This is a genomic window from Nocardioides ultimimeridianus, assembly GCF_054777895.1.
The window spans coordinates 56,185-112,395 of the sequence record NZ_BAAHAB010000004.1 but is presented as its reverse complement, the minus strand read 5'-3'; the positions used below and the strand labels follow the sequence as shown (position 1 = coordinate 112,395).

52 protein-coding genes and 1 tRNA gene (2 of these 53 cut by a window edge) are annotated in these 56,211 nt (G+C 71.9%); 10 read left to right on the top strand and 43 right to left on the bottom strand.

Annotated features, from left to right (window positions below):
- From ACYU8V_RS02925 to ACYU8V_RS02855, 15 genes are all read right to left on the bottom strand, one after another.
- A protein-coding gene (locus ACYU8V_RS02925; RefSeq protein WP_460845013.1) for a glycosyltransferase family 39 protein crosses the window boundary here: on the bottom strand, nt 1–561 show its beginning. The gene continues 1,077 nt to the left of window position 1, outside the view; only the first 561 of its 1,638 coding nucleotides appear in the window; it begins with the start codon at nt 559–561; its stop codon lies off the left edge, out of view.
- Nucleotides 561–1,847, bottom strand: a complete 1,287-nt coding sequence (locus ACYU8V_RS02920) for a glycosyltransferase family 2 protein (protein WP_460845012.1) — start codon at nt 1,845–1,847, stop codon at nt 561–563. Before ACYU8V_RS02920 ends, ACYU8V_RS02925 begins: the two co-directional genes overlap by 1 nt.
- Before the next feature lie 190 nt (nt 1,848–2,037).
- Entirely contained in the window at nt 2,038–2,616 is a 579-nt protein-coding gene (locus ACYU8V_RS02915; protein ID WP_460845011.1) for a carboxymuconolactone decarboxylase family protein, read from the bottom strand.
- Complete coding sequence (locus tag ACYU8V_RS02910) at nt 2,613–3,485, bottom strand: SDR family oxidoreductase (protein ID WP_460845010.1); 873 nt, start codon at nt 3,483–3,485, stop codon at nt 2,613–2,615. Before ACYU8V_RS02910 ends, ACYU8V_RS02915 begins: the two co-directional genes overlap by 4 nt.
- 10 nt (nt 3,486–3,495) lie before the next feature.
- On the bottom strand, nt 3,496–4,731 hold the full coding sequence (locus ACYU8V_RS02905; RefSeq protein WP_460845009.1) for a phospholipase D-like domain-containing protein: 1,236 nt from the start codon (nt 4,729–4,731) through the stop codon (nt 3,496–3,498).
- 46 nt (nt 4,732–4,777) lie between these two features.
- Nucleotides 4,778–5,326 (bottom strand): hypothetical protein, encoded by a 549-nt coding sequence (locus ACYU8V_RS02900; RefSeq protein ID WP_460845007.1) that lies wholly within the window; start codon nt 5,324–5,326, stop codon nt 4,778–4,780.
- A gap of 11 nt (nt 5,327–5,337) precedes the next feature.
- Nucleotides 5,338–6,426, bottom strand: a complete 1,089-nt coding sequence (locus ACYU8V_RS02895; protein ID WP_460845005.1) for an MCE family protein — start codon at nt 6,424–6,426, stop codon at nt 5,338–5,340.
- A 1-nt stretch (nt 6,427) separates the two neighbouring features.
- Entirely contained in the window at nt 6,428–7,615 is a 1,188-nt protein-coding gene (locus tag ACYU8V_RS02890; RefSeq protein WP_460845004.1) for an MCE family protein, read from the bottom strand.
- Nucleotides 7,616–7,617: 2 nt separating this feature from the next.
- Nucleotides 7,618–8,646, bottom strand: coding sequence for an MCE family protein (locus ACYU8V_RS02885; RefSeq protein WP_460845003.1), 1,029 nt, complete (start codon nt 8,644–8,646; stop codon nt 7,618–7,620).
- A gap of 4 nt (nt 8,647–8,650) precedes the next feature.
- On the bottom strand, nt 8,651–9,607 hold the full coding sequence (locus ACYU8V_RS02880; protein ID WP_460845002.1) for an MCE family protein: 957 nt from the start codon (nt 9,605–9,607) through the stop codon (nt 8,651–8,653).
- The gene (locus ACYU8V_RS02875; protein WP_460845001.1) at nt 9,604–10,608 is read right to left on the bottom strand and encodes an MCE family protein; all 1,005 of its coding nucleotides are present in this window, start codon (nt 10,606–10,608) and stop codon (nt 9,604–9,606) included. Before ACYU8V_RS02875 ends, ACYU8V_RS02880 begins: the two co-directional genes overlap by 4 nt.
- The gene (locus ACYU8V_RS02870) at nt 10,605–11,663 is read right to left on the bottom strand and encodes an MCE family protein (protein ID WP_460844999.1); all 1,059 of its coding nucleotides are present in this window, start codon (nt 11,661–11,663) and stop codon (nt 10,605–10,607) included. Before ACYU8V_RS02870 ends, ACYU8V_RS02875 begins: the two co-directional genes overlap by 4 nt.
- A 7-nt stretch (nt 11,664–11,670) precedes the next feature.
- Nucleotides 11,671–12,540 carry an MlaE family ABC transporter permease gene (locus ACYU8V_RS02865; RefSeq protein WP_460844997.1) on the bottom strand — a complete coding sequence of 290 codons (870 nt, stop codon included), beginning with the start codon at nt 12,538–12,540 and terminating at the stop codon, nt 11,671–11,673.
- Nucleotides 12,540–13,406 (bottom strand): MlaE family ABC transporter permease, encoded by an 867-nt coding sequence (locus tag ACYU8V_RS02860; RefSeq protein ID WP_460844996.1) that lies wholly within the window; start codon nt 13,404–13,406, stop codon nt 12,540–12,542. The genes ACYU8V_RS02865 and ACYU8V_RS02860 overlap by 1 nt, the downstream gene beginning before the upstream one ends.
- 81 nt (nt 13,407–13,487) lie before the next feature.
- On the bottom strand, nt 13,488–14,426 hold the full coding sequence (locus tag ACYU8V_RS02855; protein ID WP_460844995.1) for a DNA-3-methyladenine glycosylase family protein: 939 nt from the start codon (nt 14,424–14,426) through the stop codon (nt 13,488–13,490).
- A 128-nt stretch (nt 14,427–14,554) separates the two neighbouring features.
- Here ACYU8V_RS02855 and ACYU8V_RS02850 point away from each other — a divergent pair, with 128 nt between their 5' ends.
- The 3 genes from ACYU8V_RS02850 to ACYU8V_RS02840 all read left to right on the top strand — a co-directional run bounded on the left by ACYU8V_RS02850 (nt 14,555) and on the right by ACYU8V_RS02840 (nt 17,432).
- On the top strand, nt 14,555–15,160 hold the full coding sequence (locus tag ACYU8V_RS02850) for a TetR/AcrR family transcriptional regulator (protein WP_460844994.1): 606 nt from the start codon (nt 14,555–14,557) through the stop codon (nt 15,158–15,160).
- 4 nt (nt 15,161–15,164) lie between these two features.
- Nucleotides 15,165–16,679 carry an ATP-dependent DNA ligase gene (locus tag ACYU8V_RS02845; RefSeq protein WP_460844993.1) on the top strand — a complete coding sequence of 505 codons (1,515 nt, stop codon included), beginning with the start codon at nt 15,165–15,167 and terminating at the stop codon, nt 16,677–16,679.
- Nucleotides 16,680–16,745: 66 nt separating this feature from the next.
- The gene (locus ACYU8V_RS02840; RefSeq protein ID WP_460844992.1) at nt 16,746–17,432 is read left to right on the top strand and encodes a TetR/AcrR family transcriptional regulator; all 687 of its coding nucleotides are present in this window, start codon (nt 16,746–16,748) and stop codon (nt 17,430–17,432) included.
- A gap of 119 nt (nt 17,433–17,551) precedes the next feature.
- Here the strand turns inward: ACYU8V_RS02840 and ACYU8V_RS02835 are convergent, their stop codons facing one another.
- A complete protein-coding gene (locus tag ACYU8V_RS02835; RefSeq protein ID WP_460844991.1) occupies nt 17,552–18,832 on the bottom strand; it encodes an acetyl-CoA C-acetyltransferase in 1,281 nt (426 codons plus the stop codon).
- Nucleotides 18,833–18,989: 157 nt separating this feature from the next.
- On the opposite strand from ACYU8V_RS02835, the gene ACYU8V_RS02830 reads away from it, so the two are divergent.
- Together ACYU8V_RS02830 and ACYU8V_RS02825 are read left to right on the top strand one after the other, a co-directional pair.
- Nucleotides 18,990–20,324, top strand: coding sequence for a 3-oxoacyl-ACP reductase (locus ACYU8V_RS02830; protein WP_460844990.1), 1,335 nt, complete (start codon nt 18,990–18,992; stop codon nt 20,322–20,324).
- 1 nt (nt 20,325) lies between these two features.
- Nucleotides 20,326–21,168, top strand: a complete 843-nt coding sequence (locus tag ACYU8V_RS02825; protein WP_460844988.1) for a MaoC family dehydratase — start codon at nt 20,326–20,328, stop codon at nt 21,166–21,168.
- Nucleotides 21,169–21,297: 129 nt separating this feature from the next.
- Here the strand turns inward: ACYU8V_RS02825 and ACYU8V_RS02820 are convergent, their stop codons facing one another.
- The 7 genes from ACYU8V_RS02820 to ACYU8V_RS02790 all read right to left on the bottom strand — a co-directional run bounded on the left by ACYU8V_RS02820 (nt 21,298) and on the right by ACYU8V_RS02790 (nt 28,602).
- Nucleotides 21,298–22,158 carry an acyl-CoA thioesterase gene (locus ACYU8V_RS02820; protein WP_460844985.1) on the bottom strand — a complete coding sequence of 287 codons (861 nt, stop codon included), beginning with the start codon at nt 22,156–22,158 and terminating at the stop codon, nt 21,298–21,300.
- Nucleotides 22,155–23,105, bottom strand: coding sequence for a PAC2 family protein (locus tag ACYU8V_RS02815; RefSeq protein WP_460844983.1), 951 nt, complete (start codon nt 23,103–23,105; stop codon nt 22,155–22,157). Before ACYU8V_RS02815 ends, ACYU8V_RS02820 begins: the two co-directional genes overlap by 4 nt.
- 28 nt (nt 23,106–23,133) lie before the next feature.
- Nucleotides 23,134–24,081, bottom strand: a complete 948-nt coding sequence (locus tag ACYU8V_RS02810) for a hypothetical protein (protein ID WP_460844981.1) — start codon at nt 24,079–24,081, stop codon at nt 23,134–23,136.
- A gap of 275 nt (nt 24,082–24,356) precedes the next feature.
- A complete protein-coding gene (gene dxs, locus ACYU8V_RS02805) occupies nt 24,357–26,279 on the bottom strand; it encodes a 1-deoxy-D-xylulose-5-phosphate synthase (RefSeq protein ID WP_460844980.1) in 1,923 nt (640 codons plus the stop codon).
- Between the two features lie 53 nt (nt 26,280–26,332).
- A complete protein-coding gene (locus tag ACYU8V_RS02800) occupies nt 26,333–26,764 on the bottom strand; it encodes an NUDIX domain-containing protein (protein ID WP_460844979.1) in 432 nt (143 codons plus the stop codon).
- 22 nt (nt 26,765–26,786) lie between these two features.
- A complete protein-coding gene (locus tag ACYU8V_RS02795) occupies nt 26,787–27,848 on the bottom strand; it encodes a polysaccharide deacetylase family protein (protein WP_460844977.1) in 1,062 nt (353 codons plus the stop codon).
- Nucleotides 27,849–27,921: 73 nt separating this feature from the next.
- Complete coding sequence (locus tag ACYU8V_RS02790; RefSeq protein WP_460844976.1) at nt 27,922–28,602, bottom strand: hypothetical protein; 681 nt, start codon at nt 28,600–28,602, stop codon at nt 27,922–27,924.
- 112 nt (nt 28,603–28,714) lie between these two features.
- Between ACYU8V_RS02790 and ACYU8V_RS02785 the strand changes: the two genes are divergently transcribed.
- Nucleotides 28,715–29,884 carry a CopD family protein gene (locus ACYU8V_RS02785; RefSeq protein ID WP_460844974.1) on the top strand — a complete coding sequence of 390 codons (1,170 nt, stop codon included), beginning with the start codon at nt 28,715–28,717 and terminating at the stop codon, nt 29,882–29,884.
- Between the two features lie 16 nt (nt 29,885–29,900).
- On the opposite strand, the gene ACYU8V_RS02780 is transcribed toward ACYU8V_RS02785, so the two are convergent.
- The 3 genes from ACYU8V_RS02780 to ACYU8V_RS02770 form a co-directional block, all read right to left on the bottom strand.
- On the bottom strand, nt 29,901–30,395 hold the full coding sequence (locus ACYU8V_RS02780; RefSeq protein ID WP_460844973.1) for a SigE family RNA polymerase sigma factor: 495 nt from the start codon (nt 30,393–30,395) through the stop codon (nt 29,901–29,903).
- Entirely contained in the window at nt 30,382–31,668 is a 1,287-nt protein-coding gene (locus ACYU8V_RS02775) for a hypothetical protein (RefSeq protein ID WP_460844971.1), read from the bottom strand. The genes ACYU8V_RS02780 and ACYU8V_RS02775 overlap by 14 nt, the downstream gene beginning before the upstream one ends.
- Nucleotides 31,669–31,747: 79 nt before the next feature.
- Complete coding sequence (locus ACYU8V_RS02770) at nt 31,748–33,016, bottom strand: helix-turn-helix domain-containing protein (protein WP_460844969.1); 1,269 nt, start codon at nt 33,014–33,016, stop codon at nt 31,748–31,750.
- A gap of 102 nt (nt 33,017–33,118) precedes the next feature.
- Between ACYU8V_RS02770 and ACYU8V_RS02765 the strand changes: the two genes are divergently transcribed.
- Nucleotides 33,119–33,523, top strand: a complete 405-nt coding sequence (locus ACYU8V_RS02765; protein WP_460844968.1) for an ester cyclase — start codon at nt 33,119–33,121, stop codon at nt 33,521–33,523.
- A gap of 53 nt (nt 33,524–33,576) precedes the next feature.
- Here ACYU8V_RS02765 and acnA read toward each other — a convergent pair whose 3' ends face one another.
- Nucleotides 33,577–36,252: an aconitate hydratase AcnA gene (acnA, locus tag ACYU8V_RS02760; RefSeq protein WP_460844967.1), complete on the bottom strand. Its 2,676-nt coding sequence runs from the start codon at nt 36,250–36,252 to the stop codon at nt 33,577–33,579.
- Between the two features lie 129 nt (nt 36,253–36,381).
- Nucleotides 36,382–36,807 carry a hypothetical protein gene (locus tag ACYU8V_RS02755; RefSeq protein ID WP_460844965.1) on the bottom strand — a complete coding sequence of 142 codons (426 nt, stop codon included), beginning with the start codon at nt 36,805–36,807 and terminating at the stop codon, nt 36,382–36,384.
- A gap of 104 nt (nt 36,808–36,911) precedes the next feature.
- On the opposite strand from ACYU8V_RS02755, the gene ACYU8V_RS02750 reads away from it, so the two are divergent.
- A complete protein-coding gene (locus ACYU8V_RS02750; RefSeq protein ID WP_460844964.1) occupies nt 36,912–37,406 on the top strand; it encodes an RNA polymerase sigma factor in 495 nt (164 codons plus the stop codon).
- Nucleotides 37,399–38,793, top strand: coding sequence for a hypothetical protein (locus ACYU8V_RS02745; protein ID WP_460844963.1), 1,395 nt, complete (start codon nt 37,399–37,401; stop codon nt 38,791–38,793). Before ACYU8V_RS02750 ends, ACYU8V_RS02745 begins: the two co-directional genes overlap by 8 nt.
- Here ACYU8V_RS02745 and ACYU8V_RS02740 read toward each other — a convergent pair.
- From ACYU8V_RS02740 to ACYU8V_RS02670, 15 genes are all read right to left on the bottom strand, one after another.
- Nucleotides 38,774–39,325, bottom strand: a complete 552-nt coding sequence (locus tag ACYU8V_RS02740) for a hypothetical protein (RefSeq protein ID WP_460844961.1) — start codon at nt 39,323–39,325, stop codon at nt 38,774–38,776. The two genes, ACYU8V_RS02745 and ACYU8V_RS02740, sit on opposite strands and share 20 nt — an antisense overlap.
- A gap of 108 nt (nt 39,326–39,433) precedes the next feature.
- Nucleotides 39,434–41,302 (bottom strand): ABC transporter ATP-binding protein, encoded by a 1,869-nt coding sequence (locus ACYU8V_RS02735; RefSeq protein ID WP_460845665.1) that lies wholly within the window; start codon nt 41,300–41,302, stop codon nt 39,434–39,436.
- A gap of 82 nt (nt 41,303–41,384) precedes the next feature.
- Nucleotides 41,385–41,840 carry a hypothetical protein gene (locus ACYU8V_RS02730; RefSeq protein ID WP_460844959.1) on the bottom strand — a complete coding sequence of 152 codons (456 nt, stop codon included), beginning with the start codon at nt 41,838–41,840 and terminating at the stop codon, nt 41,385–41,387.
- A gap of 51 nt (nt 41,841–41,891) precedes the next feature.
- Complete coding sequence (locus tag ACYU8V_RS02725) at nt 41,892–42,875, bottom strand: cation diffusion facilitator family transporter (RefSeq protein WP_460844957.1); 984 nt, start codon at nt 42,873–42,875, stop codon at nt 41,892–41,894.
- Entirely contained in the window at nt 42,872–43,801 is a 930-nt protein-coding gene (locus ACYU8V_RS02720; protein WP_460844955.1) for a Dyp-type peroxidase, read from the bottom strand. Before ACYU8V_RS02720 ends, ACYU8V_RS02725 begins: the two co-directional genes overlap by 4 nt.
- Nucleotides 43,802–43,816: 15 nt before the next feature.
- Complete coding sequence (locus tag ACYU8V_RS02715) at nt 43,817–45,007, bottom strand: hypothetical protein (protein ID WP_460844953.1); 1,191 nt, start codon at nt 45,005–45,007, stop codon at nt 43,817–43,819.
- Nucleotides 44,985–45,827: a phosphate/phosphite/phosphonate ABC transporter substrate-binding protein gene (locus ACYU8V_RS02710; protein WP_460844952.1), complete on the bottom strand. Its 843-nt coding sequence runs from the start codon at nt 45,825–45,827 to the stop codon at nt 44,985–44,987. The genes ACYU8V_RS02715 and ACYU8V_RS02710 overlap by 23 nt, the downstream gene beginning before the upstream one ends.
- Nucleotides 45,827–46,969: an acyl-CoA dehydrogenase family protein gene (locus tag ACYU8V_RS02705; protein WP_460844950.1), complete on the bottom strand. Its 1,143-nt coding sequence runs from the start codon at nt 46,967–46,969 to the stop codon at nt 45,827–45,829. The genes ACYU8V_RS02710 and ACYU8V_RS02705 overlap by 1 nt, the downstream gene beginning before the upstream one ends.
- Nucleotides 46,970–47,086: 117 nt before the next feature.
- On the bottom strand, nt 47,087–48,430 hold the full coding sequence (locus tag ACYU8V_RS02700) for an NAD-binding protein (RefSeq protein WP_460844949.1): 1,344 nt from the start codon (nt 48,428–48,430) through the stop codon (nt 47,087–47,089).
- Nucleotides 48,409–49,581, bottom strand: coding sequence for a cytochrome d ubiquinol oxidase subunit II (locus ACYU8V_RS02695; RefSeq protein ID WP_460844947.1), 1,173 nt, complete (start codon nt 49,579–49,581; stop codon nt 48,409–48,411). The genes ACYU8V_RS02700 and ACYU8V_RS02695 overlap by 22 nt, the downstream gene beginning before the upstream one ends.
- Nucleotides 49,578–50,954: a cytochrome ubiquinol oxidase subunit I gene (locus ACYU8V_RS02690; RefSeq protein WP_460844944.1), complete on the bottom strand. Its 1,377-nt coding sequence runs from the start codon at nt 50,952–50,954 to the stop codon at nt 49,578–49,580. The genes ACYU8V_RS02695 and ACYU8V_RS02690 overlap by 4 nt, the downstream gene beginning before the upstream one ends.
- Before the next feature lie 40 nt (nt 50,955–50,994).
- Nucleotides 50,995–51,852, bottom strand: coding sequence for a formate/nitrite transporter family protein (locus ACYU8V_RS02685; RefSeq protein ID WP_460844943.1), 858 nt, complete (start codon nt 51,850–51,852; stop codon nt 50,995–50,997).
- Between the two features lie 138 nt (nt 51,853–51,990).
- The gene (gene selB, locus ACYU8V_RS02680; RefSeq protein ID WP_460844942.1) at nt 51,991–53,769 is read right to left on the bottom strand and encodes a selenocysteine-specific translation elongation factor; all 1,779 of its coding nucleotides are present in this window, start codon (nt 53,767–53,769) and stop codon (nt 51,991–51,993) included.
- Nucleotide 53,770: 1 nt separating this feature from the next.
- Nucleotides 53,771–55,075 (bottom strand): L-seryl-tRNA(Sec) selenium transferase, encoded by a 1,305-nt coding sequence (gene selA / locus ACYU8V_RS02675; RefSeq protein ID WP_460844941.1) that lies wholly within the window; start codon nt 55,073–55,075, stop codon nt 53,771–53,773.
- Nucleotides 55,076–55,115: 40 nt separating this feature from the next.
- A tRNA-Sec gene (locus ACYU8V_RS02670) sits at nt 55,116–55,211 on the bottom strand.
- 37 nt (nt 55,212–55,248) lie between these two features.
- Here ACYU8V_RS02670 and selD point away from each other — a divergent pair.
- A protein-coding gene (selD, locus tag ACYU8V_RS02665; RefSeq protein ID WP_460844940.1) for a selenide, water dikinase SelD crosses the window boundary here: on the top strand, nt 55,249–56,211 show its 5' portion. 21 nt of this gene lie beyond the right edge of the window; only the first 963 of its 984 coding nucleotides appear in the window; its start codon is at nt 55,249–55,251; its stop codon lies beyond the right edge, outside the window.

Here is a 56,211-nt window from a genome sequence, read left to right as displayed (position 1 = left end):
CAGCAGCCACGGCGCCGCGACGTTGTCGAGGTAGACCATCCGGTGGAAGGCGAGGGCGAGCGGCGAGAGCGCGAAGAGCACCACCGCCAGGGCCGCGGCCGCGCGGGTGAGGTGCATCCGGCGCGCCAGCGCCCAGATCAGCACGGTCGCCACCAGCTGAGCGACGAGCATGGACTCGCGGCCCGCGCTCACCGCCGAGGAGTAGCGGTCGAAGGCGTCGGTGAGCGTGGTCCAGCCCGCGATCTGCAGCCAGCCCAGGGGCGGATGGTCGTACCAGTAGGTGTAGTGGGCGAGCCGGCCGAGGTGCTCCACGGCGTACGCCTGGGCGGTGTAGGTGCCCTCGTCGTCGACGGCCTCGGGCGCGCGGCCCATGCCCCAGGCCTGCACCACGCCGGCCAGGAGCAGCAGCGGGGTGAGGACCAGGAGGGACGCGCGGTGGCGTGCGGTCCACGCCGACAACCGGGACCGGACCGTACGCCGCCGGTGTGCCGGTACGACGCCGAGCGCGCGATCGTCCTCGGCGGGCCGCGGCGGGGCCTGCGGGGTGGCGAGCGCGCTCATCAGGCGGCCTCCTCGTCGGCCAGGACCACCGGGGCGGCGGCGGTCAGGTGGGTGCCGGCGTGCTCGGTCTTCTCCCACCCGGTCGCGCCGCGCCACTCGCGCACCACCGCGCGCACGGCGGCGACGGTGAGCAGCAGCTGGTACGGGATGGCGCCGATCACGATCCGCAGGTGGTCGCGCAGCCGAGCCCGCTCATGGAAGCAGCGGGCGAAGTCGCCGACGGCCGCGACCTGCACGGCGACCGTGACGGCGGTGGGGATCAGCGGCAGGAGCGCCACGAGCGCCACCAGCACGGGCACCTTGAGCGCGAACATGAGGACGGCCGAGACCGGCACGAGCGCCCCGGTCGCGGCCTGGAGGAACGGCATGGCCAGGGTGTAGCGGGCCAGCATCCGCTGGCGGCGCGACGGCAGCCGCCGCCACTCCCCCTTGCGGAACACCTGCAGGAACCCCTGGTTCCACCGGGTGCGCTGGCGGACCAGGCTGCCGATGGTGCCGGGGGTCTCCTCACGGGTGACCAGCTCGGGGTCGTAGCTGACCGCGACCCGCGAGCCGGTCGAGGAGAGCCGGACGCCGAGCTCGCAGTCCTCCGCGAGGCACTCGCCGTCCCAGCCGCCGGCGCGCTCGAGGACCGACGTACGGATGAAGACGGTGTTGCCACCCAGCGGGATGAAGCGCTGGTCGGCGTGGAAGTGCAGCCGGCTGCGGAACCAGAACCAGTACTCCAGGCAGTTGTGCACCGCCCACCAGCTCGTGTGCAGGTTCATCAGCTGCACGCCGCCCTGCACGACGTCCGCCCGCGACTGCGCGAAGGTGGCGTCCACACTGCGCAGCAGGCGCGGGTGCACGTCGTCCTCGGCGTCGAAGACGCCGACGATCTCGCCGCGGCAGTGCGGCAGCGCGGTGTTCATCGCCTTGGGCTTGCTCTTCACGGGGTGCTCGTCGACGACGACCGAGATCAGGTCCGGGTGGCGCTCCTGCGCCTCACGGGCCACGGCGGTCGTGCCCGGGTCGTCGTCGCCGACGATCGCGATCACCTCGAAGGACGGGTGGTCCATCTCGGCGAGCCGGTCGAGGGTGTGCCCGAGCACCTGCTCCTCGTGCCGGGCCGGGACGAGCAGCGAGAACGACCGTGGCTCGCTGCTGCGTGGTGGCGCGAAGCCGGTCGAGCGGAGCGCGGCGGCCCCGCGCCAGGCGTGCAGCATCCACCACAGCGTGGTGGAGGCGACGGCCGTGAGGCCGAGCGAGACGATGACGACAGCGGTGCACAGCAGCACGAAAGCCATGAGAATCCCCCCGGAGAATGGCGTTGTGTCGGACGCGGCCGGCGGATCCACGGTGCTTTCCGGACCCACGTTGCGCGGCGCCGCTTCGGGCGACGCGCGGCCGGAACATCCCCATCCACGTTAACGACGTGTCGCGGTAACCGAAGGGGGTGGGACTCGGATCACATTCGATGCATCGGGTGAACAGTATTCACGGTCGGCGGGGTGCGTCGGGCTGCACACGGAACGCCTTGAGCACCGTCGCGAGCATCGCGTAGTGGCCCACCAGGAGCACCACCTCGATCCGCTCCTGGGTGTCGAACAACCGGCCGAGCTCGGCCCAGAGCGCATCGGAGAGATCCTGCTCGGCGACCAGCTCGTCGGCCGCCCGGAGCAGCAGCCGCTCGCGCTCGCTGAGGCCGTCGGGCGCCGCGTCGGGCACCCGCTCGGCGGCCGCCACCTCCGCCGCGCTGAGACCGGCCCGCCGGCCCAGCCGGCGGTGCTGGGTGAGCTCGTACTCCGAGCCGAGCAGCGAGGCCACTCGCAGGATCACCAGCTCCGCCTCGCGGCGTGCCAACCGTCCGCCGGGCATCAGCCGGCCGGCGAAGTGCAGCCAGCCCCAGAACAGCCGTCGGTGCCGGCCCAGGGTGAGGAAGACCGCCGGCGGGCGGGTGCCGGTGACCCGGCCGGCGATCTTCGCGAAGGCCGCGATGACCGGGCCCACCTCACGCCAGGTGCCGGGCTCGACCCGCGGCCCGATCGGCCCGGTCGGCTCGAGCGACCCGCTCATGCCTGCCTCCGGGCCCGCTCGACGGCCGGCAGCACCCGGTTCGCCCCGTAGTTGAACACCCGCATCGCCACCGCGTACGCCGGCGGGCAGTAGCGCTGCAGCAGGTGGATCAGCCGGATGTCGGCCGAGGTGTAGACCCAGTAGCGGTTGCGCAGCGCGCCCCGCCAGATCGCCTCGGCCGCTCTCTCCGGCGACACGGCACGCTTCTGGAAGCCGCGGCGGGCCCGCACGAAGGCCTTGCTCTGCTGGTCGATCCCGGCGATCCGGATCGTCTCGACCAGGCCGGTGTCGACGCCGCCGGGGCACACCAGGCTGACCCCGATCCGGTGCTTGCGCAGGTCGTAGCGCAGCACCTCGGAGACGCCGCGCAGCCCGAACTTCGAGGCGCTGTAGGCCGCGTGCCACGGCATCGCGATGATGCCCGCGGCCGACGACACGTTGACCAGCTGGCCGCCGCGGCCGCCGTCGACCATCGGCGGCACGAACTCCTCGATGACGTGGATCGGGCCCATCAGGTTCACGTCGACGAGCCGCTGCCAGTGCTCGGGCTCGAGGCTGCGGACCGTGCCCCATACCGCGATCCCGGCGACGTTGAGCACGACGTCCATCGGACCGCTGCGCTGCGTGATCGACTCCGCCAGCCGGCGTACCTGGGCGTGGTCGGAGACATCGGCGGGCTCCGCGGTCAGCACCTCTCCCCCGGCGGCGCGGATCTCCTCGGCCACCGTGGCCAGCAGCTCGCCCTGCAGGTCGGTCAGGTGCAGCAGGGCGCCCCGGGCGGCCGCCTGCTCGGCCACCGCCCGCCCGATGCCGCTCGCGGCGCCGGTGACCAGGACGTGCTTGCCGCGCAGATCCCTGACCGGCCTCATCGCGACGCGCTCACAGCAGGGGCCTCAGCGGCGAGAGCACCAGCTCGGTGAACCGGCGGTGCAGGTCGCGTGCCTCCCACTCACCCATGGTGAGCTCCAGGCAGTTGGACTGGTCCACCTCGAAGACCTCCTCGAGCTCGGCCGCCAGGCGGCCGTCGATGACCTCGATGTTGATCTCGTAGTTGCCCTGCAGGCTGAGCCGGTCGATGTTCGCCGTACCGACGGTGCACCAGTTGCCGTCCACGGTGGCGGTCTTGGCGTGGATCATCGCGTCCTTGTAGCGCAGGATCCGCACCCCGGCGGCCAGCAGCTGGCCGTAGTAGCCGCGGGAGATCCAGTCGGCCACCACGTGGTTGGACTTCAGCGGCACCAGCAGGCGTACGTCGACGCCGCGGCCCGCGGCGGCCTTGAGCGCGTCGACGAAGTCCTGGTCGGGCAGGAAGTACGCCGTCGTCAGCCAGATGTTCTTGCTGGCCCGGTTGATCGCCTCCAGGTACATCCCGCGGATGGGGAACATCCACAGCCGCGGCACGTTGCGCTGGAAGCGCACCCGCGGCTCCCAGGTGGACGCCGTCTCCAGCAGCAGCGGCCGCTCGGAGGCGCGCAGCCGGCGGCGGCGGTTGAGGTTCCAGAAGTCGGCGAAGGCCCGCTTGAGGTCCCAGACCGCCGGCCCGGTGACCCGCATGTGGGTGTCGCGCCACTCCGTCTCGTACGCCGCCCCGATGTTGTAGCCGCCGATGAACCCGACCTCCTCGTCAACGACGAGCATCTTGCGGTGGTCGCGGCCGTAGCGGCGCAGGTCGAAGAAGCGCCACCCGGCGGCGTACACGGGGTAGCGCAGCACCTTCACGTGCGAGGGGAAGCGGTGGAAGTGCGGCGGGACCACCAGGTTCGCGAACGCGTCGTAGATCAGGTAGACGTCGACGCCGCGGTCGGCCGCGGCGATCAGCGCGCGGCGGAACCGCTCGCCGGTCTCGTCGCCCTTCCAGATGTAGGTCTCGAAGAGGATCTGCCGCTCGGCGGCGTCGATGGCCGCGATCATGTCGTCGTACAGGTCCTTGCCGAAGGTGTACGTCGTGACCGACCCGTCACCCACCGCGACGGTGCCCGGCCGGCGGGTCGGGAACGGCTTGGGCCGCTTGCCGCGGCGGCGGTAGGAGTCGACGAGCGACATCGCGATCGCCACGACGAACGGCACCCCGACCAACGTCAGCAGCACCCGCCGCAGCGCCGTCCTCACTCGCACGCGGTCAATCTAGCGTGACGTCGGATGAGGAGATTCCAGAGGAGGCTCAGGACGCGTTGCCGCTGCCGAGGAGGTCCAGCCGGGAGATCTTCCAGACCCCGCCGACCAGCGACATCGTCATCGTGACCCGCTGCTGCTGCAGGCTCACGCCCTTGTCCAGGTTGGACCGCAGCACCTGGTCGACGAACGCCAGCACCTCGACCTGGCTGTCGCTGACGACGCGCGACATCGCGTCGACCACGGTGCCCTTGGCGACCGTGTGCGATCCCTTGATCACCTTGGCCAGCGACTGCTGGTTCTTGGCGAACGGCTGAGCGACCTGGGGGTCGCTGAAGTCGGCCAGCCAACCCTTGTCCTGGTCGACGGTCTTGTAGTCGTAGGTCGTGATGTCGATGAGGTCCGCGCGGGCCGCGTCGAGCGCCGCCTGACCGGCCGCCGCGTCCTTCTTCGCCGCGTGTGCCTCGTGGTACCAGCCGTGCGGCCGGCACGCGAGGACGCCCAGGACCACCACCGCCACGAGGAGGACGGCGCAGGCGGCCGCCAGGATCGCAGGGATCCGGGCGGCCGCGCCGCGGCCGCTGTCGTCGTTGCTCACGCTCCGAGAACCTACCGAACCGGCCCCGGGGCGTGGGCCGCCCCGCGCTGGAGGTGGGTGAACGACGCCGGGCAGCTGCCGTTCATCTGGAACGGCTGCCGGGAGCCGCGCGGGTCGTGGATCGTGGTGGCGTAGCGGCACCGCGAGTCCTTGTCCGCGATCAGCGAGAGGTACAGCTTCTTGTTGTGGACCTTGCCGAGCAGCGAACCGATGCCCGGCTGGTACGCCGCCAGCAGCGCCCGCAGGTGCGGGTTGTAGGACTCGAAGATGTCGGTGAAGCTGACGCCGGTGCTCAGGAAGCCCGGCAGGACGTCGTTGGCGTCGTTGATCAGCTTGACCAGCTGCTGCATCTGCGCGGGAGCCGTCTTCAAGGTGTTGACCAGCTCCGGGTCGTAGTTCTTCAGGAACGCGGCCAGCGTCTTCGAGGTGTGCGCGAGCTGCTGCAGCGAGCCGCTGTTGTCGTTGATGATCGACAGCACCGGGCCGGCGTTGGTGATCAGCCGGTTGGTCTGCGGCCACACCTTGACCAGCGTGTTGAGCAGCGCGGTGCCCTGGTCGAGCACCTGGCCGATGTCGTCACCGGTGCCGGCGAGACCGGTGCTGAGCTCGCCCAGCACGATCCGCAGCTTCTTGTCGTCGATCTGCTCGAGGACCTTGTTGATCGCGATGACCGTGGAGGTCAGGCTCTTCGGGATGTCGGTCGAGGAGGCCGCGATGGTCGACCCGTCGTGCAGGTACGGACCGCTGTCGCTCGTCGGCTGGAAGTCCAGGTACTGCTCGCCGACCGGCGACAGGCTGCGGACCTTGGCGATCGTGCTGGCGGGGATCTTCGTGCTGGAGGTCAGCTTGATCGTCGCCACCACGCCGGTCGCCGTGGGCATGATCTTGGAGACCTGCCCGACCCGGACGCCGCGGTAGGTCACCTGCGATCCGGCGAACAGGCCGCCGGTCTGCCGCAGCTCGACGTTGACCGTGTCGGGTCGCGACGTCAGCGGCTGGGAGAGCACCGCGGAGAAGATGTACGCCACGGCGAAGATGAAGACGAGGATGACGCCCACCAGGCTCAACCAGAGCTTGTCGGTCAGGATCTTGCGCACCATCTCAGAGTCCTCCACCCAGCAGGTTGCCCAGCAGTCCACCGAGTCCGGAGGTGCCCGAGGTACCACCCGACCCGCCCGATCCCTTGCCCGATCCCGAGGCGGTGTGCGATGCCGTCACTCCGCCGAGCAGACCGCCCAGCAGACCGGTGCCGGTGCTGTTGAGCAGCCCGCCCAGACCGAGCGTGTTCAGCAGGCCCGCGACGCCCGACAGCAGGCCGGTGGTACCGGTGATGCCGTCCAGGTGCAGGTTGAGGTGGATGTTCGCGTAGTCGTTCGGCACGATCTTGTCCAGCGCCTTCGCCGCGGTCACGAGCGAGGTCAGGGACGAGCGCCACCGGCCCTTGTTCTTGGCGAACTCGGCGAGCACCGGCTGCAGCTCCCGCAGCATCCGCAGCAGCTGGCCACGGGTCGCGTTCACCGTCTTGTTGGCCGCGCCCGAGAACCGGTTGAGGGACTGGAGCAGTTTGGTGAACGCGGGGGTCTGCTCGCGCAGCACGTGCGCGGCCGGACGGATCTCGCGGACCGCCCGGTTGATGGTGCCCTTGCGCGCGTTCAGCGTCTTGGACAGCGAGTTCAGCGAGGTCAGCACCTTGGTGACGCTGCCGGTCGTGGAGTTCGCCTGGGTCAGGAACAGGCGTGCCTTCTGCAGCAGCGCCCGGTAGTCGCCCTCGTGGCCGCCGAGCGCGGTGTTGAGCTCCTCGGTCACCGTCTGCAGCTGACCGAGCCCACCACCGTTGATCAGCAGCGACGCCTCGGACAGCGCGTCCTCCACGGTCGGAGCGGTCTCGGTGTCGTGGAGCGTCAGCTTCGCACCATCGGCCAGCAGGGCGCCGTTGGTGGGATTCTTGACGTCCACGAAGAGCTCACCGAGCGGCGTGGTGTAGCGCAGCCGCGCGGTCGCGCCCTGGCGGATCTGCGCGTCCTTGCGGATCGTCAGCGTCACCTCGGCGGTGAAGTTCTTCTCGGTGATGTCGTCGACCTTGCCGGCGTCGACACCGTTGACCTTCACCGGCGCGCCGTGCGCGAGGTTGAGGGCGTCACGGAAGTCGGCCTGGACCTTCATGGTGTCCCCCGACACCCCGGTGCCCGGGATGGGGAGGTCGCCCATGGTCAGGCCACAGCCACTGAGCATCACGCCCAGCACCAGTGCCAGGACACCGGCGACAGCGGTTCGGATGTTCGTCGTCATGATCAGCCCCCCAGCTGCGAGCCGTCGAGGATGCTGCACAGGTTGCCCGGCAGCTGGCCACAGATGTTCTGCAGCACCCCGCCCAGCGGGTCGAGGATCAGCGGGTCGATCCGGACCGGAACCCGGTTGCCCTTGAGCCGGGCCAGGTTCTGCAGCGCCAGCGGCATGACCCGGAGGACCTCCGCGAGCTGCTTCTGCCGCGACAGCACGGTCTTCATCAGCGTCGAGGAGCCACCGAGCAGCTTGACCAGCTGGGCCCGGTTGTCGACGGCGAACTTCGCCACCGTCCTCACGGCCTGGGTGAGGCTGCGCAGCGCCGAGCGGAAGTTGACCCGCTCGTTGGCCAGCAGGGTGCTGGCCGCGGAGACCTGGCGGATGAACTGCTTGGCGGTGCCCTGGTTGGCGGCGATGGTGCCGACCAGGTGGTCCAGCGAGGTCAGCGTCGCGGAGACGTTGCCCTTCTGGGCGGCCAGCCCGTTGATGCCGTTGGCCAGCGAGTGGATCGTCTGGTTCAGCAGCGGGCCACGGCCGTTGAGCGCGCTGGTGCCGGCGTTGAGGAACTTGCGGATCGCGGCGGTCGTGGACTTCGAGCCGCCGATGCCCGTCGCGAAGGTGTTCAGCGCCGCCAGCACCTCGTCGAAGTCGACCGGCGTCTGGGTGCGGTTCGCCAGGATCTGGCCGCCGTCGGCCATCTTCGGCTCCCCTGCCTTGTAGACGGGGGCCAGCTCGACGTACCGGTCGGTGGCGACCGAGCGGGAGACGACGAGGGCCGAGGCGTCGGCCGGGATCGGCTGGGACGAGTCGACCTCCATGGTCACCTCGACCTGCTCGCCCTTCGGCTCGATCGCGGTGACCTTGCCGACCGGGACGCCCAGCACACCGACGTCGTTGCCGACGAACAGGCCCGCGGAGTCATAGAGGTAGGCGTGGATCGTGATGGTCTTGCTGCCCAGCCCGCAGCCCGACGAGGCGAGGAGCAGGCCTGCGGCCAGCACGGCGGCGCACAACATGCGCATGATCTTCTGATTCACCGGATCACCTCATGTTGTCGGCGGGGAGCGCCGGCGGCTTGACGTACAGATCGACGTACGGACCGTTGCCCGTCGCGTTCGCGACGTAGCGGACCGCGGGGGCCATCACCGTGAGGACCTGCTGCAGCTGCGACTTGTCCTGGTTCAGACCGCTGATGACGTCGTTGATGTCCACCAGCGCCGGCCGCAGCTTGCCGTTCGTGGCCTGCACGATCGCGGTGAGCGACTGGGACAGCCCGGTCACCTCGACGAGCAGCCGGTGGATCGCGACCTTGCGGGCGGTCACCTCGGCGACGACCAGGTTGGTCTGCTTCATCAGCCCGATGATGTCCTGGCTGCTCTCGGACAGCTGGGCACTCACGTTGCGGGCCGAGGTGAGCAGCCGGCCGAGCTGGCCGGAGCGGTTCGCGACCGCCTCGGACAGCCGCGCCACGCCCTGCAGGGCGGGACCGATCGAGTTCTGGCTGGCACCCAGGGTGTTGGCCATCTGGGTCAGCGCCTTGGCGAGCACCGGGGCGTTCAGCTTCTCCAGGGAGTGCGACCCCTTCTGGATCACGTCCTGCAGGTTGTACGGCACCGAGGTGCGCTCCACGGGGATCGAGTCCCCCGCCAGCGTGCCCGAGCCCTGCGGCAGCACCTGCAGGTAGTGGGTGCCGAGCAGCGTGGCCACCTTGACCGAGGCGGTCGTGAGCGACCCGAGGGTGATGTCCTTGGACAGCGCGAACTTCACCTCGACGTGGTCACCCTTGATCTGGATGCCGGTGACCTTGCCCTCGTGCACGCCGTGCACCTCGACGTCCTCGCCCTTGCGCAGGCCGCCGGTGTTGGCCAGCTCCGCGGTGTAGGTCTTGGTGCCGAAGTTGACCGTGCTGATGACCACGATCCCGAGGGCGAGCAGGAGACCTGCCGCGATCCCGACCAGGCCGACCCGGAACGGGTTGCGCTCGTTCATGGGCTTCATGAGCACACCGCCGAGTAGTTGTTGCCGCCGAGCGGCACCGTGGCGCCGCCGACCGAGATCGCGATCGAGCAGACGTAGATGTTGAGCGCGTTCTCGTACGATCCGGCCCGGCCCAGCGAGGCGAACAGCGTCGTGAAGGCGGGGATCGCCTGCAGCAGCTGGGTCTTCGACTTGTCGAGCATCGACGCGACGGTGACGAACTGGTTCGTCGCCCCGACCAGCGGGACCTTCACGTCACGCAGCAGCGAGCTGGTGCTCCCGACCAGCTGGCTGACGCCGTCGATGGACGCGCCGATGGACTTGCGGTCCTTGGCGAGGCCGGTCATGAGCGCCTCCAGCTCCTTGATCGTGGACTTGAGCTCGCCGCCGTGGCCGGCGAGGTTGTCGAGCACCGGCTGGAGGTTGGTCATCACAGCGCCGACCACCTTGTCGCGGTCCGCGAGGTAGTTGGTGAGCTGCCCGGTCTGCCCCAGCAGGGACTCGACGGCCGGACCCTCGCCCTGCAGCACCTTGATCAGCGAGGTCGCCAACCGGTTGACGTCCGCGGGCTGCAGGATGTTGAACAGCGGCCGGAAGCCGTTGAGCAGCTCGGTCAGGTCGAAGCCCGGGTCGGTACGCGACGCGGGGATCGTCGATCCGCCCGGCAGCTCCTGTCCCGGCTTGCCGTTCTGCACCAGCGAGAGGTACCGCTGGCCCAGCAGGTTCTGGTAGCGCATCTTCAACTGGGTGTTGTCGTAGATCGGCTGCTGCTTGAGCACCTCGATCTTGACCACGGCGCCGCTGGCGGTGGCGTCGATCGAGCTCACCTTGCCGACCCGGACACCGGCCGCCTTCACGTCGTCGCCGACCCGCAGGCCGTTGACGTCGGTGAAGTTCGCCGTGAAGTCCTGCTTGTCCCCGCTGACGCCGTTGAGCATCGTGTTGATGAGGAGCACGGCCAGGAAGCCGCTCACCACTGCGAACGCGGCGAACTTGATCGCGATCGTCCTCAGGCCGGTCATCGGGCTCCTCCCAGGAGTTCGTTCATGCCGGCGCCGCTGCTGGTCGTGCGGTACGACGGACGCTGTCCCGACGAGTAGTACGGCGGCGGGCTCAGGTCGAGGGTGCCGTCGGTGTCCGCGTAGCCGCGGACCACGACGCTCTGCAGCACGTGGCCGGCCGCACCGTTGACCGCGATCGAGCCGGAGATGCCCTTCACCCGGTTGTCGTAGAGCGCGTCGAGCAGGTCGGAGGACTGCCTGATGAAGGTCACCAGGTGGGCCTCGTTCTTGTTCAGGAAGCCGGTGGCCGTGTCCGCGAGGGTCGTGCCTCCCGACAGCAGCGCTGCGAGTGCCGACTGGTTCTTCACCAGCGTGCCGGCGACCACGAGCGCGTCGTCGGTGGCGTCGAGCAGGTCCGGCGCGATCTTGTTCACCACCGACGTGGCGGAGGCCAGCTGCTCCAGGTCGCTGCGGACCGCGGGCATCCGCGGGTTCAGCTCGTCGAGGTAGTTGTTGAACGTCTTGACCGTCGACGCGATCTGCGCGCCGCGTCCGTCGAGGGCCTGGGCCGCCGAGCCGATCGCGGAGGCGAGCTCGGCCGGGCCGAGCGCCTTCACCAGCTTGTCGATGTCGTCGAGCGCGTTCTGCAGCTCCAGGGTGCCCTGCGTCCCGTCGGCATGCACCGTGTCGCCCGCCTTGAGGTGGTCGGACGCGGCCGTGCCGTGGACGACCAGGTCGACGAAGGTCTTGCCGAACACGGTCGCGGGAAGGATCCGCGCGACCACGTTGGACGGGACCTGGCCGAGGTCGTCCTTCTGCATGTTCATGTCGATCTTGACCTGGCCGCTGGAGTCGCGGGCGATCGAGGCGACCTTGCCGATGATCAGGCCGTTCATCTTGACGTCGGACCCCTTGACCAGGGCGCCGCCGGCGTTGTCGACCAACGCGGTCACGTGCGGCGTCGTACCGAACGTGCCGTTGCTGCGCAGCGTGATCAGCGCACCGATCACGGCCAGCGCGACCAGGCCGATGAGCCCGCGCCGAGCGAGCTGACTACGAGTGACTTCGCGTGCCATCGTCACATCACCCCGCGATCCGGAAGCCGGGGTCGCCGCCCCAGAAGATGAGGGTCATGACCATGTCGAGCAGGACGATCGACACGATGCTCGCGCGGATCGCCGTACCCGTCGCCTCGCCGACCGCCTGCGGACCGCCACCGACCTTCATGCCGTACCACGAGTGGATCAGCGCGACGTCGAGGGCGAAGATCAGGATCTTGATGACCGAGAACAGGATGTCGCGTCCCTGGATCAGTGCCGAGAAGTAGTGCTCGTACTGACCCGGTGACTGACCGAACAGGATCACGACCGACCACTGCGAGGCGATGTAGCTGCCGATCAGGCCGATCAGGTAGAGCGGGAGGATCGCGATCATGGCCGCGACGACGCGGGTCGCGACGACGTACCGCATCGCGCTGACCGCCATGACCTCGAGCGCGTCGATCTCCTCGTAGATCTTCATCGAGCCGATCTGCGCGGTGAACCGGCAGCCGACCTGCGCGCCCAGTGCGAGGGCGGCGATCAAGGGGGCGAGCTCGCGGGTGTTCGCGCTCGCCGAGATGAAGCCGGTGAGCGGGGCCAGGCCGACGATCTCGAGGCCGTTGAAGCCCTCGATGCCCAGCGAGGTGCCGGCCGCGATCGAGAGCAGCACCATGACACCGACGGTGCCACCGCCGACGAGCAGGGCGCCCGAGCCCCAGGCGATGTCCTTGAGCTGGCGCAGCATCTCGCGGGGGTACAGCGCCATGGCGGCGGGGATGTTGCGGAACACATCCCAGGAGAAGGTGAGGAAGTGACCGAACAGCGCGAGGTTCTTCATCACGCCGTCGGTCAATCCGACCAGTGCGTCGGAGAAGCGGTCGCCGACGCCGCGACCGAGCCGGACCTCAGACATCAGGCGCCTCCGGGGAACAGCATCACGTAGGCCTGGGTGAGGCCGACGTTGATGCAGGCGAGCAGGATGACCGAGAGGACGACGGCCTGGTTCACCGCGTCCGCGACGGCCTTGGGGCCGCCGCGCGCGTTCAGGCCCTTCTGCGCGGCGACGATCACCGCGACGAACCCGAAGATGAACGCCTTCACCTCGGCCACGACGAAGTCGAGCGGCTGGCTCAAGCCGACGAACGAGTCGATGTAGGTGCCGGCCGAGATCTGGCCGCCGCCGACCACCACGACGAACGCGGTGATCATGGCCGCCATCGTGACGATGACGGTGAGCAGCACCGAGACGAGCAGGGCGGCGAGGATGCGCGGCGCCACGAGGCGCTGGATGGGCGAGATGCCCATGACCATCAGCGCGTCGGTCTCCTCACGCACCGTCCGCGCGCCCAGGTCGGCGCAGATCGCCGATCCGACCGCGCCGGCGATCATCAGCGAGGTGACCAGCGGTGCGCCCTGGCGCAGCACGCCGATGCCGTTGACCGCACCGATGAACGAGTTGGCGCCGATCTGGTTGGCCGCGCCGCCGATCTGGACCGAGGTGATGACCCCGAACGGGATCGCCACCAGGATCGTCGGCAGCAGCGACACCCGCGTCATGAACCATGCCTGGAGCAGGAACTCGCTCCACGAGAAGCGCCGGGCGAGGATGTCCGAGAAGCCCCACTGGAGCGACTCGACCGCGAGCTTCACGAGCTCGCCCGTGGTGATGACGCCCGCCTTGAAGCGACCCGTCATGTTGTCCACGATCGAGCGCCCGGATGCGACGACCGCAGTCATCGGCGTACCTCCGTCGTACGTCTCGCGAGTCCCATCAGACACCCCTGTCTCTTGCAGGCGCGACCGGATCGAACCGGTTCGTCGTGGAGCCACACGACTGCCTGTTTCTCGATGTAACAGATATCACGCAATTTGGTCACGCATCGGAAAATGGCGCCGTGGCGCCATTCGTGGACCTCGTCGGGGTCGGTGCAAGCCGGCCGAACCGATGAGGAAGGGCACCCGTCCGCGCTGGGGTCTCCATGCCTCCAAGTACGACGCGAGGCGTTCGTCGTCGAACTCCTCGCCCTCCAGCACCCACCCCACGTCCCGAGCCACGTGGTAGTCACCGAAGGACACCGCGTCCGGGTCACCGAAAGCCCGTTGACGCACCTCGGCACTGGTCCACACCCCGATGCCGGGAACGGAGCGTAGCGGACCGTCGGCCTCCCCCGGACCCGCATCGGTCAACTTCTCCCAGGCCTGCTCGTGCTGCGCGATCCGCAGGATCGCGCGCGAGCGTGCCGGGTCGATGTGCAGACGGAGCCACTCCCACGAGGGGATCGCCCGCAGGGTCGCCGCGGTCGGCTGGAGCATCAGCCCCAGGGTCTCCCCCGGACCCGGCGCCGGGTCCCCGTGCCGGCGAACCAGGGCGCGGAAGCCGGCGAAGGCCTCCTGGCCGGTGACCTTCTGCTCGATGATCGCGGGCACCAGCGCCTCGAGGACCCTGCCGCTGCGGCCCATCCGAAGGTCCGGCGAGCGGCGCAGGATCTCGGCGAGCAGGGGGTGGCGCGGCTCGAAGCCGGTCCAGTCGTCGGAGTCGCCAAGCAGGTCGGGCAGCTGCTCCAGCGCCCAGTCCGCGCCCGGCCCCCACGCCTGCGCGCGGACGTCGCCGGCGGCGTCCTGGGGTCGGATGCACAGCGTGACCGGGCCTTCCGGCGTACGACTCGCGCGCCAGTGGCGGCCAGCCTCGTCGCGCCGGTGCGTCGGGTCTCCGCCACCGTGCCGGTGCGGGGCGAGCAGTGCCCCGACCGCGACCGAGCGCCCCGGACGCCAGACACGCTCCCCTTCGGCAGGCTGCACGCCAGCGACTCTAGGGCGTTCGCAGCGCGTGCGTAACGTTCTGTGCCGGTTCTTTGTGACTTCCCGGCGGCGACGGGCACTGGCACTAGGGTGGCGCGAACAGGCGCCCATCAGGACAGGAGGCCCGCGTGAGCATCGACAGTGCCGGCAGCCGGCGCGCCCGCCTCGACCAGGAGGCGGTGCTGCAGGCGGCCGAGTCGCTCGTGGACCGCGACGGGTACGACGCGCTGACGATGACGTCGCTCGCTGCCGAGCTCGACACCCGGGTGTCCTCGCTCTACAACCACGTCGCCAACCTCGAGGACCTGCGCGCGCACATCCAGGTCCGGGCCATGCGGCTGCTCGGCGAGCACGTGCGCACCGCCGCGATGGGGCACGCGGGCGCCGACGGGCTCCGCGCGCTGAGCCATGAGCTGCGGGCGTTCGCGCGCAAGCACCCGCAGCGGTACGCCGCCCTCACCCGGCCGCCCATCGACCGCGACGAGTTCTTCGCGGCCGCCCTGACCGCCATCGAGGCGCTCTCGGTCATGGTGCGCTCCGCCGGCCTGCCCGAGGAGCGGATGCTCTCGACCGGCACCGCCGTCTTCGCGGCGCTGCACGGGTTCGTCAGCCTCGAGGTCGCCGGCTACTTCGGCGACCTGACGGCGACCGGGCAGCCCTTCGATCTCGACGAGGTCTTCGAGCTGGTCATCCGCGGCGCCGTCACGGCGGCGGTCCTCGAGGCCACCCACTGACGCGATGCTGCTGCAGCGGCTGGTCGACGTCTCCGGCGCGGTGGCCGCGACCCGGTCCCGCAAGGAGAAGACGCGGCTGATCGCCGAGCTGCTGCTCGCGGCCGAGCCGGGCGAGCGGTCGCTGGTCGCGCACCACCTCAGCGGACGACTGCGCCAGCGGCGTACCGGCCTGGGGTGGCGCAGCCTGCAGGCCCTGCCCACGCCCGCCGACGCGCCCACGCTCGAGGTCGGGGCCGTGGACGCCGCCTTCGAGCGGATGTCGGAGCTGTCGGGCCCCGGCTCGGCGGGCGCGCGCGCCGCTGCGGTGGCCGAGCTGTTCGGCGCGGCGACCGCGGCCGAGCAGGCGTGGCTGCGGGCCGTCGCCGTGGGCGAGGTGCGCCAGGGTGCGCTCGAGGCCGTCGTCACGGAGGCGGTGGCGTCGGCCGCCGGGGTGCCGGTGGCTGCGGTACGCCGCGCCGCGATGCTGGCCGGTGGGGCGACGTACGTCGTCGACGCGGCCTTCGGCGGGGCGACGGCGCTGGAGGCGGTGGGCCTGACGGTCGGGCGGCCCATTCTGCCGATGCTCGCCTCGTCGGCGCCCGACGTCGCCGCGGCGATGATGAAGGCTGCCCGCGGTGTCGTCGGCATCGACGCCAAGCTCGACGGGATCCGCATCCAGGTGCACCGCGACGGCGATGACGTCCTCGTCGCGACCCGCAGCCTGGACGACATCACCCACCGGCTGCCCGAGGTCGTCGCCATCGCGCGGTCGCTGCCCGCGGAGCGGTTCGTGCTCGACGGCGAGGCGCTGGCCCTGGCCGACGACGGACGGCCGCGGCCGTTCCAGGAGACGGCCTCGCGCACGGCCAGCGTCGTGGGCGAGGGCGCCGCCGTCGTGACGCCGTACTTCTTCGATCTGCTGCACCTCGACGGCACGGACCTGATCGACCTCCCCGCACGCGACCGCTGGGCCGAGCTCGACGCGCTCGTCCCCGAGCAGCACCGGGTCCAGCGCTGGATCGGCAGCGATGTGGAGGAGGCGACCGCCTTCACCTCCTCGGTGCTCGCCGCCGGCCAGGAGGGCGTCGTGGTGAAGTCCGTCGATGCGACGTACGACGCCGGACGCCGCGGCGCCGCCTGGGTCAAGGTGAAGCCGGTGCACACGCTCGACCTCGTGGTGCTGGCCGTCGAGCACGGCTCGGGGCGGCGGCGCGGCTGGCTGTCGAACATCCACCTCGGCGCGGTCGACCGCGACTCCCCCACCGGCTTCACCATGCTCGGCAAGACCTTCAAGGGGATGACCGACGCGATGCTGGCGTGGCAGACCGAGCGCTTCCGCGAGCTGGAGGTCTCCGACGACGGCTGGGTCGTCACGGTCCGCCCCGAGCAGGTGGTGGAGATCGCCTTCGACGGCCTGCAACGCTCGACGCGCTATCCCGGCGGACTGGCGCTGCGCTTCGCGCGGGTCGTCCGCTACCGCGACGACAAGGGCCCGGGCGACGCGGACACCATCGACACGGTGCGGTCGCTGCTCGCCTGAGGCGCCTCGCGGTCCCTTCGTCACGCATGTTGCAACACCGAGTTGCACATCGCGTACACTTTCCCCATGGCGAGCACCGCACCGCCCTCCGACGGGCGCCGCACCGCGGCGGCCGCGCGTCGGCGCGCCCGGCAGGCAGAGATCATCGCCGCCACCCGGCGGATCTTCGACTCCAAGGGTGTCCGCGACGTCCAGATCGAGGAGATCGCGAGCGCGGTCGGGATCAACCGCGCGATCGTCTACCGGCACTTCTCCGGCAAGGAGGAGCTGTTCGCCTTGACCCTGGTCGGCTACCTCGAGGAGCTGCAGGGCCTGATGACCGAGGCCGCGCGGAGCTCCGAGGTGCCGGGCGACCAGCTGGCGGCCATCGTCGGGGCGTTCGTCGACTACGGCGTCGCCCATCCGGCCTTCGTCGACTGCGCGCAGGCGCTGATGGTGCGGCCCGGGGACGAGCTGCTCGAGGAGGTCACCGAGGGCGCGCTGTTCCGCCTCGGCCGCGGCATCACCGGCTGCATGTCGGTGCTGTCGGGCGCGCTGGTCGCCGGGGTCGAGAAGGGCGCCTTCCGCCTCGCCGAGGACCCCGTCCTGCTCGCCAACGCGCTCTACGCCAGCGGCCTCGGCGCGCTCCAGCTGGCGCGCCTCGGCATCCTGGTCAGCGAGATCGCGCCCGGCGTACCGACCGTCGGGCAGATCTCCCCCGAGCAGGTCCGGTCGTACATGGTGCGCTCGGCGCTCGCCCTGGTCGCCGCCTGAGGTCTCGTCGTACCTGACCAACGCGTTGGGTTTCGGCGTCGAAGCCAACGCGTTGGTCAGGTACGACGCGACAGCGGCCCGCCCCGAAGGGCGAGCCGCTGCCGGGTCAGACCTGGGGATCAGGCCTCGAGGATCGCGACGACGCCCTGGCCGCCCGCGGCGCAGACCGAGATCAGCGCGCGGCCGCCGCCGTTGGCCTTGAGCAGCTTCGCCGCGTTGGCGACGATGCGGCCGCCGGTCGCGGCGAACGGGTGACCCGCGGCGAGCGAGGAGCCCTTCACGTTGAGCTTCGTGCGGTCGATGGAGCCGAGCGGCGCGTCGAGGCCGAGGCGCTCCTTGCAGAACACCGGGCTCTCCCAGGCCGCGAGGGTGGACAGCACCTGCGAGGCGAAGGCCTCGTGGATCTCGTAGAAGTCGAAGTCCTGCAGGGTCAGGCCGTTGCGCTCCAGCATCCGCGGAACGGCGTACGCCGGGGCCATCAGCAGGCCCTCCTTGCCGTTCACGAAGTCGACGGCGGCGACCTCGGAGTCGACGAAGTAGGCCAGCGGCTCCAGGCCGTGGGCCTCCGCCCACTCCTCCGACGCCAGCAGCACCGCGGACGCGCCGTCGGTCAGCGGGGTCGAGTTGGCGGCGGTCATGGTGGCCGCCTCGCCCTTGCCGAAGACCGGCTTGAGCTTGGCGAGCTTCTCCAGCGAGGAGTCGGCACGCAGGTTGTTGTCGCGCTCCAGGCCGCGGAACGGGGTGATCAGGTCGTCCTGCCAGCCCTCGTCGTACGACGCGGCGAGGTTGTGGTGCGAGGTGACGGCCAGCTCGTCCTGCGCCTCACGGGCGATCTGCCACTCGAGCGCGGTCAGGGCCTGGTGGTCGCCCATCGACAGCTTGGTGCGCGGCTCGCCGTTGGACGGGATCGCGAGGCCGATGTCGCCGGGGCGGATCGTGGCCAGGACGGCGAGCCGGTCCTTGGTGGAGCGGGCGTTGTTGAGCTGGATCAGCTTCTTGCGCAGCTTCTCCGAGATCGCGATCGGCGCGTCGGACGTGGTGTCCACGCCGCCGCCGATGCCGGAGTCGAGCTGGCCGAGCTTGATCTTGTTGGCGATGTAGTTGATCGCCTGCAGGCCGGTGCCGCAGGCCTGCTGCAGGTCGACGGCGGCGGTCTCGGGGGCGAGCCGGGTGCTGAGCACCGACTCGCGGACCAGGTTGAAGTCGCGGGCGTGCTTGAGGACGGCACCACCGGCGACCTCGCCGATCCGCTCGCCCTCCAGGCCGAACCGCTCGACCAGACCGTCGAGGGCGGCGGTCAGCATCTCCTGGTTGGACGCGGTGGCGTAGGCGCCGTTGGAGCGCGCGAACGGGATGCGGTTACCGCCGATGACAGCGGCCCGACGTACAGAGTTAGCCATGGTTCCTATCCTCGTGTGTGCTGACCTGGTAGCAAACCCTTTGGGAGCCAAGTCACGAAATGTGGACACAGAGTTACACATCTAGTTACATAAGTCTCGCAGCGGGCTCGACCCGTGGACGAACCACCACCCACCAGACTTCGGAGGCACTTCGCCCATGAGCGACAAGTACCAGGGCTTCGTGAGCTCGCCGATCGGCAAGATCCTCGTCAAGAACCTCGGCCTGCCGAGCCCGGTCAAGCTGGACCGCTACACCGCCGGCGACCCGCTGGTGCAGGGCACCGTGCTGGTCGGCGGCCGCGGCCGCCTCGCCGAGTCGCTGCCCGGCCTGCTCGACGGACTCGGCATCGCCAGCGCGACCGCGCAGGCCGAGGGCGAGAAGTACAAGGGCCTCGTCTTCGACGCCACCGGCATCACCTCCACCGCCGACCTGGTCGCGCTGCAGGAGTTCTTCACCCCCGTCATGCGCAGCCTGAAGACCTGCGCCCGCGTGGTCGTCATCGGTACGCCGCCGGAGCTGGTCGAGGGCGGCGAGCGGGTCGCGCAGCGCGCGCTCGAGGGCTTCACCCGCAGCGTGGGCAAGGAGATCGGCAAGGGCGGCACCGTCCAGCTGGTCTACGTGGCCGAGGGCTACGAGGCCTCCGCCACCTCGACGCTGGCGTTCCTGCTCAGCCCGAAGTCGGCGTACGTCTCGGGCCAGGTGGTCCGGATCGGCGCGCACAAGGAGAAGAAGGCCACCGACGTGGCCGACTGGACCCAGCCGCTGGCCGGCAAGATCGCCTTCGTGACCGGCGCCAGCCGCGGCATCGGCGAGGAGATCGCCCGCGTGCTGCACCGCGACGGCGCGAAGATCGTCGGTCTCGACGTGCCGCAGGCCGCCGACGACCTGGTCAAGGTCATGAACGAGCTGGACGGCGACTGGCTGACCCTCGACATCACCGCGGCCGACGCCCCGCAGCGCATCGCGGCGCACCTCAAGGACAAGCACGGCGGCGTCGACATCGTCGTGCACAACGCGGGCGTCACGATGGACAAGAAGCTCGCCAACCAGACCCCCGAGCGCTTCGGCAAGGTCCTGCAGATCAACCTCGAGGCGCCGGAGCGGATCACCGCCGAGCTGCTCGCCCAGGGCATCATCAACGAGAACGGCCGGATCATCGGCGTCGCGTCGATCGCCGGTATCGCGGGCAACCTCGGCCAGACGTCGTACGCCGCCTCCAAGGCCGGCGTGATCGGCTTCGTCGACTCGCTGACCGGCGGGGTCAAGGACGGCATCACGATCAACGCCGTCGCGCCGGGCTTCATCATCACCCAGATGACCGCCGCGGTGCCGTTCGCGACCCGCGAGGTCGGCCAGCGGCTCAACGCCATGGCGCAGGGCGGCCTGCCGGTCGACGTCGCCGAGACCATCGCCTGGTACGCCTCCCCCGCGTCCACCGCCGTCAACGGCAACGTGGTCCGGGTCTGCGGCCAGATGATGCTGGGTGCCTGACATGGCGCTGCCCGTAATGGTGAAGGCGGCGCTGCCGATGGTGCCGGGCGTCAACCAGCTGCCCGGCATCAAGAAGAGCGGCGGCGAGCTGCCCGACGTGGTGCTGCAGCGCGACTCGGTCGTCGAGCGCTCCGCGGTCGAGCGGTACGACGAGGTGTGCGGCTTCCGCATCCGCGACGTGGCCCCGATCCCCTACCTGCACATGCTGGCGTTCCCGCTGCACATGGAGCTGATGACCGACAGCCGGTTCCCCTTCCCGGCCATCGGCACGGTGCACCTGGAGAACTCCATGACCCAGCACCGCCCGGTCGCCATCGGCGAGTCGGTGTCGCTGGCGCTGCAGGCGGCCAACCTGCGGGCCAGCACCAAGGGCCGGGCCTGGGACATGAACGTCACGGCCACGGTCGGCGACGAGGTCGTGTGGGAGTCGACCTCGACGTACCTGCGCATCGGGAAGGGCGACAAGGAGAACGGCGACCCCGGCATGAGCCTGGACCCGGTCGACGTCAAGGGCCCGGTCTGGAGCCTGCCCGACAACCTGGGCCGCCGGTACGGCGCGGTCTCGGGCGACCGGAACCCGATCCACCTGTACCCGCTGACGGCCAAGGCCCTCGGCTTCCCCCGCCACATCGCCCACGGCATGTGGAGCAAGGCGCGCTGCATCGCGGCCCTGGAGAACCGGCTCCCCGACCAGGTGCGCGTCGACGTCGCCTTCAAGAAGCCGATCTTCCTGCCCGGCAAGGCGCAGTTCGGTGCCGAGGAGACGGCCACGGGCTGGAGCTTCGCGCTGGTCAACCCGAAGACGGGTGCCCCGCACCTGCTCGGCCGCACCACCGCCCTGTAGCGCGAAACCCGCCTTCTGGTTGCGCGAGACCCGGGTCCTGTCAGCAGGACCCGGGTCTCGGCGTACCAGGACCCGGGTCTCGGCGCGCCAGGACCCGGGTCTCGGCGCGCCAGGACCCGGGTCTCGCGGTCAGAACTTGTTGGGGCGGATCAGGCCCTCCTGGGCCACCGTCGCCACGAGCTTGCCGTCCTGGGTGAAGACCCGGCCGATGGCCAGGCCGCGGCCACCGCTGGCCGAGGGCGACCACTGGTCGTAGAGCCACCACTCGTCGGCACGGAACGGCCGGTGGAACCAGATGGTGTGGTCCAGGGAGGCCATCTGGACGTTGAGCGGATCGCTGCCGCGGTGCGCCGACAGGGTGGCGCCGAGCAGGGAGACGTCGCTGGCGTAGGTGAACAGGGCGGTGTGCTCGAGCGGCTCGTCGGACAGCGTGCCGTCGATCCTGATCCACACCTGGGTCCGCGACGGGTGCATCTCGTCGGGCTCCAGGCCGTGCTGGGAGCTGCCGATCCAGCGGACGTCGAGCGCGGCCCACTCCTTGCTCAACCCGTCGTCGGTGCCGCGCCGCTTCATCAGCTCGAACATGTCGAGGCCCTCGTCGGGTCCCTTCACCGCCGGCATCACGTCCTGGTGGGTGAAGCCCTCCTCGTGCCGCTGGAAGCTGACCGACTGGTAGTAGATCGGCCGGCCGTGCTGGCGTGCCACGACGCGGCGGGTCGCGAACGACTTGCCGTCCCGCATCGGCTCGACGTCGTAGATGATCGGGATCGAGTAGTCGCCCGGCAGCAGGAAGTAGGAGTGCAGCGAGTGCGCGTGCAGCTCCGGGTCGACCGTCCGCGTCGCGGCGATGAACGCCTGCGCGGCCACCTGTCCGCCGTACACGCGCTGGCGGGTGGTCTCGGGCTGCAGGCCGCGGAACAGGTTCGTGTCGAGCTTCTCCAGGTCGAGCAGCTCGACCAGCTTCTTCGTGGCCTCGGGTCCACCGCTCATGACGTGGGCTCTCCTTCGTCGGGGCCGTCGAGACCGGCCAGGAACTGCTCGAACTGCCGGCCCAGGTCCTCGCCGGTGGGCAGCGGCTCGTCCTGCGCGAGCAGGCTGCTGCCCTCCGCCTCGGCGCGGGCGAAGGTGTCGTACTGCGCCTCGAGCGCCTCGACGACCTCGCGCACCTCCTCGTTGGCGGCCAGGTGGCGGGCGATCTCCTCGAGCCGGTCGGCCGTGGCGGTGTGCAGGTCGGACAGGTCGATGGTGAGCCGGGCCGCGCGCTCGATGTGCTCGAGCAGCCCGACGGCCGCGCCCGGGAAGTCCAGCTGCGCCAGGTAGTGCGGCACGTGCGCGACGAAGCCCTGCGCGTCGTGGTCCCACTCCCCCAGCCGTAGCTCCAGCAGCGCCTGCGCGCTGCTGGGGATGCGCAGCTCGCCGCGCCACGGGCTGGTCCCCGTGAGCAGCTCGGGGCGGTTGGCGTGGTGGGTGATCGCGATCGGGCGGGTGTGCGGCACGGCCATGGGCACGGCGCCCATGCCGACGACGAGGTCGACCCCGAACCGCTCGACGACCTCGCGGACCGCGCGGCAGAAGCCCTCCCAGCGGGTGTCGGGCTCGGGCCCGTGCAGCAGCAGGTACGGCGTACCGCCGGTGTCGTGGAGGAGGCGGACGACCAGCCGCGGGGCGTCGTAGGCCTCGTAGTGGTCGCGGACGAAGGACATCGCCGGGCGCCGGGCACGGTAGTCGTGCAGCTGATCGACGTCGAAGGTCGCGACCACGAGGCCGCCGCCGGGGGCACCGGTGTTGACCAGGTGCGCGCAGGCCAGGGCACCGGCGTTGCCGGCGTCGAGGAACCCGTCCAGCGCGACGAGCATCCGCAGGCCCTCGATGCCCTCCAGCTCCGGCACGTCGTCGACGATGTGCACCAGCTTCGGCTGGCCGGAGGGGACGGTCACGGGACCAGCCTATTGCCCCGCTCCGCGCTCACCCGTAGGTGGCCGACATCAGCGCCACCCCGCGGCGGACCAGGACGTCGGGGGTGATCTGCAGCAGGCTCTGCACGACCTGCTCCTGGTCGGCCCCGCCGGACAGCCGGTCGAGCAGGGTCCACAGGGTGCGGGCGCCGTAGGTGTTGGCGATGTACTCGCAGACCCACCAGGACACGGCGTACCAACCGCCGGCGTCCGCGCCGCCGAAGTCCGCGCTGGTGGGCAGCGTCCGGGCGTTCATGCCGACCGTCATCGCCGAGGCGGGCAGTCGCCGCTGACTGCGCGCCATCGGACGCACCGACACCCACTCCGCGATGCCCTCGGTGAGCCACAGCGGCGCGCCGCGGCCGTGCGCGCCGAGGGTCGCGTGGGTCATCTCGTGGCGGACCAGCCGGCCCAGGACCGTGCCCGGCTGGGACACCACCCGCGGGTTGATCGAGATCCGGTACGACGCCGTGCCCTTCGCGGGGTCGTCGACGTCGGCGGGCAGCGCCATCGTCAGCCCGTCGGCGCGGTCCGGGTCGCCGACCGTCTCGCCGCTGAGGCCGTTGATGATCGTCTGGTCGCTCAGCACGTAGACCACGGTCCCCCAGCCGGTCGACGGCTGCTCGTACTCCGGGATCGTCAGCGAGACGTCGTCCTTGCCCTCGGAGAACGTCCGCATCAGGCGGTCGGCCTGCGCGGCCGTGCGCGAGTCGAAGATGCCCAGCACGCTGCCGTACTCGTCGACGTAGACGTGCTCGACCTCCCACGGCTGGGTGGCCGTGTCGTGGCTGTTCTCCCAGCCCGCGTCGGTCGTCGAGACGAGCAGGTAGCGCTGGCCGTCCGACGTCGACCGGAACAGCCAGTGGTCGTAGCTGGCGATGGGCTTGTCGTCGTACCCCTGCAGCTCGGTGGTGGTCCGGATCACCGCCCAGTAGCTGCCGGCGCTGGGACCGGGCACCAGGGAGCCCGGGACGATCGTGTAGCTGAGCGTCTCGATCGGCAGGTTCTGGATGTTGCCGAAGTAGGTGTGCTGCTGGCGGCGGATCGCGCCGCCGCCGACGGTCCGCTGGAAGGCGCGCAGGTCGTCCTCGTCGAGCGCGCGGGTACGCCGGTGCAGGTTCTGGTTGATCGAGGCCGCGACGTCGTCGAGCGTGCCGTAGTAGGCGCCGGGATCGGCGTGGGAGCAGGCGGCCAGCGGCAGCAGACTCAGCAGCAGCGCGGCCCTGAGCCCCTTCAGCGGGGACCGTCCGCGTCGATCAGCGCCGCCGTCGGGTCCGTGGAGCTCGCACTGATCGCGTGCACGATGTCGAGCGCGATGGCCTGCGCGTTCAGGCCCACGCGGTCCAGGATGACCGCGCGCTTGGCGTGGTCGAGGAACTCCTGCGGGATGCCGTGGACCTGCATCGGCCGCTGGACGCCCGCGTCGCTCAGCGTCTGGAGGAGTACGCCGCCGACACCGCCGACGCGGCCGTTGTCCTCGATCGTGACGACCCGGTCGTGCACCCGGGCGAGGTCCACCAGGGCGGCGTTGACCGGCTTCACCCAGCGCGGGTCGACCACGGTGACGCCGATGCCCTGCGCGCGCAGCCGCTGGGCCACGTCGACGGCGGTGGTCGCCATCGCGCCGACGCTGACCACGAGCACCTCCTGGTCGCCCTCGCGGAACAGGACGTCCATCCGGTCCGCTCCGGCACCGATGGTGTCGATCGCGGGGACGTCCTCGGGCGGCGGGCCCTTCGGGAAGCGCACCACGGTCGGAGCGTCGTCGACCTCGACCGCCTCGTCGAGCAGCTCGTGCATGCGGGTGATGTCGCGGGGCGCGGCGAGCCGGAGGCCGGGCACCAGCTGCAGCAGGGACATGTCCCACATCCCGTTGTGGCTGGCACCGTCGTCGCCGGTCACGCCCGAGCGGTCGAGCACGAAGGTGACGCCGCAGCCGTGCAGGGCGCAGTCCATCAGCACCTGGTCGAAGGCCCGGTTGAGGAAGGTCGCATAGACCGCGAAGACCGGGTGCAGGCCGCCCATCGCGAGACCGGCCGCCGAGGTCGTGGCGTGCTGCTCGGCGATGCCGACGTCGAAGGTGCGCTCGGGGAAGTGCTCCTGGAACTTGTCCAGCCCGACCGGGTGCATCATCGCGGCGGTGATCGCCACGACGTCGGGGCGCCGGCCGCCGAGCTCGACCATGTGCTCGGCGAAGTGGTCGGTCCAGATCTTGCCCTTGGGCTTCTCCAGCCCGGTCTGCACGTCGAACGGGCCGGGCGCGTGGAACTGGTCGGCCTCGTGCCGCTCGGCCGGGTCGTAGCCCATCCCCTTGCGGGTGATGGCGTGGACGATGACGGGACCGCCGTACCGCTTGGCCTGGGTGAGGGCCTGCTCCATGGCGTGCTGGTCGTGGCCGTCGATCGGGCCGACGTACTTCAGGCCCAGGTCCTCGAACAGGCCCTGCGGGGCGAGCGCGTCCTTGAGGCCCTTCTTGACCGCGTGCAGGGCGTCGTACGCCGCCGGGCCGATCCCGGGCACCGCGGTGAGCCGCTTCTTGACCAGGTCGAGGGCCTGCTCGTAGCGCGGGTTGGTGCGCAGGCCGGCCAGCGCGGTCGCGAGACCGCCGATGGTCGGGGTGTAGGAGCGGCCGTTGTCGTTGACCACGATCACCAGGCGCGAGTCCTTGGCGATGGCGATGTTGTTGAGGGCCTCCCAGGCCATGCCGCCGGTCAGCGCGCCGTCGCCGATCACCGCGACGACGTGGCGGTCCTCGCCACGGACGTGGAAGGCCTTGGCCAGGCCGTCGGCGTAGGACAGGGCTGTGGAGGCGTGCGAGTTCTCGACCAGGTCGTGCTCGGACTCGGCGCGGCTCGGGTAGCCGCTCAGCCCGCCCTCGCGGCGCAGCGTGCCGAAGTCCTTCGCCCGGCCGGTCACGAGCTTGTGCACGTAGGACTGGTGGCCGGTGTCGAACACGACCTTGTCGTTCGGCGAGTCGAAGACGCGGTGGATCGCGAGGGTCAGCTCGACCACGCCGAGGTTGGGGCCGAGGTGCCCGGTGTTCGTCGCGACCGTGCGGATCAGCAGGTCGCGGATCTCCGCGGCGAGCTCGCTCAGCTGGTCCCCGGACAGGTCCCGAAGGTCGCGCGGACCGGTGATCGAGTCGAGGAGAGCCATGCGGGTCAGTCTAGGTGCTGGTCAGAGCCCGTACGACGCAACCGCGGGCTCCCTCACGGAGCCAGCTCCTGGTAGAGCGCGGAGTCGAGGAACGCGGGCAGGGCCAGCGCCGCCGAGTCGGTCAGGTCCAGGGCCCGCGCCCGGTCGGGGTCGACGAAGAGGATCTGGCGGCCCTCCCCGACCACGATGTCCGCGTCGCCGAGCGGCGTGGCGGCGGCGTACACCGCCAGCGTGTCGAGCGAGTCGGTCTCGGGGTGGAAGACCTCGAAGGTGTCGAAGTAGCGGATCGCGCCGGGGAGCAGGCGGATCGAGGTCTCCTCCTCGAGCTCGCGTACGGCGCCGTCGACCGCGAGCTCGCCGTGCTCGAGGTGTCCCCCGCACAGGCCCCACTTCTCCGGGGCGATCTTCGCGTGCTCGTCGCGCTCCTGCAGCAGGATCCGGCCCTCGTCGTCGACCAGGATCACGCATGCGAAGCGGGTCGTCATGGACCAACCCTATGCAGTCCGCTCAGTCGGCCGGCCGGAGCGGGTCGCGGACGGCGGCCACGCTGTAGAACGGCGCCTGCCGGGACGGTACGTCGAACGCGAGGCCGTCCACGTGCCGGCGACTGATGATCGTCGCGGCCCCGACCCGGCGCAGCGTCGCGCGGATGTCGATGTCCATCTGGATCGGGAAGCCGGCGTGGGCCATGGCCTGGGCCTCCGCCGTCGAGGGCGGCGCCCCGAAGGGGTAGACCAGCACGTCGGTCGGCCCGAGGACCGGGTCCGCGATCGCGTGCCACTTCGCGAGGTCCTCGCGGATCGCGGCCGGCGGGGTCGTGGTCAGGTCGATGTGGCCGTAGGTGTGGCTCGCGAAGGTCCAGCCGTCGGCCTTCAGGGCCGCGACGAGCGGCGCCAGGCGGGCCCTCCCCGAGGGCGTCGCCGCGTCCCGCTCCCCCAGCAGCCCCTCGAACGCCGTCTCCGCGAGCAGGCCCTTCGCCCCGTCGGCGGAGAACTCCGGGTGGGCGGCGACCTCCGCGTCGACGATCGGTACGACGTCCTGGTCGGTCAGGCTCCCGTCGTCCAGCTCGGCACGGATCCGGCCCTGCGGGTCGAGCGTGAGCCGGCGGGCCAGGCCGCGGCCCTCGAAGTAGCGGTAGTAGTTCGCGTCGTCCTCGATCAGGATCAGCGGCTTGCGGCCCCGCGGCACCCGGACCGTCCCGGCCGCCGCGTCGCGGACGTCGACCAGGGTCCAGCCGTTGCTCCACAGCTGGTCGAGCAGCACCCCGAACTCACGGGCCGTGACGAAGAAGTCCTCGAAGCCCTTGCCCAGCGTGTCGGGCCGGAACGCGAGCTGCGGCTGCAGGACCAGCGGGTGCACGAAGATCCCCTCGACCGGGCCGTGCCAGGCGACGAGGTGCTGCGCGGGCCGGTCGGGCCGCGTGGCGCTCGGGGCGCTCGGGGTCGCGGCGACCGGTGCCACCGTCACCTCGGGTGCCGCCGTGCGGGCGGCCGGGGCGCAGGCCGCCAGGAGCGCGAGCGACGTGGTGAGGGCGAGTGCCGCGAGGACGCGGCGTACGGCTGGCTCCATGGCAACCTCCACACGTTCTGACGCACGGAGGCGCGGGGTGGTTGCGGGGTGGTTGCGGGGTGTCAGCGAGCCGTCACGAGAAGGTGGCGTACTTGTGCGGGGTCAGGAAGAAGCCCGCCCGGGTCCGGGTGTTCACGCACGTGACGCCGATCTTCTCCACCGCGCACTCCAGGCTCCCGCTGGTGACCACGGCGGGCGCGGACACGACCGGGGCGCCGGGCTCGCGGATGGTGTCGGAGTTGCACTCCGGCACGGCTCCGTCGTCACCGAGCTGGATCCGCCCGACCGCCTCGGTCATCGACTGGCCGCAGACCGACGGGTCGTCGATCGCGCCGGTGCGCAGCTCGCACGAGGTCGGGATGGTCGAGCTGCGCAGCACGCAGTAGACGACGTCGCCGGTGGTGCTGAAGCGGTCCAGCGAGCGGTGCGGAGCGCTGCGGAGCGCGGCCAGGCGCGAGGACGCGGCGGCGTACGTCGTCGGCACGCCGGCCGTCGAGCCGGTGCCCGCGTTGGCGGTGTTGGTGGCGACGGCGGTCACCGTCGGCGTACCGGACGGGCGGGTGGGTGCCGTGGTAGGCGGCACCGTCGCCGTGGAGGCACGGTGCGTCGGCTGCGCGGACGAGCTCGTCGGCACGGGCAGCGTCACGGCCGGCGAACTGGCGGGCACGTTGCTGGCGTCGAGGTGGGCGGCGTCGCAGCCAGCGACGGCGATCGATCCGAGCAGGAGGGCGGCAGCGGCTACGAGGAAACGCACTGCCCCATCCTGACGCGTCCCGGGGTCCGCACGTCGGAGGCACGTCGGGCACGCGCACGTCGATATGCTTAGGTATGCCTTACCTAAGTACGACGATCGAACGGACATCCCCATGAGCCAGCTCCTCACCTCTGCCACGACGACCCTCGCCGCGCTGCCACCGGTGTGGCGCTGGACCAGCAAGGCCGGCTACTTCGCCGCCCTGTGCGCCACGGCCGGCACGCTGCTGACCTACTGGCTCGTGCTGCGGCCCGCCGTGCGCGGCGAGGCGTCCCGGGTCGCGACGACCGCGGCGGCCCTGACCGGGCGGGTGGCCGGGATCGGCGCGATCCTGCTGCTCCCGCTCCTGGTGCTGCAGACGGCCTCGCGGATCGCCCGCCGCGGCGACGGCGACTTCGCGGCGGCGCTGACTCCCCCTGCCCTGTGGGGACACATCACGACGCCGCGCGAGGCGGGCGAGTGGATCGGCGCGGGGTGGATCACGCTGGCCCAGCTGGTGCTCGTCGTCGCGGCGATCGCCGTCCTCGCTCCGCTGCTGCGACGGCGGGCGCCCCTGCGGGCGGGCCGGCTGCTCGGTGCAGGTGCCGCGCTGAGCGTCGGTGTCGGCCTGGTCGAGGCGGTCCCACGCAGCAGGGAGGACCTGGAGGCCGAGTCGCTTCTCGGCACGCTGTTCGACCAGCTCCACGTGATCGGCGCCGAGGCCTGGCTCGGAGGCCTGCTGATCCTGGCCGTCGTGACGGCGCGACACCGTGACCTGGCCGGGGCGACGGTGGCGTTCTGGACCCGTGCCTGGCAGCGCTTCAGCCTGGTCGCCACCGCGAGCGTCGCGGCGCTCGCCGTCTCCGGGGTGTGGCTCGCGTGGCGGCACATGGGCTCGCTCGGCGAGTTCGTGACGACGACGTACGGCGTCGTGCTGCTGATCAAGCTGGTGGTCGTCGCCGCGCTGCTCGGGCTTGGCGCATGGAACCAGGTGGCGGTCCTCCCCCAGCTCCTCCGGCTGCGGCGTGCGGGCCACGACGAGCCCGTGCTCACGCTCGCGGTGCGGCACCTGGGCCGGGTCGTCCAGGTCGAGGTGGCCCTGGGGGTCGCGGTGCTGGTGACCGTCGGGTTCCTCGGCGGCTCGGCGCGCGCCGAGGCGGGCGACCCGGACGCCGCCCTGACCGCTCAGGTGTGGGGCTGGGGCATCGGGTTCGTGGTCGCGATGGGCGGGCTGCTGTGGCTGACCGGCCGGGTAGCCGGCTTCCTCGCCGCCCGGCCGCTGCCGGAGTCGGCGCCGGCGTGACGCACCGTGCCCGGGCTCAGCGCGGCGACAGCTCCTGGTCCCCGTCGAGCCCGGGCACGATCGATCGCAGCCGGGCGAGGGCGTCGCGCGTCTGCGACTTCACCGTTCCGACGGCGATGCCCAGCACCTCAGCCGTCTCGCGCTCGGTGAGGTCCTCGAAGTAGCGCAGCACCACGACGGCACGCTGCCGCGGCGCGAGCCTGTCCAGGGCATCACGCAGTGCCAGGCGCTCATCGACCGGATCGTCGATCGGTGGCTCGGGGACGCGGGCCGTGTGCACCTCGCGCCAGCGCCTCCGGCGCCACCTGCTGATGCTCTCGCGGACGAGGACCCGCCGTACGTAGGCGTCGGGGTCGTCGGCGATCCGCCGCCAGTGGGGCACCACCTTGATCAGCGCGACCTGGACGAGGTCCTCGGCGTCGGCGTGGCTGCCGGTGAGGAGGTACGCCGAGCGCAGCAACGCGCCTCGGCGTACGGCGACGTACTCCTCGAACGAGTCACGACCCGGCACGACGCCTCCGCCACCACAGGCCAGCGGGTCCGATCGCCACGATCGCCGTCCCGCCGACGATCCACCAGGGCAGCCGGGGATCGTGCGCACGCGCCGGCCGCCGTCCCGGGACGAGGGGGTTCGCCCACAGGTCGGCGGCGTAGGACGGCAGCATCATCTGTCGCCCCTCGAGATCGACGGCCACGCGGGTCGCGACGCCCGTGCGCAGGTCGACCTCGACGACCTCACCCGACGGCAGCTGCCGGACGACCACGTGGTGGGCGTCGCTCCAGCCGATCAGCTGGTCGGCGTCGATGGGCAGCCGGGCGCGACGCAGGTGCTCGGCCGACGGTCCGACGTACAGGCGCCACTGAGCGGCCTTCCTCGCCCCGAAGGCGATCGCGGCGAAGGCCCGGCCGTCGGGTCCGTACGACGCCTCGACGACGTCGAACGGAGTCCGCACCCGGCTGGTGCGCCGGGTGACCGGGTCGAAGGTGAACGTGCGCGGGCCCCGGGACCAGACGATCCCGTCGGGGCCGGAGCCCAGGTTCGGCAGCCAGTAGTGGCCCGCGGGCTCGGCGACGACGGGAGCGCCGGAGGACACGTCCCACACGACGAGGGCGTGCCTCCATCGAGCCGCTGACCTGCTGTCGACCATCGTCGTCTCGAGGTAGCGGGAGTCGGTGCTGAAGCGGAGGTCGGTGGCATCCAGGGCGTTCCCGGCCCGCCATCGAGGGTCGGACAGGAGGGTCGTCGTGGCGGTCGTCGAGTCATAGACGGCAAGACCGGCGGCGCGACCGTTCGGGCCGTAGCGGGCGTAGCCCACCTTGGTCCCGTCGGGCGACAGCGCCAGTCCACCCAGGTGGGATCGATCCCTTCCTCCCAGGTCCAGGAAGAAGGCAGATCCGTCGGTCGCCGAGATCGCGTAGGGAGCCAGCTCCTGCCAGACGCCCCGCAGGCCGTGCGCCCGGTCCCGCTCGGTCATCCCGACAGCGGCCAGGACTCCCGGCGCGGCGCTGGCGGCCCTCGCCCACGGGCTCGGCGGGTAGAGCGCGAGGGGCAGGTGAAGGGCTGACCGCGGCGGCTCGGTCACCGGCTCGGGGCTCGGCCCGATGCCGAGATGGCCGAAGGTCGCCGCCCCCGCGATGATCGCGACCAGGACTGCTGTCGCGAGGGTCGCTGCGGCGCGACGCCGCCTGGCCCGGCGTACCCCGGCCTGCCACACCCCCGGGGCCGGACCCCCGCGGGGCGCCTCGTCGGCCAGGTCGGCCAGGCGGTCGTGCAACGTGGTCATCGGTCCTCCAGGGTGATCTCACCACCATCCACGCCACGACGGCGCCGTTCGGAGGGGTCGGGTCCGAGGAATTCGATCCTCAGGCCGGGACGTCCTGCGCCAGGGCGATCGCCTCGTCCTGGCGCAGCGCCCTGCCCGAGGTCCATGCCTCGGCCCACACGGTGGCGTCGGCGTGCTGCCGCGCGGCACCGAGCACGGACTCGCTGACCCGGCGCTCCACCGGGAGGGCACGTCCGCCGAAGGACTCCCAGATCCGCTCTGCCGCTCCGCCGAGCCGCGCGGCGCGGGCCGGATCACCCCGCAGCGCGGCGGCATCGGCGAGACCCGTGAGGGCCTCGGCGATCCCCTTCGGCTCGCCCAGTCCGTCGAACACGGCGAGGCTCTGGACATAGAGCGCCTCGGCCCGAGCGGGATCGACGTCGACCAGCGCCGCGAGGCCCAGGTAGCCGAGGGAGCGGGCACGGAAGCGCTCGTCGCCGAGCTCGGCGTACTCGCGGAGCGCCTCACCCAGCACCTCGCGCGCCCGCGCGGTCTCACCGGCGCCGATGCTCGCGATCCCGACGTTGAGCAGCGAGGTCGCGAGCAGCCACGGCTGGTCCAGGTGCCGGGCCAGGTCCAGCGCCTGGTCCAGGCTCGCCGACGCCGCGGCGATCTCGGCGCGGGCCAGCGCGACCATCCCGCGCACGGTCGCGGCGTTGCGTCGTACGGCGCCGTCCTGGACCTCGTCGGCGAGCGCGTCGAGCTCGGCGGCACACCGCGCCGCCCGTGCGTCGTCGCCCTGCTGGAGCGACAGCCACGCCAGGCCCCACCAGGCATCGGTGCGGGTCGCCGGGCTCGCGGGAGGTACGCCGGCGAGGCCCCTCTCCAGCCACGCCCGACCGCCCGCGAGGTCCCCGCGGGCCTGCCAGTAGCGCCACAGGCCCACGCACAGGCGCAGGAAGACCTCGGTGTCGCCCGCCTCCTCCGCCCACCGCAGGGCGACGGCGAGATTGGGGCCGTCGGCGTCGAGGACGGCGTACCACTGCTCCTCGCTGCCGACGTGATCCGCGAGCGCCGACACCCGGTCGACGTGCCAGGCGACGAAGCGGCGGCGGAACTCCGCGTCCAGCTCACGGCGTACGTCGTTCGCCCGGCCGCGGGCCATCTCCACGAACTCCGCCAGGTCGCCCGAGGCCAGGCCGAGCGCCGCCCCGAGACGCTCGGCGGTGTCGCGGTAGAGCCGCCGGCGCAGGCCGCGCTCGATGTCACTGACGGTCCGGGCGCTCAGCCCGGCCCGTTCGGCGAGCTCCTCCTGGGTGAGCGCGGCGTCGTCGCGCAGCGAGCGGAGGACACCGGCGAGGTGGCCCATGAGCGCACAGTAGCGGCGCGGCGAAGTCGGTGGGTGACTTTTCCTGGCTCCCGTCGCGCAGCGGGAGCACGGTGGACCGACCACCCACCGAAGGAGAGCACCATGGGAAAGCAGACCGCACTGCGGCTCTACGACCTGCTGAACGCCGGCCGCGTCGAGGAGGTCGGCTCGCTGGTGACGCCGACGTACGTCGAGCACGACCCGCTGCCCGGGCAGGGCATCGGTCGCGAGGGCGTCGTGGACCGGTTCTCGATGATCGTCGGCGGCCTCGCGCCGCGGTTCACCGTCGAGGACGTGATCTGCGAGGGCGACCGCGTCGTGGTCCGCTGGACCAACGCGGGCACCCACGTCGGGGAGTTCGCGGGCATCCCGGCGACCGGCGCGACGTTCACGATCAGCGGCATCGACATCTACCGAACCGAGGGCGACCTGCTCGCCGAGCACTGGCACGTCATCGACCAGCTCGCGATGCTCGGCCAGCTGGGCCTGCTGCCGCAGCCCGCCTAGGGACGGCAGAACGCCCCCGCCCGCAGCAGCGGGCAGGGGCGTTCGGGCGCGGATCAGGCCTTGCGGAGGTTCCGCAGGACGTACTGCATGATGCCGCCGTTGCGGTAGTAGTTCGCCTCGCCGGGGGTGTCGATCCGGACGACGGCGTCGAACTCCACGTCGCCGGCCTTCACCTTGACGGTCTTCGGCGTGGTGCCGTCGTTGAGCGCGGTGATGCCGGTGATGGAGAAGGTCTCCTCGCCGGTCAGGCCCAGGCTCTCGGCGGTCTGGCCCGCGGGGAACTGCAGCGGGATGACGCCCATGCCGATCAGGTTCGAGCGGTGGATGCGCTCGTAGCTCTCGGCGATGACGGCCTTGACGCCCAGCAGCGAGGTGCCCTTGGCCGCCCAGTCGCGCGACGAGCCCGAGCCGTACTCCTTGCCGGCCAGCACGACCAGCGGGATGCCGGCCTTCTGGTAGTTCACCGAGGCGTCGTACACGAACGACACCGGACCCTCGTCCTGGGTGAAGTCGCGCGTGAAGCCGCCCTCGGTGCCGGGCGCGATCTGGTTGCGCAGCCGGATGTTGGCGAACGTGCCGCGGATCATGACCTCGTGGTTGCCGCGGCGCGAGCCGTAGGAGTTGAAGTCACGCTGCTCGACGCCGTGCTCGGTGAGGTACTGGCCCGCGGGCGAGTCCTTCTTGATGGCGCCGGCCGGGCTGATGTGGTCGGTCGTGACCGAGTCGCCCAGCTTGAGCAGGACCCGCGCACCCTCGATGTCGGTGACCGGGTTCGGGGTGTCGGGCATGCCCTCGAAGTACGGGGGCTTGCGGACGTACGTCGACTGCTCGTCCCACTCGAAGGTGTTGCCCTCCGGGGTGGGCAGCGAGCGCCAGCGGTCGTCGCCGGCGAAGACGTCGGCGTAGTCCTTGGTGAACATCTCCGAGCTGATCGCCTGGGCGATCGTCTCCTCGATCTCCTGCGGCGTGGGCCAGATGTCCTTGAGGAAGACGTCGTTGCCGTCGGCGTCCTGGCCGAGCGCGTCGTTGAACAGGTCGACGTTCATGTTGCCGGCCAGGGCGTAGGCGATGACCAGCGGCGGGGACGCCAGGTAGTTCATCTTGATGTCGGGGTTGATCCGGCCCTCGAAGTTGCGGTTGCCGGACAGGACCGACACCACGGCCATGTCGTGCTCGTTCACCGCGGCGGAGACCTCGGGGATGATCGGGCCCGAGTTGCCGATGCAGGTGACGCAGCCGTAGCCGACGAGGTTGAAGCCGAGCTTGTCGAGGTACGGCGTCAGGCCGGCCTTCTCGTAGTAGTCGCTGACGACCTTGGAGCCGGGCGCGAGCGTCGACTTGACCCACGGCTTGCGCTGCAGGCCCTTCTCGACGGCCTTCTTGGCCAGCAGGGCCGCACCGATCATCACGCTCGGGTTCGAGGTGTTGGTGCAGGAGGTGATCGACGCGATCGTGACCGCGCCGTTCTCCAGCTCGAAGGACTGGCCGTCCTCCAGGGTGACCGGCACCTTGATGCCCGGCTCCTGGGAGTACGTCGGCAGCGCGGCCGCGAAGGCCTCGGCCGCCGCGGTGACCTCGATGCGGTCCTGGGGACGCTTCGGGCCGGCGATGCTCGGGACGACCGAGCCGAGGTCCAGCTCGAGCTTCTCGGAGTAGCGCGGCTCGGCGGCCGGGTCGAGCCAGAGGCCCTGCTCCTTGGCGTACGCCTCGACGAGCGCGATCTGCTCCTCGGAGCGGCCGGTGAGCCGGAGGTACTCGGTGGTCTGGCCGTCGATCGGGAAGATCGCGCAGGTCGAGCCGAACTCGGGGCTCATGTTGCCGATCGTGGCGCGGTTGGCCAGCGGCAGCGCGGAGACGCCCTCGCCGTAGAACTCGACGAACTTGCCGACCACGCCGTGCTGGCGCAGCATCTCGGTGATGGTGAGGACCAGGTCGGTCGCGGTCGAGCCCTCGTGCAGCTCGCCGGTCAGCTTGAAGCCGACGACGCGCGGGATGAGCATGGAGACCGGCTGGCCGAGCATCGCGGCCTCGGCCTCGATGCCGCCCACGCCCCAGCCCAGCACGCCGATGCCGTTGACCATCGTGGTGTGGGAGTCGGTCCCGACGCAGGTGTCGGGGTAGGCCAGCAACTCACCGTCGACCTCGCGGGTGAAGGTGACCCGCGCGAGGTGCTCGATGTTGACCTGGTGGACGATGCCGGTGCCCGGCGGGACGACCTTGAAGTCGTCGAAGGCGCCCTGGCCCCAGCGCAGGAACTGGTAGCGCTCGCGGTTGCGCTCGTACTCGATCTCGACGTTGCGCTCGAACGCCTCCGGCGTGCCGAAGACGTCGGCGATGACGGAGTGGTCGATGACCATCTCGGCCGGCGCGAGCGGGTTGATCTTGGTGGCGTCGCCACCGAGGTCGGCCATCGCCTCGCGCATGGTGGCCAGGTCGACGACACACGGGACGCCGGTGAAGTCCTGCATGATCACGCGGGCCGGCGTGAACTGGATCTCCTTGTCGGGCTCCGCGTCCTGGTCCCAGCCCGCGAGCGCCTTGATGTCGTCGGCGGTGATGTCCGCGCCGTCCTCGGTGCGGAGCAGGTTCTCCAGCAGCACCTTCAGCGAGTAGGGCAGGCTCGCGACGTCGAGACCGTCACCGGTCACGGCGTCGAGCCGGAAGATGCCGTAGGAGTTTCCCCCCACGTCCAAGGTGCCCTTGGCACCGAAGCTGTTCACGCTGGCCATCCGCGTCTCCGTCCTCGTCGACTTTGTGGTCGGGATAGGTCTGGGCGCCCATCCTGCCGCCGCTCAGGGCGGGCTGGGAAGTGAGGCCAACCTAAACGCCCGATCCCGATTTATCTTGATATCAAGATATCACGAAGGGGTGACCTCCGTCGTCCCCGGATCGCCGGAGACCGACGTCACCTGCAGGTCGCCCTCCCCCTGGTCCGCGTAGACCGCCAGCATCCGCAGGTTCAGGCCGGCGACGGTCATCGTGTCGCCGACGCCGAGCCAGTGCTGGACGGCGTCGTTGCCCGGCGCGGAGGTCCCCCCGGGGTTCGGGATGGCGCTGACGTTGAGCTGGAAGCTGCCGCCGATCCGGCGTACGCCGTGGGTGAAGACGTAGAGCCCGACCCCGTCCACCGTGACGTTGGCCGGGAAGTTCACCTCGCCGTGGCCCGCCGGGATCGGGGAGATCCGGACCTTGCCGGGACCGGGCACGAAGTGCGGTGGTCCCCCGCATCCGGCCAACCCGAGCAGGAGCACGACACCGACCAGGCAGACCACACGACGCAGCACGATCCCCGATCCTCCCAGGCGGCCGGTCACTAAGCGGAACGGGCCTCTCCGGGTGTAGACCTCGTGTGCACACCTCGATGCCCACCTCGACGCGCGGAGGCCGCATGGACGCGACGGTGGACCCACCCGACGGGTTCGCCGCCTGGGCGCGCCCGCACGTCCCCGCCATGCACCGGTACGCCGCCCGGCTGGTCGGCGTGGGCGATGCCGACGACGTCGTACAGGAGGCCCTGACCCGCGCGTGGAACCGCCGCTCGACGTACGACGCCGGCCGGGGTGAGCCGCTCCCCTGGCTGCTGGCGATCGTCGGGGACCGCGCCCGGCGGCTGCGGCGGGGCCGCCGGCCGCAGCTCGCCCTGCTGGACGCCGACCGGCCGGTCGAGGCCGAGCTGCCGGACGTCGACCTGGAGCGGGCGGTCCGGTCGCTCGCGGCCCGGCAGCGCGAGGTCGTCGACCTCTACTACTTCGTGGACCTCGACGTGACGACGATCGCGGCCGTGCTCGGCTGTGCGCCCGGCACCGTCCGCGCCACCCTGCACCAGGCCCGGGCCGCGCTGCGGCGGGCCCTGGGGAACCCCGATGGAGACGACGATGAGTGACCCCGACCCGATGGACGACGCGATGGACGACCGGCTCACCCGGGCCGGCCAGGCCTGGCGGGCGGATCTGCCGGCTCCGGCCGAGCCGGTGCTCGCCGCGTCGAGCGCTGTCCGGCGCCGCCGGTGGCTGGTGCCCGCGACCGCCGCCGCGATGGTGCTGGTGGTCGCCGGCGTCGCGGCGGTCATCGGCCGGGGTGCCGACAAGACGCCGGCCGCCGGGCCCGATCCGGCCGTGGTGCCGTGGGCCGACCTGCCCGCCACCCACCCGCGGATGCCGGTGCGGGTCGTCGGTGGCGTCTCGCCGGCACAGCTCGCGGCTGCGCCGGTGTGCGGCGCCGGCGACCTGCGTCCGGGCGCCGTGCAGCACGACGGCGCCATGGGAACCGAGTACCTCGACGTAGCACTGCACCTGAGCGCCGGCCATCAGCCGTGCCGCATCGACGCGCGCTACCCCGACGTCGTGCTGACGACCTCGGGAGGCGGCACCGTGCCGGTCGGCCGCTCCCCGGTCGGACTGTCGGGCAACCGGCCGCGCTCGGTCCTGGTGACTCCGGCCGCGCCGGCGGAGGTCGTCGTGGCCTGGTCGGCCACCCACGACTGTCGCAACGTCGACAACACCGGCGCGCAGTGGCGCCTCGGCACGGTCGCCTTCCAGACCACCGGCTTCGGCCGGACCAGCTGCAACCCGGGCGAGGGTCCGCAACAGCCCTACGCGCTGCCGGTCACGCCCGGCTACTCCGCCCACCGCGTCTCGCCGTACGACGGCCTCGACGTCTCCGGGCATCTGGTGCTCACCGCGCAGCCGGGCCGGGCGGTCGACTTCACCGTCACCCTGACCAGCCGGCACGACCTGAGCCTGGACCCGTGTCCGGACTACCGGATCGCTGCCTACACCGGAGTGAAGGGGGCCGACGTCGTCACCGATCACGCGCTCAACTGCGCCGCGGTGCCCTACCGGACCCCGAGCGGAACGCCGTACCTGCCCGCCGGGGTGCCGGTCACCTTCGCGATGCGGATGCAGGCTCCCCGTGTCGACGCGCCGAAGCTGGTCTGGGAGCTCATCGCTCCGCCGTCGCACCCCGCCCGTGGAGGCTCGATCAGCGTCGGGCCGCCCGCGAGCCCCGGCACCCTCACCGGTCGCGTCACGATGGACGGGATGACCAGCATCACGGTGCGCTCCGGCACCGTGACCCTGGTCGGTGACGACGGGAGCCGGACCGTCGCCCGGATCGCTTCCGACGGGACGTACCGCGCGAGCGTCCCGGCCGGCGCCTACACGCTCGTCGTGAGCACGCGCCAGTGGAACGGCGGCGCGCCGTTCAAGGACCGCGCCGGAGTGACCGGCGGGACCACCAACACCGCCGACATCAGCCTGCCGATGAAGTAGGCCCCGCGAGGGCCGCGCAGACCGCCGCGAGGTCGCCCAGCTGCTGTCCGGTCTCCTGGACGACCTGCACGTCGCCGTCTGCATCGAAGACCAGGACCAGCCGTCCGACGTTGCCCAGCACGGCGCCCGCACCGGGCACCGTGAACATCGACTCGCTGCCCATGAAGGCGACGCTGAAGGACCCGTCGGGCCGGGCGGTCGTCACGATCGGCTGGCTCGTGCGCCCGACGAGGACACGACCGTTGGCGCTGAAGCTCTGGACCAGGTGGTTCTGGTCGATCTCCTTGGAGAAGGTCCCGCTCCGGTCCACGAAGTCGGTGGTGGTCACGGTTCCCTCGAGATGGGCGGTGACGGGGAAGCCGCACTCCTGGGTGAGGATCGCCGCCGGCACCGTCACGTCGACGCTCGCGGACACCCGACCGGGCTCGACCGCGACGGCGGATGCTGATGCCAGCACCGGGCAGGCGAAGGCGATGAGCACCGCAGAGATCCACCGGATCCTCCGGAGCACGAGCAGGTCCTGTGGTCTCACGAGATCAGCCTCCGATCGTCGGACGTCCGGTACGCCTTTCGTTCTAGGCCCTGCTCACGACACCGACAAGCCTCGGAAAATCGGACGTCCGGGCTCGCGCCCGCGACGTCAGGCGGGGAGGGCGGACTCGGCGAACTGCGTCCGGTAGAGCTCGCTGTAGCGGCCTCCCGCACCGACCAGGTCCTCGTGCGTCCCGCGCTCGACGATCCGGCCGTCCTCGACCACGAGGATCACGTCGGCGGCGCGGATCGTGGAGAGCCGGTGCGCGATGACCAGCGCCGTGCGGCCCGCGAGCGCCTCGTTCAGCGCGGCCTGGACCGCCGCCTCCGACGTCGAGTCGAGCGAGGCCGTGGCCTCGTCGAGGATGACGACGCGGGGCTGCTTGAGCAGCAGCCGCGCGATCGTCAGGCGCTGGCGCTCGCCGCCGGAGAGCCGGTAGCCCCGTTCACCGACGACCGTCTCCAGCCCGTCGGGGAGGCTGCCCACCATGTCGGCGAGCCGGGCGCGGGTCAGCGCGTCCCACAGGTCGTCCTCGGTCGCCTCGGGCCGGGCCAGCAGCAGGTTGCCGCGGATGGAGTCGTGGAAGAGGTGGCCGTCCTGGGTCACCATGCCGACGGTCGCGCGGATCGAGTCCGCCGTGAGGTCGCGCACGTCGACACCCGCGAGCCGTACGGCGCCCGCGTCGACGTCGTACAGACGGGACACGAGCTGGGCGATGGTCGACTTGCCGGCGCCCGAGGAGCCGACGAGCGCGACCACCTGGCCGGGCTCGGCACGCAACGAGACACCGTGCAGCACCTCCACCCCACCGCGGGTGTCGAGGGTCGCGACCGCCTCCAGCGAGGCGAGCGAGACCTTGTCGGCACTCGGGTAGGCGAAGTGCACGTCGTCGAGCTCGACGGCGACCGGTCCGGCCGGCACCTCGCCCGCGTCCGGGCGGTCGACGATCAGCGGCTCGAGGTCGAGCACCTCGAAGACCCGCTCGAAGCTGACCAGGGCGCTCATGACGTCGACCCGCGCGCTCGCCAGCGCCGTCAATGGCGCGTAGAGCTGGGTCAGCAGCAGGGAGAGCGCGACCACGTCGCCCGCGTCGAGCGAGCCGCCGAGGGCCAGGGAGCCGCCGACGCCGTACACGACCGCCACCGCGATCGCGGAGACCAGCGTGAGCGCGGTGACGAAGGTGGTCTGCACCATCGCGGTCCGCACCCCGATCTCGGCGACCCGCTCGGCGCGGGCCGCGAACTCGACCGACTCCTGCTGCGGCCGGCCGAAGAGCTTGACCAGGGTGGCGCCCGGCGCGGAGAACCGCTCGGTCATCTGGTCGCCCATCGCGGCGTTGTGGCCGGCGGCCTCCCGCTGGATGCCCGCGAGACGGCGGCCCATCCGGCGCGCGGGGACCACGAACACCGGCAGCAGGACCAGCGCCAGGAGGGTGACCTGCCAGGAGATGCCGAGCATCACCACGAGCGTGAGGACGAGCGAGACCAGGTTGGCGACCACGCCGGACAGCGTCGAGCTGAACGCGCGCTGGGCGCCGATGACGTCGTTGTTGAGCCGGCTGACGAGCGCACCGGTCCGGGTGCGGTTGAAGAACGCGATCGGCATCCGCTGGACGTGGTCGAAGACGCTGGTGCGCAGGTCCAGGATCAGGCCCTCGCCGATGCGGGCCGACAGCAGCCGGGACACCAGTCCCATCGCGGCGTTCGCCACGGCCAGCGCGGCGATCACCAGGGCCAGGATCACGACGGTACGCCGGCTGTCGCCCGCGACGATCGCGTTGACCACCTTCCCGGCGAGCACCGGCGTCGCCACGGCCAGGCCGGCCGTCAGCACGCTGAGCACCAGGAACCCGATCAGCTTGCGCCGGTGGGGCCGCGCGAAGCGCAGGATCCGCGCCGCGGTGGCGCGGTTGAACGCGCGCTGCTCGTCCGGGCCGTGCATGCTCCGGTAGACCTGGTTCCAGGCGATCTGCTCCATGCTCACGTCAGCACAACCCGCTCAGCTCGAAAGGATTCCCGCACCATCGGTGCGTGCCGGAAGAATCCCATCCCCGCGGCCGTCAGAGGTAGTCGAGCTCGTCGGGCCACGGCTCCGCCGGGTCGAACCCCTGTGTCCGGAGCTCGTCGGCGGTGACCGTCCGGTCCCCCGGAAGCCCGTGCAGCGAGGCGAGCACGCCGGCCAGGAGGTCCTCCAGCGAGCGCCTGGCCCCGTCGAGGCTCTCGTTGATGGGCCGGGCGTGCACGACGTACAGGTCGATGATGCAGCTCGGCGCCTCGAGGTAGCTCGCGAACGGCGAGTGCAGCCCGACGAGGGTCGTGACGGTCGACTCCGCCAGCCCCTCCAGGCAGTCGCGGTCGAAGGGGTCGAGCTTGCCCGCAGCACCGGCGGCGAAGGCCGCCGAGAGCGCCCGCAGCCGGCCGGTGTGGAAGGACGCGAGGTCGGGGTGCTTGTCGGCGAACCGCGCCGCGTCGACGTGGGCGAGGGCGAGGTCGCGGATGCCGTAGTCCTGGTCCATGCCCCGAAGGTAGGGCCACCGTCCGACGCATCCCGTCGGGTCCCGTCGGGCTCAGTCGGCGAGGTACCAGCCCGGCAGCTCGTCCGGGGCGAGGTCGGTCGCGTCGCCCGGGCGGGTCAGGGTGAGCACGGCGCGCTCGATCTCGCGGCGGGCCTCCAGCGCGTCGGCGATGGTGGCCAGACGCGCCGCCACGGCCGACTCCGGGGCGTCGCCCGTGAGGTCGACCGCGGCGACCAGGTAGATGCGGTCGGCACCGAGCCACTCCATCCGCAGGAAGCTGACCCGCTCGACGTCCGGGTGGGCCCGCAGGGCCTCCAGTGCACGGTTGCGCGCGAGCGGAGTCACCGACTCGCCGGTGAGGAAGTCGATGTTGCGCCGGATCAGGAACAGCGCCACCACGCCCAGCAGGATGCCGACGACGATCGAGCCCACCGCGTCCCACGCGGCCTCCCCCGTCGCCTGGTGCAGCCCGATGCAGGCCGCGGCGATCGCGATGCCGACCAGCGCCGAGAGGTCCTCGAGGAACACCGCGCGCAGCATCGGGTTCGAGGTGATCCGCACGTAGCGCAGCGGGTGCAGCCGACGCGCGACGGCTCCCGCCCGGGTCTGGCGCAGCGCCTGCAGGAAGGAGGTGCCCTCGAGAGCGGCGGAGACGGCGAGGACGACGTACGCCGTCAGGTACGACGCCCCCTCGTCGGGCGCACGCAGTGCCTGGATGCCGTGCCAGATGGAGACCGCGGCACCGACCGTGAACAGGCCGAAGGCGGCGAACATCGACCAGATGTAGCCGACCCGCGCGTAGCCCAGCGGGTGCCGGGCGTCCGGGGGCTGCGCGGCCCTGCGCTCGCCGATCAGCAGGAACACCTCGTTGCCGGTGTCGGCCCACGAGTGCGCGGCCTCCGCGGTCATCGACGGCGAGCCGGTGATCACCGCCGCGACGGTCTTGGCGATCGCGACGAGGGCGTTCGCCGTGAGGGCGAGCACGACCGTGAACAGGCTCTCCCCGCCGGCCGGCTCGGCCGCGGCCGCGGTCACTCGCCGAGTCCGTCCAGGAAGTCGGTGGTCGGCACGAAGTAGAGGCTTCCCGTGACGGCGGTGGAGAAGTCGAGGATCCGGTCGGTCGTCCCGGCGGGCTCGCCGACGAACATCCGGCGCAGCATCTCCTCGGTGACGCCCGGGTCGGCGGCGTACCCGATGAAGTAGGTGCCGAACTCGGCCGCGCCGACCCTGCCGAACGGCATGTTGGCGCGCAGGATCTGGCGCTGGACGCCGTCCTCCTCGATCACGGTCAGCCGGGTGTGGGCGTCGGCCGCCTTGACGTCGTCGGCGAGCTCCACGTCGTTGAGCTTGGTGCGGCCGATGGCCGCCTCCTGCTGCTCGACGGTGAGCGCCTGCCAGGCCGCCATGTCGTGCAGGTACTTCTGCGTGATGACATAGCTGCCGCCGGCGTACGCCGGATCCTCGTCGCCGATCAGGACGGCCGCGCTCGCGGCGGAGCCCTCGGGGTTCTCCGTGCCGTCGACGAAGCCGAGCAGGTCGCGCTCGTCCCAGGACCGGAAGCCGTGCACCTCGTCGACCACGCGCGCGGCGCCGTCCAGCCGCTGCACCACGAGCTGGGCGAGCTCGAAGCACATGTCGATGCGGCTCGCGCGCAGGTGCAGCAGCAGATCGCCCGGCGTGGAGGGCGCCTGGTGCTTCGGCCCCTCCACGGCCGCGAACGGGTGCAGGTGGATCGGTCGCGGGGCCTCCAGCATCCGGTCCCACAGGTCCGACCCGATGCCGGCGACGCAGCTCAGCGTCGCCTCGGGGACGCGGAAGCCGACCGACCGGCGCAGCCCGCTCAGTTCGCCGAGGAGCTCACGGACCGTGGTCTCGCCGCCCGGGTCGACCGTGAGGGTCAGGAAGATCGCCGCGTCGCTGAGGGGCGCGAGAACGGCCTGGGTCTGGGGCTCTGTCTTCACAGCGGGATCCTCGTCTCACATGAAGTTGCGGGTGTGCAGTGCGGACAGCTCGGCCGCCTCGTCGTCGGGGAAGCCGATCGCGGCGAGCCGTCGACGGCGCCCCTGGTCCATCCTGGCCTGCAGGTCCTGCACGGCCAGCCAGCCACGCCTGATCGCGGCCGGCTCCCACGATCCCGCGGCGAGCAGCACCAGGGCGTCGTACACCGTCTCGTTGAGGCCGCTGGTCTCGCGGAGCGCGTCGTGCCGTCGCTCGATGGCGCCCCGCAGGCGCCCGAGGAAGGCCGGGTCGCTGCGCGTCAGGTGGGTGGTGTGCGCGACCCCGAACACCACGTGGCGGGCCTCGTCGCGCGCCGCGAGGCGGGTGACGTCGGCCGTGATCCGGTCCGGGGCGTGGGTGTGGAGGAACTGCAGCAGGTCCACGAAGGTGCCCTCCCCCAGCACCGAGAGCAGGAACGACGCCAGGGTGAAGTCCGGCTCGTCGAGGAGGGTCTGCAGCGACTCCCGACCGGCCACGCTCGACGTACCCATCCGGTCGCGGCGGGTGAGCGCGCGCCGGGTGAAGATCTCGACGTGGCGAGCCTCGTCGGCGACCTGGGACGCGAGCAGCTGCATCACCTCGCGGTAGTGCGGGTGCAGCGAGGCGAGCATGCGGGCCGGGATCATCAGCGCCGCCTGCTCGTTCTCGACCAGGTAGGTCATGACCTGGACGACGGCGTCCTCGATGTCCTCGGGCACCACCTCGGGGGTCCAGTCGATGACGGTCGCCGGGTCCCACTGCGACGCGGCGGCGCGCGCGTAGAGCGTGGGGGCGATGTCGGCCCAGACGTGGTCGCGCTCGACCCAGGCGACATCGAGCGGCGGTCCGCCCTCCTCGACCAGCGCTCCCCGCGCCGCGAGGCCCCACCGGCGGTCAGCGACCGCGGCAGGTACGTCGGCGCTGCCCGCGCGCGTCGCGCCCGCCCAGCGCCGGTCGTCGGCATCGCCCTTGTGCACCGTCACGCGCTGCACGCCTCCCTCGGGCTCGGCCCAGGGCTCGACCCGGTGCCCCCTCGCCCGGCACCAGGCGCCGAGCATCAGCGGGAGCGCCGGGTCGTAGCCCCGCACCTCCAGGCTCTCGCCGCCCCCCAGGTCGGCGAGAGCCCGAGCCACGAGCAGGTGCCCGCCCTCGTCGAGGGCGAGGTGCTCAAGGTCGATAGCCGGCGGCATCGACGGTCCCCTCCGCGGAGTAGAAGCCGGTCTCGTCGACCGCGCGCTCGAGCTGGGCGAAGCCCCCGGTCCTGCCGGGGAGCCAGGCCGTGAGGCCCTCGAGGTCCAGCAGCCGGCGTACCTGCGGGTCGGCGTACGACATCGCCAGGAAGACCTCGGTCAGCCGCTCCACCTCCGCCGGGTCCGCGGCCGGACCGGCCGTCATCATGCAGTGGTCGAAGAGGTCGGTGTGCCCGAGGACGCGCAGGGAGCCGGACGGCGCGGTGCCCTCCCTGCTGAACAGCAGCAGGTTGGCATCGAGCACGCAGGCCGCGTCCACGTCACCGGTCATGAGCGCGGTCACGGCGTCCCGCTCGCCGCCCACGTGGTCGCCGTGCAGGCCGACCCCGACGTCGTACCGGACCACGTCGAGGTCGTCACCGAGCTCGGCACGCAGGTACGACAGCGGGATCAGCGTCGCCTGCGGCGAGTCGATCGCGCCCACTCCGATCCGCCTGCCCTTCAGCTCGGGCAGGGTCTCGATCCCGCTGTCGGCACGCGTGATGACGGCCGAGCGGAGGTCGCGGTCGGTGTCGCGCATGAAGATCGGCGAGACCGTCACTCCCCGCGCATGCGCCAGCCTGCGGGCGCGGACCCACGCGAGGGGCGAGTTCCACGCCAGGTCGATCCGGCCGGCGACCAGGTCCTCGACCTGGCGCTCGTAGTGGGAGTAGAGGACGTAGTCGGTCTCGACCCCCTGGGTGCGCAAGTACGCACGGAAGCCGTCCCAGATCGTGACGACCTTCGGGTCGTAGGCCACCGAGCCGATGAGCAGCGCCATCACGCCTCCCCGAGCAGAGGCAGACCGGTCAGCGCCCGGCCGATGATGTCGAGCAGCGCATCGGTGGTGGGCGCCATCACCCGCGCGGCACGGGCGTCGCGGAAGCGGCGCTCCACGGCCAGCTCCTTGCGGAAGGCGGCGCCCCCGCACGCCGTCATGGCCAGATCGGAGACGAGCGCGACGCTCCGGTCCGCAGCGGCCTTGGTCTGGAGCACGAGCAGCGGTGCGGTCTCGAGGCCGGCGCTCGCCGCCGCGATCGCGTCGGCGATCTGGGCCCGGGTGCGGTCGGTCTCGATGCTCATCTCGGCCAGGCGGGTGCGGCCCGGCAGCTGTTGGGCCAGCGACTGGCCCAGGTGCTCCAGGGAGGTGCCGGTCAGGTGCGCGGCCGTGGCGGCCGTGAGGGCCTGCATCGCGCCGAGCCCGGCGGAGGCGTTGAGCACGAGGAACACCGGCAGCACGTGGCCGAGCGCGAGATCGAGCCCCGCGCCGTCCTCGCCCAGCATGGCCCCGCGCGGGATCCGTACGCCGTCGGCGACCACCGGGCAGGAGTCGTTGCCGCGCAGGCCGAGTCCGTCGAACGCGTCCGGCGACGAGAGGCCGGCGACGCTGCTGTCGACGTACCACAGGGTCATCGCGCCGTCGGCCGCCAGCGGCCGCGAGGACCACACGTAGCTGTCGGCGTGGTGGGCCGAGGTGACCCAGGACTTGAAGGCGTCCAGCACGACCTGGTCCCCGTCGGCGGTGGCGGTGCTCATCGGCGCCCAGAAGTGGCTGCGGGACCCGCGCTCGGAGAACGCGAGGGTGCTCAGGTGGCGGCCCGCGGCGATCGCCTCGAGTGACGCGGTGTGACCGGCGGTGACCAGCATCGCCGTGGCGGCGTAGTGCATCGTCACGACCATCGCGGTCGAGCTGCAGGCCGTTGCCAGCCGGCGTACGAGGTCCGCGGCGGCGTCGAGGCCGAGGCCCTCGCCGCCGAGCTCGGTGGGGACGGTCAGGGCGAGCAGGCCGGCCTCGGCCAGGGCCTCGACGGCGGCCTTCGGGAAGGCGCCGTCGGCGTCGACCGCGGCGGCCTGGGGCGCGACGATCTCCTCGACGATCTGGTCCAGGCGGGCGTCGAGGGCGGGAGGAAGGGTTCCGGGCATGGCTGTGTCTCCGAATCTGTGGGGTGTGCGGAGCCGCCCGACCGGGCGGCGAGGAAGGGCGCGGGTCAACGACGGGGCAGCACGACGACCTCCTCCCGGTCCACAGGTCCCGACGGCTCAGGACGGCGCGACATGGGCACAGCCATGGGGGCGGGCGGTCTTCCACTCGACGGGCTCGCCGGACGGGCGCAGCACCAGCACACGGTTGCCGTCGAGCAGGACGTGGTCGGCCTCGACCCCGAGGAGCCGGGCGACGACGTACGCCGAGCTCAGCCGGGTCACGTCGCGGGTCTCGCCGAGCGGGATCAGCGACGCGGTCTCGCTGATCAGCTCGTGCTCGCCGGCACGCACGACGATCCGCGTGCCCGGGGCGACGCCTCGGGCCGACACGGCGACCGAGATGTTGTCCAGGTCCGCCGAGCCGACCGCGGCCAGCGCGACGGCGTACCTGATCCGGACCCGCTCGAGGACCGCGCGGTCCACGCCGTTCCCGATCACGACCGGGATCCCGAGGTTGCGGGCCACGGCGACCCAGCGGGCATCCCCGTCGCGCTCCACCCCCACGACGGGGATGCCGAGCGTCTGCAGGTGGCGGCACAGCCGCAGGCCCACCTGGCCCAGCCCGATCACGACCACGTGGCCGGATCGGGGCAGCGCCCGCGACCCGAACAGTCCGATCAGCCGCGGGCCCAGCAGCATGTCGACCAGGCCGGCGGTGAACATGCCGGTGAACAGCACCGACAGCAGCATGGCCAGGCCCGCGAACACGCCGTACGCCTCGCCGTGGTGGCCCTCGGGGCCGACGGTCGCGGCGACCTGGGCGGCCTCCTGGAAGGCCTCGGGCCACGGCGTACCGATGCTGACCAGCCAGGTCCAGTCGCACAGCAGCGCCAGGGTGGCTCCGCCCAGGCCGAGGTAGAGGATGCGGCTCCCGGCGTCGTGCGGACGCAGTTGGCCGGAGACCCGGCCGCGCAGTGCCCGCATCCGGTCGGAGTAGGAGCGGTGCCAGGGCCGCACGACGACTCCACCCGGCGCGACCCCGACCGCCTCGGCCCGCGCCTTGCCGGTCGGGAACACGGCCGCACCCTCGTCGAGGCAGGCCGCGACCAGCACGGGCGCCGCGAGCTCGGCCGGCGAGGTGACGAGGCACCCGGGCAGCAGCCGGCGCAGCTCCTCGGACATCGTCGCGTCGAAGATCGCCGCGATGAGCGGTACGCCGGGGGCGAAGTGGGCCGCGGCCAGCGCGTAGCGCAGCCCCACGTCGTCCTGGTGCAGCAGGATCGCCACCCCGGACACCGATCGCCGCAGCGAGGACCGCAACTCGGCGTCGTCGGGCGCCGGCAGGTGGTGGACGGTGTGGCCGCGGTCGGCCAGCGCCGCGCAGACACGGCGTGCGAGCGTCGTCGCGCCGATGACCAGGAAGCGCTCCCCCGCCACCGTCACGGCCGCCGCTTCAGCCATCGCGCCGCGATCGCGAGCACGACCGCCGCGGCGGCGACGACGCTCAGGGGCACGGAGTCCGGACCCGTGCCGCGCGGCACCGGCATGCCCGCGACGGCGGGACGCGGCAGAGCCGGTACGCCGCCGGGTACGCCGACCGGCGCGTGTCCGTCGCGCGACCACGTCTCGGACTGGGTGAGCCGGAACAGGTAGACCAGCGACGGGAGCACGATCACGCCGGCGAGGCCGACGACCAGGAGCAGCGCCCACAACGTGGCGGAGGCCCCGGCAGCATCGACGATCGGGACCTGGTCCACCAGCAGCCACGGGAACTGGGCCACACCCCAGCCGGCCAGCACGCACACGACCGCCGCCACGGCGCCGATGCGGGCGGCGGCGTACCGGCGCGTCCAGAGCAGGAGCAGGGTGGCGCCGCCGGACAGCGCCGACAGCACGATCAGCGGAGAGGCCGGCCCGATCAGTCCGTGGCTCAGGGTCCTGGCGTCACGGAACAGCGGCACGAGCGCGCCGAAGACGATCACTCCCGTGCCGACGCCGACGACCAGCGCGCGCCGGCGCAGCTCCTCGGCCAGCTCGTCGTGCCCGCTGCGCTCGGCGTCCGCGGTGAGGAAGGCGCCCGCGAGGAACGCACAGGTGCCGACCGCGATCAGGCCGCCGAAGATCGAGGTCGGGTTGAGCCAGGAGCTCCACACGTCGCCGTACCCCTGGGCCGGGACACGACCCGAGGCGATCGCACCGGCCGCGGCGCCGAGGAAGAACGGGGTGATGAACGACGACGACGCGAAGACGACCCCGAACAGGCGCGCCTGGTCGAGCGTCGCGGCGAACTTGCGGAACGCGAAGCTCGCGCCGCGCAGGACGATCCCGAGCAGGGCCAGCAGGATGGGGATGATCAGCGTCGTCATCGCGGCCGCGAAGGACACCGGGAAGCCGGTCCACCAGACCACCAGGACGTAGATCAGCCAGACGTGGTTGGCCTCCCAGACCGGGCCGATGCTGTGGTCGACGAGGGTGCGCAGCTCGGAGCCGCGCCGGGCGTCGCCCGCGGTCAGGTCGTAGAAGCCGGAGCCGAAGTCGGCGCCCGCGAAGATCGCGTAGGCGACGACCCCGGCGAACAGGGCCGCGCAGACGGCGTAGGCGAGGAAGGTCATCGCCGCTCGACCGCCAGCGCCGGCCCGTACGGGCTGGGCAGGTCGACCATGCCCGCGCGCCAGCGACGGGACATGGAGCGCAGTACGACGACCGCTCCGGCGGTCATCGCCGAGTAGACGACCACCGTGCTGCCGAACAGCCACCACAGGCCCGCGTGCGTGCTCGCCGCATCGATCGTCTTCAGGTAGCCGTAGACGACCCAGGGCTGGCGGCCGACCTCGGTCGCCGTCCACCCGCACTCCAGGGCCAGGACGGCGGCCGGGCCGGCGAGTGCGCACGCGCGGAGGAACCACTTGCTGCGCAACAGGTCCCGGCGGCGCCACCGGGCGAACCAGAACAGCGAGACACCGAGCGCCAGCGTGCTGCCGAGGCCGATCATCGACTGGAAGGCCCAGTGGGCGGTGTTGATCTCGGCGTCGACCGGGCGGTCGGCCGGGGGGACGGTGTCCATGCCGGTGACCGGCTTGGTGAGGGAGTTCTCGGCGACCAGCGATCCGACACGCGGTATGTCGAGCGTCCAGCGGACCTTGCCGTCGAGGTAGATACCGCCGATGCGGAGCGGCGAGGGACCGTCGGTCGTGGTCTCGGCGTACTCGAACGCGGCGAGCTTCGAGGGCTGGTGGCTGTCCATGCCGAACCCGAGCACGTGGCCGATCACGGGCTGCACCAGCGCCGCCACGCTCGCGAACACGAACGGCACGAGGAACCCGAGCCGGTGGTGCTCGTCGCGGCGGCCGCGGAGCATGCCGACGGCGTACACGCCCGCCATGGTGAAGCCGACGACCATGAACGCGCCGACCCACATGTGCGCGAACTCCAGCCAGACCCGCGCGTTGAACATCGCCCGCCACGGGTTGACGTCGGTGACCCGGCCGTCGACGATCCGGAACCCCGTGGGCCAGTTCATCCAGGCGTTCACCGCGAGCACGCAGAAGGTGCCGGCCACCCCGGCGCTGATCATCGGCAGCAGCGCCAGCAGGTGGACGCGCGGCTTCATCCGCCCCCACCCGTAGAGGTACACGCCGAGGAAGATCGCCTCGACGAAGAACGACAGCCCCTCGAAGGCGAACGGCAGGCCCAGTACGTCGCCGAAGCGGCTCATCAGCCCCGGCCAGAGCACCCCGAACTCGAAGCTGAGCACCGTGCCGGACACCGCCCCGATCGCGAACAGCACCGCGGCCACCTTCGACCAGCGCCGGGCGAGCTCGAGCGCGACCGGATCGTCGCGACGGATGCCGCGCCGGTGCATCGCGAAGATCATCGCGGGGAAGGCCACCCCGAAGCAGGACATGACGATGTGCCAGCCCAGGGACAGGGCCATCTGCTCGCGGGCCGGCAGCAGCCCGGGCGGATCGACGACGAGGGCGATCATGGGGGTCCTCCTTGCGCGTGCGTGAGCGGGACCGCTCCGATCAGGTGGTGGAGTCCGCGAGCTCGGCGACGGTCCTGCCGTAGATCGCCCAGTAGGCGCCCGCGACGAAGACCGCGGCGCCGACCAGGTTCCCGACGAAGGCGAGGAGGAGGTTCACGAGCGTGTTGCCGAGCGTCACGTCCGGGACACCGGCGAACAGGGCGAGCGGGAGGAAGAACATGTTGGCGACCACGTGGTCGAAGCCGAGGGCGACGAACGCGGTGATCGGGAAGACGATGCCGAGGATCTTGCCGCCGACGTCCTTGGCCGCGAGCGCCAGCCAGACGCCGAGGCAGACCAGCCAGTTGCAGCCGATGGCGCGCAGGAGGACCTGGAGGTGCGACTCGATGTGCGCCTTGCCGGTCGCGATCGCCGCGAGGCGCTCGTAGGCGGCGTCGGAGGAGGTCGGGGTCGCTCCGGATCCGAGGTGGGCGAGGTCGGTGGCGTGGCTCCCGACGACACCGGTCTGGTAGGCGATGAAGTACGCCACGACGAGCGCACCGACCAGGTTCATCACCGTGACGACCGCCCAGTTGAGGGCGAGGCGCTTCGGGGTGATCCGGCGTGCCATGGCCGCGAGGGGCAGCAGCATGAAGTTGCCGGTGAGCAGGTCCGAGCCCGCGATGACGACGAGGATCAGGCCGAGGCTGAACACCACGCCGGTGATCAGGCTGGTGGCACCGCCCCAGTGGGCGGCCGGTCCCGAGCTGGACACGATGGCGAGCAGGCCGCCGAAGGCGATGTAGGCGCCGCCGAGGAAGCCGCTGACGACCATCGTCGACACGCGCTGGTTGGCCTTGGCCTCACCCGACGCGACGGCCGCGACGACCGTCTCCGGAGGCGTGTTGTATCCACTCATCCTGGCCGTCCTCTCCCGAGCACCGTGCCGTCACGGTGCGCGATGACACCGCCCGACGTTCCCGCAGGGCGCCGCGACCGGCAAGACCCACCGCGCCGATCGGAGCAAGATTGGTCGGACCCGACAAAGGTGGTTGGTCTACCGGACCACCTGGCGCAGGACACCGTCCAGCCGCTGGGTCCAGCCGCGCCGGTCGAGGTGCTCGAGCAGCGGGATGACGACCCGCCGGGTCGTGTCCAGAGCGCGCCGGGCATCACTGGTCGTGAACGGCTGCTGGAGGCCGGCCAGGACCCGCATCGCTCGCGCCGGAGCGTCGGGCAGCAGCACCACGCCGTCGCCGAGCCGCAGCAGGCGACCGGCCCGCTCGGCGGCGCCGAGCTCGCGGGCACCGAGTCCGGCGGCGGCCAGGTCGTCCGCCTCCGGCGCCCGGAAGGGGTGCTCCGCGAGCCGCGCCTCGAGAGCGGCGATCGCGGGCTCGGCAGCGCCGAGACCGTCGTGGCCGGGCTCGTGGAGGTAGCCGTCGCGACTGGCCACGCCGGCCGCGGCGGCGACGCGGTCCAGGAGCGCGTCGGTCGGCAGCCCGAGCAGGTCGCCGGCCGCCGACCGGCTCAGCCCCGGGGACAGCGGCTGGGTGCGGTGGACCTCGGCCACGAGCTCGCGGAGGCGTGCGGACCACGCCTCGACGGCCCCGGGGTCGACCAGCCACCCCCCTTCGTCCAGCACCTGGTCCGGTACGTCGCCGGTGATGCCGAGGCGGCGCAGCAGCTCCCGCTCCACCGCGCCGCGCCGGGTGACCTCGGCGGCGAGCCGCGACTCCGGGGTGAGCGCCGCCAGTTGCGCACCGCGCCGCGCGGCATCGCCGCGGCGGCGCAGCGCGGGCGGGTCGACGTCGAGCACCAGCGCGCCGCCGAGGATGCGCTCCCCGGGCTGGCGCAGCACCAGCCGGTCCCCCACACCGACCGGCACCGCTCGGTCGAAGGTGAGCCGGGCGTGGTCCGCCGAGAAGGGCCGCAGGCGCGCCGCGAGGGCGAGCGTGCCGAGGTGGGCGGTCACGTGCTCGGGCACCCGGTCGAACCCGTCGCCGCTCCCGACCCGCCGCACGTCCACGACGGCGCTGGTCCACCAGGCGCCCGGGGTGACCAGCGCGTCGCCGCGCTGCACGTCGTCGGCGGCGATCTCGCGCAGGTTGACCGCGACCCGGCTGACCGGCGCCAACGCCGGCGCGGGCCGGCCCTCGCTCTGCAGGCCGCGCACGGTGACGGTCCGGTCGCCCTGTGCGCCGACGAGCCGGAGGCGCTCGTCCACCCGGACCGTGCCCGAGGACAGCGTGCCGGTGACCACCGTGCCCGCTCCGGTGATGCTGAAGGCGCGGTCGACCCAGATGCGCACCCGGCCGTCGACGCGCGGCTCCGGGAGCCGGGCGAGCACCCCGTCGAGCGCCCGGTCGAGGTCGGCCAGGCCGGTGCCGTTGACCGCCGACACCGTCACCGCAGGCGCGTCGGCGAGACCGGTGGTGGCCAGCTCCCGGCGTACCTCGGCCAGGACGTCGTCGGTCGACCCCCGTGCCCGGTCCGCGCGGGTCAAGACGATCACGCCGTGCTCGATGCCGAGCGCCGCGACCGCGTCCCGGTGGTCGCCGGACTGTGCCCGCCAGCCCTCGTCGGCCGCGACGACGAAGAGCACGACCGGGGTGGGGCCCAGACCCGCCAGCATGTTGCCGAGGAAGCGCTCGTGGCCGGGGACGTCCACGAAGGCCACGTCGCGACCCGAGGCCAGCGTGGTCCAGGCGAAGCCGAGGTCGATGGTCAGGCCGCGCCGCCGCTCCTCGGCCCAGCGGTCCGGCTCCATCCCGGTCATCGCGCGCAGCAGCGTGCTCTTGCCGTGGTCGACGTGACCCGCGGTCGCGACGACGTGCACGTCAGGCGTCCCCCAGCCGGGCGAGCACCTCGGCGACGACCTTCGCGACGACGGTGTCCTGGCGCTCCGGGACGCACCTGAGGTCGACCAGGCACATCCCGCCCCGGGTGTGGGCGAGGACCGCCGGGTCCGCTGCCCGGAGCAGTGCGGCGGCGGCCTCGGGAAGCGCCAGCGCCCAGCCGTGCAGCGGGTGTCCCGGCGCCCCACCCCCTCCGACCCGACCGTCGTGCGGGACCACGTCCACGCCGAGCTCTGCCGCCAGCTCAGCGGTACGCCGCCGCAGCAGCTCCGCGTCGGCATGGATCGCGAGCTCCACCGGCACGCTCGCCCCGTTGAGCGTGGCCTCCAGCGCCGCCAGGGTCAGCTTGTCGACGCGTACGGCGCGCGCGAGCGGATGCCGTGCCAGTCGCTGCACCAGGTCGCGACGGCCGAGCAGCAGCCCGGCCTGCGGTCCGCCGAGCAGCTTGTCGCCGCTGGCGATCACCAGGTCGGCGCCCGCCTCCAGCGCCGTCGTGGCGTCCGGCTCGTCGGGCAGCGTGGCGTCCGGCTTGAGCAGCCCGCTGCCGAGGTCCGCGACGAGCGGCACCTCCACGTGGGCACGCAGCTCCGCCAGGGACACCTCGCTGGTGAAGCCCTCGACCCGGAAGTTGCTCGGGTGCACCTTGAGCACGCACCCGGTCTCGGGGCCGATCGCGGCGAGGTAGTCACCGAGGTGGGTCCGGTTGGTCGTCCCGACCTCCCGCAGCCGGGCCCCGGTGGACGCGATCAGGTCGGGCAGCCGGAAGCCGGCACCGATCTCCACGAGCTCGCCCCGGCTGATGACGACCTCCCGGCCGGCGGCCAGGGCCGTCGTCGCCAGCACCAGGGCGGCCGCGCCGTTGTTGACCACGAGCGCGTCCTCGGCCGCGGGACAGCGCCGCAGCAGGGCGGCCCGGGTCGCCGTGCCGCGCCCGGAGCGCAGGCCGGTGGCGAGGTCGAGCTCCACGTCGACGTACCCACTCGCGGCGACGACCGCCGCCACGGCGTCGTCGGACAGCGGCGCGCGGCCGAGGTTGGTGTGGACCACCACTCCGGTCGCGTTGATGACGGGGGTGAGGCTGGCGGCGCGCCGGGACGCCAGGGACTCCTGCACCGCGGCCGCGACGTCCTCCGGGGGCAGCTCGCCGCGTCGCGCGCGATCCTGCGCGGCGACGACGACGGAGCGCACGACCGCCTCGCCCCAACGCTCGCGGGCCGCCAGCGCCTCGGGCAGCTCGAGCAGGGCGTCGGTCCGCGGGATCCGCCGCCGGGGATCGACCTCGCTCATCGACAGACCCTCCCGATGCGTGCACTGGACCATGGCCGCGTGGCGGAGGCGGACGGGAATCGAACCCGCCAGACCGAGATGCTCGGCCTCCTCGGTGTTGAAGACCGGGGGGCCCACCAGGAACCCAGACGCCTCCACGCGGGCCACCAACCTACTGCTCTAACCTCCTGATGGTGAGCACCGCCGACACGATCCGCCTGACCGGCTACGCACATGGTGGCGGCTGCGCCTGCAAGATCCCACCGGGCGAGCTGGAGGACGCCGTCCGCGGCCTGACCGGGCAGGTGGGGGCCGACGTCCTGGTCGGGCTGGACGCGGGCGACGACGCCGCCGCGGTCCGCGTCGGCGACATCGCCGTGCTCTCGACCGCCGACTTCTTCACGCCCGTCGTCGACGACGCGTACGACTGGGGCCGGATCGCCGCCGCGAACGCGCTGTCCGACATCTACGCCATGGGCGGTACGCCGATCATGGCGATCAACCTCGTCGGCTGGCCGCGCGATGTCCTGCCGATGGAGCTGATGACCGAGGTCCTCCGCGGCGGCCTCGACATCGCCCGGCAGGCGGGCTGCCCGGTCATCGGCGGGCACACCATCGACGATCCCGAGCCCAAGTACGGCATGGCCGTCACGGGCGTCGCCGACCCCGCTCGACTGCTGCGCAACGACGCCGCCGAGGCGGGACTGCCGCTCACCCTGACCAAGCCGATCGGCGTGGGGATCCTCAACAACCTGCACAAGCAGACCGGCGAGGTGTCGGCCGCCGCCGTCGAGGTGATGACCACCCTGAACCGCGACGCGTCCGTGGCCGCGCTGGCCGCGGGCGCGCGGGCCGCCACCGACGTCACCGGGTTCGGCCTGCTCGGGCACCTGTACAAGATGTGCCGCGCCTCGGGGGTCGGTGCGGTGATCGACCGCGGCGCCGTACCGCTCGTGGAGGGGGTGCGCGCCGCGCTGGACGCCGGCCACGTGTCGGGCGGAACGCGCCGCAACCTCGACTGGGTGCGGCCCTCCCTGCGCGCCGACGGCGTCGCCGAGGAGGACCTCCTGCTGCTCGCCGACGCCCAGACCTCCGGGGGGCTCCTGGTGGTCGGCGAGGTCCCGGGCTACCCGGTGATCGGCCACACCACGACCTCC

Excerpts from the sequence above, each read along its gene's own strand:
- ACYU8V_RS02920 (WP_460845012.1), bottom strand. The coding sequence starts at position 1,847 with ATGGCTTTCGTGCTGCTGTGCACCGCTGTCGTCATCGTCTCGCTCGGC.
- ACYU8V_RS02915 (WP_460845011.1), bottom strand. The coding sequence starts at position 2,616 with ATGAGCGGGTCGCTCGAGCCGACCGGGCCGATCGGGCCGCGGGTCGAG.
- ACYU8V_RS02910 (WP_460845010.1), bottom strand. The coding sequence starts at position 3,485 with ATGAGGCCGGTCAGGGATCTGCGCGGCAAGCACGTCCTGGTCACCGGC.
- ACYU8V_RS02895 (WP_460845005.1), bottom strand. The coding sequence starts at position 6,426 with ATGGTGCGCAAGATCCTGACCGACAAGCTCTGGTTGAGCCTGGTGGGC.
- ACYU8V_RS02890 (WP_460845004.1), bottom strand. The coding sequence starts at position 7,615 with ATGACGACGAACATCCGAACCGCTGTCGCCGGTGTCCTGGCACTGGTG.
- ACYU8V_RS02880 (WP_460845002.1), bottom strand. The coding sequence starts at position 9,607 with ATGAAGCCCATGAACGAGCGCAACCCGTTCCGGGTCGGCCTGGTCGGG.
- ACYU8V_RS02875 (WP_460845001.1), bottom strand. The coding sequence starts at position 10,608 with ATGACCGGCCTGAGGACGATCGCGATCAAGTTCGCCGCGTTCGCAGTG.
- ACYU8V_RS02870 (WP_460844999.1), bottom strand. The coding sequence starts at position 11,663 with ATGGCACGCGAAGTCACTCGTAGTCAGCTCGCTCGGCGCGGGCTCATC.
- ACYU8V_RS02865 (WP_460844997.1), bottom strand. The coding sequence starts at position 12,540 with ATGTCTGAGGTCCGGCTCGGTCGCGGCGTCGGCGACCGCTTCTCCGAC.
- ACYU8V_RS02845 (WP_460844993.1), top strand. The coding sequence starts at position 15,165 with ATGCTGCTGCAGCGGCTGGTCGACGTCTCCGGCGCGGTGGCCGCGACC.
- ACYU8V_RS02840 (WP_460844992.1), top strand. The coding sequence starts at position 16,746 with ATGGCGAGCACCGCACCGCCCTCCGACGGGCGCCGCACCGCGGCGGCC.
- ACYU8V_RS02835 (WP_460844991.1), bottom strand. The coding sequence starts at position 18,832 with ATGGCTAACTCTGTACGTCGGGCCGCTGTCATCGGCGGTAACCGCATC.
- ACYU8V_RS02830 (WP_460844990.1), top strand. The coding sequence starts at position 18,990 with ATGAGCGACAAGTACCAGGGCTTCGTGAGCTCGCCGATCGGCAAGATC.
- ACYU8V_RS02825 (WP_460844988.1), top strand. The coding sequence starts at position 20,326 with ATGGCGCTGCCCGTAATGGTGAAGGCGGCGCTGCCGATGGTGCCGGGC.
- ACYU8V_RS02820 (WP_460844985.1), bottom strand. The coding sequence starts at position 22,158 with ATGAGCGGTGGACCCGAGGCCACGAAGAAGCTGGTCGAGCTGCTCGAC.
- dxs (WP_460844980.1), bottom strand. The coding sequence starts at position 26,279 with ATGGCTCTCCTCGACTCGATCACCGGTCCGCGCGACCTTCGGGACCTG.
- ACYU8V_RS02800 (WP_460844979.1), bottom strand. The coding sequence starts at position 26,764 with ATGACGACCCGCTTCGCATGCGTGATCCTGGTCGACGACGAGGGCCGG.
- ACYU8V_RS02795 (WP_460844977.1), bottom strand. The coding sequence starts at position 27,848 with ATGGAGCCAGCCGTACGCCGCGTCCTCGCGGCACTCGCCCTCACCACG.
- ACYU8V_RS02785 (WP_460844974.1), top strand. The coding sequence starts at position 28,715 with ATGAGCCAGCTCCTCACCTCTGCCACGACGACCCTCGCCGCGCTGCCA.
- ACYU8V_RS02775 (WP_460844971.1), bottom strand. The coding sequence starts at position 31,668 with ATGACCACGTTGCACGACCGCCTGGCCGACCTGGCCGACGAGGCGCCC.
- ACYU8V_RS02770 (WP_460844969.1), bottom strand. The coding sequence starts at position 33,016 with ATGGGCCACCTCGCCGGTGTCCTCCGCTCGCTGCGCGACGACGCCGCG.
- ACYU8V_RS02765 (WP_460844968.1), top strand. The coding sequence starts at position 33,119 with ATGGGAAAGCAGACCGCACTGCGGCTCTACGACCTGCTGAACGCCGGC.
- acnA (WP_460844967.1), bottom strand. The coding sequence starts at position 36,252 with ATGGCCAGCGTGAACAGCTTCGGTGCCAAGGGCACCTTGGACGTGGGG.
- ACYU8V_RS02750 (WP_460844964.1), top strand. The coding sequence starts at position 36,912 with ATGGACGCGACGGTGGACCCACCCGACGGGTTCGCCGCCTGGGCGCGC.
- ACYU8V_RS02745 (WP_460844963.1), top strand. The coding sequence starts at position 37,399 with ATGAGTGACCCCGACCCGATGGACGACGCGATGGACGACCGGCTCACC.
- ACYU8V_RS02735 (WP_460845665.1), bottom strand. The coding sequence starts at position 41,302 with ATGGAGCAGATCGCCTGGAACCAGGTCTACCGGAGCATGCACGGCCCG.
- ACYU8V_RS02730 (WP_460844959.1), bottom strand. The coding sequence starts at position 41,840 with ATGGACCAGGACTACGGCATCCGCGACCTCGCCCTCGCCCACGTCGAC.
- ACYU8V_RS02715 (WP_460844953.1), bottom strand. The coding sequence starts at position 45,007 with ATGCCGCCGGCTATCGACCTTGAGCACCTCGCCCTCGACGAGGGCGGG.
- ACYU8V_RS02710 (WP_460844952.1), bottom strand. The coding sequence starts at position 45,827 with ATGGCGCTGCTCATCGGCTCGGTGGCCTACGACCCGAAGGTCGTCACG.
- ACYU8V_RS02705 (WP_460844950.1), bottom strand. The coding sequence starts at position 46,969 with ATGCCCGGAACCCTTCCTCCCGCCCTCGACGCCCGCCTGGACCAGATC.
- ACYU8V_RS02700 (WP_460844949.1), bottom strand. The coding sequence starts at position 48,430 with ATGGCTGAAGCGGCGGCCGTGACGGTGGCGGGGGAGCGCTTCCTGGTC.
- ACYU8V_RS02695 (WP_460844947.1), bottom strand. The coding sequence starts at position 49,581 with ATGACCTTCCTCGCCTACGCCGTCTGCGCGGCCCTGTTCGCCGGGGTC.
- ACYU8V_RS02690 (WP_460844944.1), bottom strand. The coding sequence starts at position 50,954 with ATGATCGCCCTCGTCGTCGATCCGCCCGGGCTGCTGCCGGCCCGCGAG.
- ACYU8V_RS02685 (WP_460844943.1), bottom strand. The coding sequence starts at position 51,852 with ATGAGTGGATACAACACGCCTCCGGAGACGGTCGTCGCGGCCGTCGCG.
- selA (WP_460844941.1), bottom strand. The coding sequence starts at position 55,075 with ATGAGCGAGGTCGATCCCCGGCGGCGGATCCCGCGGACCGACGCCCTG.